Raw genomic sequence first — 50,469 nt, forward strand, 5'->3', positions numbered from 1 at the left:
CAGGAGACTTCTTCCCCGCGCACAAGCGCGCCCGGATGCTCGGATTCATCCTCGGCGGCGAAATGATCGGCACCGGCCTGGGATTCGCCGCCTCCAGCCTGATCGCGGAGTCGCTCGGCTGGAGGTTCTCCTTCTGGTGGCTCGTCGTGCCCGGCGCGCTGGTCGTGTGGACGGTCACCCGGCTGCCCGAACCGGCCCGCGCCGAACAGAGCATGCTCCAGGCACAGCCGGACCCGGACGCCCGCACCCGGGACGGGCAGACCTCGGACAGTAAGGGCAGCGGTGCGGGTGAGGAGGGCAGCGGTGACGGACTGGCCGGGCAGGCCGCGGAACGCGCGGGCGTGCGACCTGTGGCACATCTGGTGCTGCACGAGGACCCCCGGAAAAAGCCCCGATGGTGGGCCATCCGCTATGTGCTGCGGGTACGCACGAACCTCGTACTGATCACGGCCTCGGCCCTCGGCTACTTCTACTTCACCGGCCTGCGCTCCTTCGCCACCGTGTTCGTGACCGAGCACTACGGTGTCAGCACTTCCCTCGCCGGGTCGCTGGTGCTGCTCGTGGGCGCGGGCGCCCTGGTCGGGGTCTTCGTCGGAGGGCGCGTCGCGGACCGGCTGCTGAGCAACGGCTGGATCACCGCGCGGATCCTGGTGCCCATCGCCGGCCTGGTCGGCGTGCCCCTGCTCATCGCGCCGGCCCTGCACACCAGCGCGCTGCTCGCGGCGCTGCCGTTGTTCATGGCCGGTGCCGTCCTGCTGGGGGCGGTCAACCCGCCACTGGACGCCGCGCGGCTGGACATCATCCACCCCTACATGTGGGGTACCGCAGAGGGCGTACGGACCTTCCTGCGCACCCTTGGTGAAGCGGCCGCTCCCACGGTGTTCGGCTTCGTCTCCGTCGCGGGCTTCGGTGGCGGCGGGACAGGGCTGGAGTACACCCTGATGGTCTTCCTCGTCGCTCTTCTCGCTTCGGCGGCGCTGGGGCTGACCGCGCTGCGCACCTATCCACGAGACGTGGCCACCGTGAACGCCTCCGCGAAAGAGATCAGCGCGGGCTCCCGTTCGGCCGGCCGGAGCGGCCCTTCGGACTGACTGCTGCAGCGTGCCGAGGGGCGGAGCAGGAGGCGGCTTCGGTTCCACGACCCCTCCCTCCACACAACCGTCCCGGGGTTGCCGTTCTCGCATACGATGTTGCTCATGACGCAGGAAGGTGGAGAGCTGGACAGCCTCGTTCGCAAACGGATCCGCGCGCTGCGCGTCGCGCAAGGCTGGTCCTTGGAAGAGCTGGCCACCCGCGCCAACCTCAGCCAGTCCTCACTGAGTCGTATCGAGAACGGTCGGCGCCGCCTTGCGCTGGATCAGCTCGTCATCCTCGCCCGCGCCCTGGACACCACGCTCGACCAGCTCGTCGAAACCGCCGCCGACGATGTCGTCATCAGTCCGATGATCGACGGCGCCCACGGTCTGATGCGCTGGCCCATGAAGGGCGATCCCGGCGTCAGCGTGGTGCGCCAGCGGATGACCGAACCGCCGCCCGACAATCCCGCGCGTATGCGTGCCCACCCCGGCCGCGAATGGCTCGTCGTCCTGTCCGGCACCGCGCGCCTGATGCTCGGCCACCGCCGCTTCCGCATCGAGACCAATCAGGCCGCCGAGTTCCCCACGATGCTGCCCCACGCGATCGGAGCCGAGGGCGGACCGTGCGAGATGCTGGGCATCTTCGACCGCGACGCCCGCCGCGGCCACCAGTACGACGCCGGCGACCGTGCTCCCTCGGGCGCCCGTGAGTGACGGCGCGGGCCCGCGCCACGGGCCGGCAGACGCGGTGTCTTGCGCGACAGGCAGCACGGAGAGCCATCGTCTTGCGTAAACCGAAAGCAGCCGTGCCGCCGGCGCAACACCGGCCTAGCGTGCCTGTATGACCCAAGCGCACCAGCACACCACCCACCCCGGCCTCCAGCACGATCACCACCAGGAGTACGGCGCCGACGCCGAGGGCCAAGCGGAGATCCTCGACCTGGACGCCGAGGTTCTCGCCGAGCACACGGCCTCCATCACCGCATGGCTGCCGCTGAAGAGCGACCCGCGCCGGATCGTGGATCTGGGCTGCGGCACGGGGGCGGGCACCTTCGCCCTGCTCGACCGGTTCCCCGAGGCGCACATCACCGCCGTCGACACCTCCGCAGGACACCTCCAGCGCCTGCGCGACAAGGCAGCTGCCCGGGGCGTGCGGGAGCGGGTGCTCACCGTGCGGGCCGACCTCGACGACTCCGGCTGGCCCGACCTCGGCTCCCCGGACCTGGTGTGGGCCTCGGCCTCGATGCACCACATGGCCCACCCCCCGCGCGCTCTGCGCAACGTCCACGACATGCTCGCGCCCGGCGGCCTGTTCGCCGTCGTGGAACTGGCCGGCTTCCCCCGCTTCCTGCCCGAGAACGCCCCGGAGGACAGGCCCGGCCTCGAAGAGCGCTGCCACGCCGCGACCGACCGCTTCCACGCCGAGCACGTCCCCCACCGCGGCGCCGACTGGGGGCCGATGCTGACCGCCGCCGGGTTCACGGTCGAAGGCGAACGCACCATCGCCGTCAACATCGGAGGCTCCCGCAGCGGAGCGGTCGGCCGCTACGCGCTCGGCAGCCTGCGGCGCATCCGCGGCACCGCCGCCCGGGCGCTCTCCACCGAGGACCTCGCCGCGCTCGACCGACTCCTCGACACCGGCAGCCCGCACAGCATCCTGCGCCGGGACGACCTGGCGGTGCGCACCGAGCGCACCGTGTGGGCCGCGCGCCGGATCTGATCCTCGGCGTCTTCGGTCGCCCGTCAGGCAGCCCGACACGGCCCGACGCGACGCGACGTGGCGGGACGTGGCGTGGCTGTCGTCGGGCGCCCCGCCGAAGCAGTCGAGAAGCCGGGGGAGCGTGCGAGTCCCGGCTCCGGCCCAACTGATGGCCGCTGTCAGGCCGAGAGAGCCGGCTCGGCCTGGGCCGCGTCCGCGTCCGGGGCGCACGCCGCCGCCAAGACATCCAAGGACACCTGCAGCGTGGCGGCGAGAGCGGCGACGGTGAAGAAGGCCGGAGTCGGTGCACGTCCGGTTTCGATCTTGCGCAGCGTCTCCGCCGAGACGCCGGCCGCCGCGGCGACTTCCACCATGCTGCGGTCGCCCCGTGCCTGACGCAGCAGTGCGCCGAACCGCTCACCGCGTTCCCGTTCCCACGGAGTCAAAGGAGTCCTCACCATGCTCGTGATACTAGAACCGGTATAGGAATCGGAGCCTCGAACGGGCGTCGTCGCGCTCCGGACGCACATGTGCGTCCCAATGCCCCCGCATCACCTCTAGGGAGGCGTTTTGTCAGGATCTTCTTGATCGGGCCCACCTGCGCGCATTTTGCTTGCTCCGCATCGACTCGCCCCTCAAGGGAGGAGACCTTTCGTGGCCGTCCGAATTCCCGCGCGTCAGCTGGGTTCCGCGCTTGCCGCCGCCCGAGGGTGGGCAGATCGCCACGGCCAAATTCAACGGGGCGTCCGACGCGCCCATGTCGTGCGTGGTCGGCGGGGGCGACGTCCCGACCGAGGGCGCAGGCACGATCGAGTGGAAGACCAAGGACGGTAAGAGCCTCAAGAGCACCCTCTCGCTGACCATCTCCGGGCAGATGTTCCCAGCGCCGCCGTCGACGGGAGCGTCACCGGCGGTGCCTTCGCCGGCGCCAGGCTTCACGGCAAGTTCCGCGTGGATCTGCTCAAGGAGGGCATCGACTGTGCCGGGCAGTCGTTCTTCGGCGGACTGAAGCAGGCACCTTCGACGGCTCCTTCAGCATCAACGGCTGAGGCCGTTACGGCTCGCGTGGCGGGCGGCCGTGCTCGTCCGTCCGTCACGCCGCGGTGCCCGACTTCGCCGCTCGGCGGGCACGTCACACGCCCTGCACCCCACCGGTCGGTTGACTGAGAAGGGGTGAATCCATGGCGGCGAATACCCGTACGGGTGAATCCGGGAAGCCGGGCGTGATCTGTGGCCTAGGCTTCAGCCTGCGTATCCCGCTTCCCCGGAGAGGAAACGAATCCTATGCCCGTACTTCCTGCCTTCATGGCGGGTATTCTCGTATCCGCACTCGCGAAGAAGGTGGCCAAGCCTGCTGTCCGTGGTGTGGTGAAAACATCGCTGAAGCTGGCCGCGGATACCCGTCGGGCCGCTCACGAACTCAACGACGAACTGCGTGATATCGCTGCCGAGGCGGGCGCCGAGGTTGTTCTGGACGACATTGCCGAGCCGGAGCGGAAGACGGTTCCCAAGAGCCGCTCCGCCACGTCGAAGGCACGCTGAGTCCACGGCGCGCAGGGGGGCGCACGCTCTCCGGCGCCGATCCGCCACATGGCGTGAGCCGGGCGCCGTTGCCCTCGACGGGCAGCGGCGCCCACTTCGCTCGTCGGGCTCAGCCCCGGTCGCTCACGGTCGGGTTCTCACGACAGTTTGCTCTTGAGCATGTCGAGATAGAAGGGCAGCCGGTCCACGGCCCTCTTCGCCACCGGGAACACCTGAACGGTGTCGTTCACAAGATCGGTCACCGTCAATGTGTACCGCCCGTCCTCGTGCCGCACCTGGGCGGAGTAGAGCACGTCGTCCGTTGTGGTCTCTGTCTTCTGGGACATGGGTCCTTCCAGATCGGATCCGCGCGTCCGCGCGTTTCCTAGAAAATAACAGCCTCAATTTTCCCAGCGGCCCCGCCTTTCACAATGGAACGGAAAAGCTCGATATCGACCGTTGAATACTCGAAAGGGTGAAAGGGATGGGCCGCCCTGGCTGGGTGCTCGTTGTGCCCCTTATGCTCGAAATGGCAGAGGGTCCGCGAACGGAAAAGGTCTGAGAGGAACGAATCGCCATGCCTCCCGTATTTCCTGTCTTCATGGTCGGAGTGATCTCCGCTCCACTCGTCAAGAAGGTACTCAGGCCGGTCGTCCGAGGCGCTGTCAAGACGTCGGTGAAATTGGCCGCGGACGCGAAGCGCGCCGCCCACGAGGTGAACGAGGGGCTGTACGACATCGCCGCCGAGGCGAACGCGGAAGTCCTCGGCTCCAAGGAGCAGCCCGCCGAGGATCAAGGGCAGAGCGGCAAGAAGCCCCGACCGGGCGCGGCGAAGGCGAAAGTGAACGCCTGAGGGCGGTACGCCACCGCACTCCGCGTCCTCCGTCGGACCCCGCCGCCCAACTCCGGCCACGCGACTCCACTGCGCGCCGTCGGTCCACGCAGTCGCCGTCTGCGCGCCGGCGCCAGGAGCGGCCGGGCCGGTGACCGGGTGCAGAACCAACGCCGGAGAAATGCTGTCGCTCGTGCGGTGATACGCGTTGGTCCTCAGGTCGCGCGCTGCAAGGCCAACAATGCGGACCGGCCCGGTGGTACGGATTCGGCCTTCATGATTTCGGATATTACGAAATCGGATCAACGGCTTGTAAGGTTGCCGCTTCGGTCCGCCCGGTTCGTGCCGGGTCCGTTCGTGCCGGTGGAGGGATCCGGTCGGCCAGTGGGCTCTCAGTCGGGCTTGCGGGCCAAGGCGCCGTACATGGCGATGTCCTCGTCGCATACGGGCTCGTCGTCCGGACCGGGGCGCCACTTGTGGACCTGGACCACGCCGGGATCCACCAGTTCGAGACCGGTGAAGAAAGCGGACGCCTCCTGATGTGTCCGCAGCGCCATCGGCATCCCCTCCGCCGCGTACTGCTCGGCGACACGACCGACCTCCTCCGGCGCGAAGTCGGCGGTACCGATGGTCGCGGCGAGATAGCTGCCGGCCGGTAGCGGTTCCAGCAATCTGCGGAGCAGCCCGTGGTCGTCGTCCGAGGGGTGGATGAAGTGCAGCATCCCGATGACCAGCAGCGCGATCGGCTCGTCGAGGTCCAAGGTGGCTCGGAACTCGGCGGAGCCGAGGATGGCGTCCGGGTCCCGCATGTCCGCGTGGACGTAGGTGGTGCGACCCTGCGGGGTGCTGGCGAGCAGCGCTTGCGCGTAGTTCAACACGATCGGGTCGTTGTCGACGTAGACGACCCGGGCCGTGGGCTCCACCTCCTGGACAACCTCGTGGAGGTTGGGAGAGGTGGGCAGGCCGGTGCCGATGTCCAGGAACTGCCGAATTCCCCGTTCGCGCGCGAGGTAGCGGCTCGCGCGCAGCATGAAAGCCCGGTTGGCCCTCATATGCACCGGCAGCGCGGGCCAGACCTCGATCATGGCGTCACCGGCCGTGACGTCGGCCTCGTAGTGGTTCTTCCCGCCCAGAATGTAGTCGTAGACCCGCGCGGAGTGCGCCGTGCCGGTGTTGAGCGGCCGCTGCCCGTCCCCGATTTCCGCCATCTGTGCCCCACGCAATCCGCCCCGGTGGTCCGCCGGGGCCAACGATCTGTTCACCGCCACTCTACGGCGGCCCTCCGGGCGGGCAACGGCGAGGGCAGCCGGCACGGTGCCGTGCCGCGCACCTCAACCTCCGTGCGGCGTACGTGACTTGAGGTACCGGGCCGGCCGGACTCCGCTTCCGCAGGCGGCGGCGCGCCGGATCAGGCCGGAACGACAGGAGGCGGCCGCCCGCGGGGGCGGCCGCCGGGTGTGCGCGCGAGGGCGGGGCCGTGGGACACCCGCCCTCACCGGCCCTCGGACTTCGTCAGAGGTCCTTGGCCTTCTCGAAGAACTCCTCGAAGGACAGAACGCCGTCGCCGTTCCCGTCCCGTGTCTTCACGATGGCCTCCGCGAGGCCCACGGTGTAGTGCCGGTCTCCCAGCTCCACCATGGCCTGCTGGAACTCGACCGGGGTGACATAGCCGTCGCCGTTCCGGTCGAATTTGTCAAAGGTCTTGCGTGCGTCCTCTATTCGGGCCACGGGAGCCTCTACCTCCGAGTGAATGTATCGATCACGTGCCCATCGGCACGTTCCCCGTCACGCTATCCCCGCCACGTGCGGGCGTCTCGGCCGACCCTGGCTCGGTACGTGTACGCCACCCCCGCCTGTGGTAAGCCGGGAAGGCCACGGCTGAGCAGGCCGCAGCCGGGCGAAGCCCGGAGGGTCCGACCTCCGACCGGACCCGGGCAGTGGAGCAGAACCGATGAGGGGACGTACGCAGCATGCCGATCGAGGGTGAGTACGAGCCGAGCCCCGAGCAGTGGGTGCGGGACCAGGTCGAGCTGTACGAGCGCTCAGGTGGTACCGAGGGCACGACGATGCGGGGTATGCCCGTCGTCGTCCTGACCACCAAGGGCGCCAAGAGCGGCAAGGTCCGCAAGACGCCGCTGATGCGGGTGGAGCACGACGGGAAGTACGCGGTGGTGGCATCACTGGGCGGGGCACCCACCCACCCGGTCTGGTATCACAACGTGGTCGCCGACCCCCGCGTGGAGCTCCAGGACGGGCCCGTGCGGCAGGACATGACGGCGCGCGAGGTCACCGGCGAGGAGAAGGCCGTGTGGTGGAAGCGTGCCGTGGAGGCGTATCCCGACTACGCCGACTACCAGCGCAAGACCGACCGGGAGATTCCGGTCTTCGTTCTGGAACCCAACCCCGGCGGCCACTGACCGCACCGCGGGCGGCACCGACGACGGGCGGTACGAACAAGGAGGCCGAAGGCCGATGGGTGAACAGTACGGACCGGCAGGGGTGAGTGTGCCGGACTCCCGACTGGCCGCGGAGGCCACCGAACTGGTGCGCGACACCACCGGCGATCTGATCTACGACCATTCGCGCCGGGTGTACTTCTTCGGCAGCCTCCTGGGACGCGCCCGCCGGCTCGACTTCGATCCGGAACTGCTCTATGTCGCGGCGCTCTTCCACGATGTGGGCCTGGGGGAGCCGTTCCACGACAGCGGGCGGCGCTTCGAGGTGGACAGCGCGGAAGAGGCCCGCCGCTTCCTGGAGGCCCGCCGGGTTCCCGAGGGCGCCGTCCGGCGCGTGTGGACGGCGATCGCCCTGCACACCACCCCGGGCATCCCGGAGTTCATGGAACCCGAGGTGGCGTTGGTGACGGCCGGTGTGGAGTACGACGTGCTCGGCCTCGCGTACGACCAGATCGACGCGGCGGACCGCGAGGCCGTGGTCGCCATGCACCCCCGCCCGGCGTTCAAGCAGCGCATCCTGCGGGCGTTCGCCGACGGTGTGGAGCCGAAGCCGGAGACGACGTTCGGCAATGTGAAGGCCGACGTCCTCGCCCACTACGACCCGCACTTCCGGCGTGGCGACTTCGTCCGCGCTGTGCTGGAGTCGCCCTGGCCGGAGTGAGCAGCGGGCCGCGAGGTACCTCGCGGCCCGCGGGCACGACCCGCCGGGGGCGGTCCGCCCCGACTGCTCCTCGCGGGTCAGGCCGCGGCGGTGCCGCTCCAGGCCGCGTCCGCCGCGTCGAGGGCGCGGCCCCGCGCGCTCCCGGCGCCGGCCACACCCAGCGTGTGCAGTCCGGTGGCCAGGGCCCGCACCGAGTCCAGCACCAGCGTGCGCTCGGCCGCCTGTCCGTAGTGGTTGACGCGCAGCACCTCCGCGGCCAGCGGCCCCGCGGCGGCCTGCAGCGGTACCCGCGCGTCGGCCTTGAGCGCGGCGGCCACCACCTCGCGCGCGTCCACGCCCTCCGCCGGTGCGCGCAGCGTCGTCGCCGCCGGGGCCGCGTCCTGGTCCCGCACCACGTAGGGGTCGAGTCCGGGCAGTTCCCGTGCGCCCGCCCGTACCGCGGCCGATGCCGCCCGGTGCCGGGCGATGGACGCGTCCAGGCCTTCCGCGGCCACGCGGTCGACGGCCTGCTCCAGCGCCAGCATCTCCAACTGCGCCGGGGCGTGCGGCAGTGCCGTCCGGCCGCCGTCGAGCCAGCGTTCCTTCCAGTCGAGCAGTGACAGGTACGAGCGGCGCGGCGCCTGTTCGTTCGCGGCGATCCGCTCCCATGCCCGCGCGCTGACCGACACGGCCGAGACCCCCGCGGGGCCCGCCAGCGCCTTCTGGCCGCCGATGACGCACAGGTCCACTCCCCAGGCGTCGGTCAGCAGCGGCTCGGCACCCACCGACGCGACCGCGTCCAGCATCAGCAGCGCGCCATGCTCGCGCACCACCGCACCGATCTCCGCGACGGGGTTGGTGTTACCGGTCGCCGCCTCGGCATGGACGAGGCTCACCAGACCGATCTCCGGGTTCTCCCGCAGCGCCCGGGCGATCTGCTCCGGGGTGACGGCACCGCTGAACGGCGCGGTCACGGTGACGACCTCAGCACCGCACGAGCGCAGCCAGCCGCCGAACGTCTCCCCGTAGGGCCCGGTGATCACATTGAGGGCCGTGCTGCCGCGCGGTGCCGCCGAGCGGATGCACGCCTCCAGTGGCAGCAGCGCCTCACCCTGCATCGCCACGACATCGCAGCGGGTCCGCAGCAATGAGGCGATCTTGTCCTCGACGGCGGCGAAATGCTCCGCGGAGAGCGGGGGCAGATCCAGCAGGGACGGGTGCTCGGTGTTCGCAGTCACGGTCGCCTTCCAGCCATGACGGGCCGCATCCTGCCACGGCCCCGTTACCGCCCGACCCTACGTCCGCGGTCGGCCGGCCTCGCGTTCACCCCTGGCGCGTCCTGCGCCGCCGCCTCCCGGCCCGCGTCCGGGCACCCCCGCCCCCGCCGCCCCGGACCAGCGTCACTCCGTCGGACTCATCAGCAGCAGCGCCACGTCGTCGTGGTTGTCCGGGCTGCGCAGCGATTCGAGGAGGTGGTCGCAGACGGCTTCGAGGGAGCGGCCGGAACCGGCCTCGGTGCGCAGCAGATCCAGCAGCACTTCCAGCCGGTCCTCGATGTCGTCGCGCCGGGTCTCGATCAGCCCGTCCGTGTACAGCACCAGCAGGTCGCCCGGGTGGAGGTCGACGGCGACGGTGCCGTGCTCGCCTCCGCCGATGCCCAGCGGCGGGCCCGTGGGCAGCTCGACCAGCCGGGGCTCGCCCCGCGCGGGCACCAGCACGGGTGGCAGATGGCCGGCGGACGCGACCCGGCACCGGTGGCGGTGGGGATCGTAGACGGCGTACAGGCAGGTGGCGAAGTACGGGTCGAGACCGGCGGTGATCTGGTCGAGGTGGCGGAGCACGTCGCCCGGCGACAGCGCCAGCCGGGCCAGCGTCTGGGTCGCGGTGCGCAGCCGTCCCATGGTGGCGGCGGCGGTGACGCCGCTGCCCATCACGTCGCCGACCACCAGCGCGGTGCACTCCTCCGCCAGTTGGAGGACGTCGAACCAGTCGCCGCCGATCTCGCTGTGTGCTCCGGCCGGTTGGTAGCGGGAGGCGATGCGCAGTCTGGTGGAGGTGGTGGCAGGCGTCGGCAGCATGCTGCGCTGCAGGGTGAGGGCGATGTTGTGCTGCTGCCGGTAGAGGCGGGCGTTGTCGATGCAGACGGCGGCGCGGCCGGCGAGCTCGCAGGCGAGGATCGTGTCGTCGTGGTCGAACGGCTTGGGATTGCGGGTGCGCTTGAGATCCAGCGCGCCCAGTACCTCGCCGCGGGCGATCAGCGGGACCGCGAGATAGGAGTGGACGCCCGCGCGTGCCAGCAGAGCGGCGGAGTCCTCGTCGCGGGCGATGCCGCGCAGGTCCTCCGGCTGGACGGCGGGCACGGCGACCGGCTGACCGGTGGCGACACAGCGGGTGATGAGCCGCTCGGCGCTGTAGCGGGCGACCTGGCCCGGTGGGTCGGCGGCCTCGGCCGCGACGGTGGGGTAGGCGGAGACCAGCGCGAGCGCGCGGAAGGTGGCGGTCTCCTCCTCGGGGATGCGGACGGGCTGGTCCCGTACGGCGGCGTCGAGCACATCGACGGCGACGATGTCCGCCAGCTCGGGCACGGTGATCTCGGCGAGCTCGCGGGCCGTCTGCTCCAGGTCGAGCGTGGTGCCGATGCGTACGGACGCTTCGGCCAGGTGCGAGAGGCGCTGTCGGGCCTGCTCGGCCTGGATCGCCGCCTTGTGCCGCTCGGTGATGTCGGTGACCGAGATGGACAGCCCCAGCGGCCGTCCGCCGGAGTCGTCGAGCCGGTAGACGGAGACGGACCAGGCGTGGCCCTCGCCCGCCGGGATCTCGCCGCCCACCACCTCCCGGTCCATGACCGGCTCGCCCGTCTCCAGGACCCGCCGCAGCACGGCGTCGGCGTCCCTGGCGTGCGACGGGGGCAGCACCTCGCGGACGGTCCTGCCCAGATGCTCCTCCTCACCGATCCCGTCGAGTCGGGCGAGGGCGGGGTTGACGGAGACGTACCGCAGATCGGTGTCCAGGACCGCGATCCCTATGGGGGACTGCTGGATCAGCAGCGTCGAGAAGGCCAGGTCGCGCTCGACCTCGCGCAGCGCGGCCCGGTCGGTCACCAGGCCCAGCGCGTAGACGGCGCTCTGGTCGTCGTGGAGCCGCATGTTGCGGAACTCGAAGAGCCGGACCCGGCCGTCCTTGCACTTGACGGGGAAGATCCCCGCCCAGCTCTTCCCCTCCCGCATCACCTGGTCGAACAGGCGGAGCACGAGTTCGATGTGCTCGTCCGGTACCAGCAGCGGGGCCGCGTACCGGCCCAGCGCCTCCGCCGCCGTATACCCGAACAACTGCTCGGCCTGCGGGCTCCACAGCACGATCCGCCCCCGCTCGTCCAGCACCACAGCACCGACAGTCAGCACATCCAGGAGCCCGCCGGGCGGGGAGAGGCTCACCCCTACCGCGCCGTCGGCGTCCTCCTCGGGCGGCTCCTCGCGGTTCCTCACGACGACGGCTACCTCCCTGGCCCGGGCCGTACCCCTCCCATCCTCCCTCCCGGACCGCGGGAGTGCCCCTCGACGGCGCGCGGCGGGACGGGAAGCCCCCGTCCAGCGGAGCCCGCCGGGCGACGCGTCAGCCGGTGGCCGCTCCGGCCCCGGGGGCCGGGGTGTCCGTCCCCTCCGGCGGCCCCACAGGATCCGCCGGACGGGCCCGCTCGAAGTAGTGGCGCGCCCGCTCGTGTGCCGCCACCGGGGCGCCGAGCGCGTCGAGCCCCAGCAGGGCCGCACCCAGCACCGGGCGGGCGCGCACCACGCGGGGGAGGGCCCGAGGCGCGCGCTGCCCGAGGAGCCGGGTGATGCGGTCGTCGAGGAGGGGGTGGCCCGCGGCGAGGATGCCGCCGCCCAGCAGCACCGGAACCTCCTCCTCCAGCAGGTCCAGCCTGCGCAGCGCCACCACCGCCATGGTGACGACCTCCTCGGCCATCCGCGCCACCAGCGAGTCCGCGACGGCGTCGCCCCGGGCGGCCACCTCGAAGAGCACCGGAGCCAGCTCCAGCCGCCGCGCGTACGGGATACGGCCCAGGTGCACCGCCTCGATCAGCGCGTACATCGAGTCCAGCCCGAAGTGTGCGGGCAGTGCCGTGCGCAGCAGGGTCGGCTCGCCGCGGCCGTCCTCGGCGCGGGCCGCGTGCCACAGCGCCTCCTCACCCAGTCCTCCGCCGCCGCCCCAGTCACCGGAGAGCCGCCCGATGGCGGGAAAGCGCGCGGTGCGCCCGTCGGGCCGCATACCGACGCAGTTGATGCCCGCACCGCACACGACGGCCACCCCGCGCGGTGCCGCGTCCCCGTCGTGGGCGGTCAGCCCGGCTCGCAGCACCGCGAAGGTGTCGTTGTGCACGGTGACCCGCTCGCCCCAGCCGCGGTCGGTGAGCGCACCGGCCAGCTGCGCCTCCTCCACGGGCAGGTCCGCGTTGGCCAGACAGGCCATCACCTGGCGTACCGGGGAAGCGGCCGGGGCGGCGGCCCCGCCCCCGTCCTGCCCGGCCGTCGCGCGCGCTGCCGCGTGGGCCCGTGCGACGGTCTCGGCCAGTACGTCCACGGCGGCGGTGACCCCCACCGTGGGGGGCCGGAAGCCGCCGCCCCGTGCGGTGCCGAGCACGCCGCCGTCCGCGCTCAGCAGCGCGACATCGGTCTTGCTGTTGCCCGCGTCGATGGCGAGCACGGCCGGGGCCGGGTCCGCCGGGCCGCGCCGACCCGCCGGGGGTGCCGCCGTACGGGTGGCGGGGGGTGTCGTGGGACGGGGTCGGCTCAGGCCCACGCCAGGTGCTCCTTGTTGTGTGCGAGGAGTTGGTCGGTCAGCTGTTCGGCGTACTCGAGCTGGCCGACGAGCGGGTGGGCGAGCAGCGCCTTGAAGACCCGGTCGCGGCCACCGTGCAGTGCCGCCCGCAGAGCCAGCTCCTCGTAGGCGGTCACATGGGCGATCAGCCCGGTGAACTGCGGATCGAGGGCGGGCACCGGCAGCGGGTGGGCGCCGTCCCGGTCGATGCGGGCCTGGGTCTCGATCACCGCGTCGTCCGGCAGGAAGGGCAGCGTTCCCCGGTTGAGGGTGTTGACCGCCTGGTGGGTGCTGCCGCCCTCGCGCAGCAGTGAGGCGGCCAGGTCGACGGCGGCCTCCGAGTAGAAGGCGCCGCCGCGCCGGGCCAGCAGCTCGGGCTTGGTGTCCAGGGCCGGGTCGGCGTACATCTCAAGCAACTGCCGCTCCAGGGCGGCCACTTCCGCCGCACGGGTGGGCTTGTCTCGCTGGGTGCGCACCACTTCGTCGTGCGCGTAGTAGTAGCGCAGATAGTACGAGGGGACGACACCGAGGCGGTCGACCAGTGTGCGGGGCAGGTGCAGATCGTCGGCGACGGCCTCGCCGTGCTCGGCCAGGAGCCTGGGCAGTACGTCGGTGCCGTCCGGGCCGCCGAGGCGTACGCCCAGCTCCCAGGTGAGGTGGTTGAGTCCGACGTGGTCCAGGTGCACCTCGGCGGGGGCGACGTCGAGCAGCTTCGCGAACTTCCGCTGGAAGCCGATCGCCACGTTGCACAGGCCGACCGCTTTGTGCCCGGCGGCCAGCAGCGCGCGGGTGACGATGCCGACCGGGTTGGTGAAGTCGATGATCCAGGCATGGGGGTTGCCGCGGCGGACCCGCTCGGCGATGTCGAGGACGACCGGCACGGTGCGCAGCGCCTTGGCCAGGCCGCCGGCGCCGGTGGTCTCCTGGCCGACGCAGCCGCACTCCAGCGGCCAGGTCTCGTCCCGCTCCCGGGCCGCTTGCCCGCCGACCCGCAACTGGAGCAGTACGGCGTCCGCGCCGTCCACGCCCGCGTCCAGGTCGGCCGTGGTGGTCACGGTGCCGGGGTGGCCCTGCCGGGCGAAGATGCGCCGGGCCAGGCCGCCGACGAGCTCCAGCCGTTCGGCGGCCGGGTCGATCAGCGCCAGCTCGTCGATCGGCAGCACCTCGCGCAGCCGTGCGAAGCCGTCGATGAGTTCGGGGGTGTAGGTCGAGCCTCCGCCGACCACTGCGAGCTTCATATGTCTCAGCCCTTTACTCCGGTGAGGGTGACGCCTTCGACGAAGGCCTTCTGTGCGAAGAAGAAGACGATGATGACCGGCGCCATGACCAGCAGCGTGGCCGCCATGGTGAGGTTCCAGTCCACGCTGTGCGCCGATTTGAAGGACTCCAGCCCGTAACTGAGCGTCCAGGCGCCGGGGTTCTGTGCCGCGTAGATCTGCGGTCCGAAGTAGTCGTTCCAGCAGTAGAAGAACTGGAAGAGGGCGACGGCCGCGATCCCGGGCTTCGCCATCGGCACGATGATCCGCAGCAGCGTGCGCAGCTCGCCGCAGCCGTCGACCCGGGCCGACTCGATGTACTCCCTGGGGATCGTCAGCAGGAACTGCCGCAGCAGGAAGATGGAGTAGGCGTCACCGAAGGCCATCGGGATGATCAGCGGCCACAGCGAGCCGGACAGATGGAACTGCTGCGCCCACACCAGATACATCGGCACCACGATCACCTGGGGCGGCAGCATCATCGTGGAGATCACCAGCAGCATCGCCGTACGTCGGCCGCGGAAGCGGAACTTGGCGAGCGCGTACGCCACCGGCAGGGACGAGCACACCGTGAAGAGGGTGCCCAGCAGCGCGTACATCAGCGAGTTGCGCCACCAGTCCAGAAAGCCGGGGGTACGGAAGACCGTGGCGTAGTTGTCCCAGTGCCAGGAGGTCGGCCACAGCTCGCCGCTCATGGCCTGGCGGTCGCTCATCACCGAGGTGAGGAAGACGAAGACGAACGGCAGCACGAACGCCAGCGCCAGCGCGACCGCGGTGGAGTGCACCGCGATCCAGTGCAGGACGCGGGTGCGGCGGGCACGGCGGAGCGCCGCGGTGGAGCCCGGAGAGGGAGTGCGGACGGGCTTGCGGGCTTCCGGGAGCCGACCGGCCGCGGTCGCGGGCACGGTGGCGGCCTGGGCCGCTGAGGGGGTCGGTGTCGTCATCGGGGTCAGTCCTCCGCCGACAGCAGGCCGCTGCTGCGGCGCATGAGCAGGATGGTGACGGCCATCGCGATTGCGAACAGTACGAGGGAGAGCACGCAGGCGGCGCCGGTGTTGAAGTTCTGGAACCCCAGCTGGTACACGAGCTGCGGCACGGTGATCGTCGAGTGATCGGGGTAGCCGGGCTGAATGACCGTTCCGGGACCGATCGTGACGCCGGAGGCGAGTTTTCCGGCGACGAGCGCCTGCGTGTAGTACTGCATCGTCTGCACCACGCCGGTGACCACGGCGAACATCACGATCGGGGTGATGTTCGGCCAGGTGACGTAGCGGAACCGGGCCCAGGGGCCCGCGCCGTCGAGCTCGGCCGCCTCGTACTGCTCCTTGGGCACGTCCAGCAGCGCGGCCATGAAGATGACCATCAGGTCGCCGATGCCCCACAGCGACAGCATCACCAGCGAGGGCTTGGACCAGGCGGGGTCGTTGAACCAGTTCGGCGCGTGGACACCGACCTTCGAGAGCAGTTCGTTCACCGGCCCGGTCGCCGGGTTGAGCAGGAAGACGAAGGCCACCGTGGCCGCCACCGGCGGTGCCAGATACGGCACGTAGAACGCCGTGCGGAAGAAACCGATCCCGCTCTTCAGCTTCGTCACCAGCAGTCCGACGCCGATCCCGAAGACCACGCGCAGCGCCACCATCACCACGACCAGCCACAGGGTGTTCCACAGCGCGGGACCGAACAGCGGCATCTGCGTGAACACGTACGACCAGTTCCGCCAGCCCACGAACTCCGGCTGCTTGATCTGGTTGTAGTGCATGAACGAGAAGTAGCCGGTCGCGATCAGCGGGTAGCCGAAGAAGACCGAGAAACCCACCAGCCAGGGCGACAGGAAACCGACCGTGCGCAGCCTGTCCCGCGCCTTCTTGCGGCGCAGCCGCGGGTCCACGCCGCCGGCGCCGCCGGGGGAGAGGGAGAGTGCCATGCCGGGCTCCTAGTTCCGTGCCTGGAGGGTGTCGGCGTCGATCTGCCGGTCGAGTTCCCGCAGGCCCGCGCCGAGGTCGGAGACCTTGCCCGCCTCCACCGAGTAGGCGAAGTCCTGCAGGGCCGTCACGTACTGGCCCCCGGTGGTGGAGGGCGGCAGCGCCTGGCTGTGCGGGTTCTTCGCGATCCGCAGGAACGTACGGAAGGCCGGGTCGGCGTCCAGCCGCGGGGAGCTGAGCGCGGCCTTGGTGGAGGGCACGTTGTGGATCGCGTTCGCGAAGGACACCACCTGGTCGGTGTCCGTGGTGAGGAACTTCAGCAGCTCCCAGGCGGCGTTCTGGTGCTTGCTGCTGTGCGCGATACCGGCGACCGTTCCGGTCAGATAGCCGCGCCCGTAGGTCTCGGCCTGGTCGTCGGGCACGGGCAGCGGCGCCACCCCCCACTCGAAGTCGGGCTTCGCCTCCTTCAGCATCAGCCCGCGCCACTCACCGTCCATGTGCATCGCCAGCTTCCCGGTCATGAGGCCGCTCTGCTTCGACATCTCGTCGCCGAAGCTCTGCCGCAGCCGCTCCAACGCCCGATAGCCGCCCTGCGCGTCGGACAGCTTCCTCATCGTGCGGAAGAACTGCCGGGTGCGTGGCTCCTTCGCGAGGCGGGCCTTGCCGTGCGCGTCGAAGTAGCGCGGCCCCCACTGTGCGAACAGCCGGTCCGGACTGTTCTGGTACAGCCGGAAGTTGGGCATGAAGCCGGCCCGTTCGACCCGGTCACCGTCGCGCTCGGTCAGCTTGGCCGCGACCTTCCGGAACTCGGACATCGTGCGGGGCGGGCGCTCGATGCCCGCCTCGGCGAAGGCGTCCTTGTTGTAGTAGAGCCCGAAGGCGTCGGCCAGCAGCGGCAGCGCGCACTGCGTTCCCTCGTACCGGGTGTAGTCCAGCAGGGTGCGAGGGAAGACCTTCTTCTTGTCGATGCCGCTCTTCTTCAGGAACGGGTCGAGATCGACCCACATCCCCGAGTCGCAGTACTGGCCCACGTTGTTGGTGGTGAAGGAGGAGACCACATCCGGTGCCTTGTCACCGCCCGCGCGCAGCGCCTGGTTGACGGTGGCGTCGTTGACGTTTCCGGTCGCGTCGACGTGGATGTTCGGATGCAGCTTCTCGAAGCGCTCGATGCTCCGGTCGAGCGCCTCGACCTCACCCGGCTCCGACCAGCCGTGCCAGAACTTGAGGGTGACCGGGGCTTTCGGGTCGTCGTCGGCGCTGCCGACGCTCGGGTTGGCGCAGCCGGACAGCAGCAGCCCGGCGGCGAGCAACGCGGCCGGCCAGGCGCGCAGACGCGGAGGCGGCATGGCGGTCTCCTTCTCGGAAGAACGATGAGGAAGAGGAGGACGATAAGGACGGGAAGGGGTGGGCAGGGGAGGGCAAGAACGGGGAGAAAGGGGCAAAAGAGAGGGGAAGCCGAGGAAGGGGCGGGAGGGCCGGGGCCCGGAGGGTGAGGTGGGGCGGCCCGGCCTCAGGCGGTGTCGAACACCTCGTCGCGCGCCTGCGCCAGCGCGGACAGCAGGGCGCCGCCGAGGATCGGGTCGTCCGCCACCTCGCTCAGTCGCAGCAGCGGCCTGGGCAGCGCCAGCCCGGTCAGCTCACGTTCGACCAGCGCGCGCAGCTCCTCGCCGCCGGTTCGCGCCACGGCACCGGAGAGGACGACGAGTTGCGGGTCGACGACCGCGACCACCGCGGCGATGCCGTTCGCCAGCCGGCGTGCTGTCTCCTCGCGGACGGACAGGTCGGCAAGGGCTTCGGCCAGCGGCTTCCCGTCGGCCAGCCGGCGTACCGCCGGCACCGACACCAGGCTCTGGAAGCCGCCGCCCGCGTTGGCCGCCGCGTACTCACCCGGGCCGCCCCGGGCGAGCGGTGCGCCGGGCAGCGGCATGTAGCCGATCTCGCCGGCCCCGCCGGTGGCCCCGCGCAGCAGGACGCCGCCCACGACGATCGCGGCGCCCGTGCCGTTGTCCACCCAGACGAGGGTGAAGTCGTCGTGGTCCTGGGCCGCGCCCGCGTGCTGCTCGGCCATGGCGGCGAGGTTCACATCGTTCTCGATGGTCACCGGGGTGCCGAGCACCTCGGCCAGCTCGGCGCGGAGGGTGCGGGAGTGCCAGCCCGGCAGGTGCGGGGCGTAGCGCAGTTCGCCCGACCGCGGATCGATGGCCCCCGGCGTGCCGATGACCGTGGTGTGCGGCTCGGTGGAGCCGAGCCCGGCCTCCCGTAGGGCTCCGTCGACGGCCTCCTTGACCAGCTGCGCGGTGCGGTGCCGGACGTCCTCGGCCACCGAGTCCGCCTCCACGCGGGCCCGGCCGACGACGGTGCCGGTGATGTCGGCGACGACTGCGGAGATGCCGTGCGGGTCGGCCGAGAGTGCGGCCACATGGGCGGCCGTGGGCTCGATCTCGTAGAGCAGCGCGTTGGGACCGGGCCTGCCGCTCTCCTTGCTGCGGGTGCGGACCAGGCCCGTCTCCTCCAGCCGGCCGAGGAGTTGGGAGGCGGTCGGTTTGGACAGACCGGTCAACTCGCTGATCCGGGTGCGGGTGAGCGGTCCGTGGGCCACGAGCAGATCGAGTGCGGCGCGGTCGTTCATCGCCCGCAGTACACGCGGGGTGCCCGGCGTTCCCGGTATGCCGCTCGGGCTGGTGTGTGTGGCCATGGTGGAGGAGTGCCCTGTCTGTCCGGGCCGTCCCGGCGTTCGGCGCGTGGACGGCATTCGTTAGGAAACTTTCCTATCGATGCCGGGAACCTAGAACCCCGCCCAGCGCCACGTCAATGGCCCGTGCGCGGAAAAGTTCCGACGCGCGGATCTGCCGCGCCCCCTGGTCGGTGGGCGCGGCAGACCCGGGGGGCCGGATATCAGCCCGTCGCTGTCCTCTTCGGCTGCGTCAGGTCGTAGAAGGTGGTGTCGCCCGCCTTCACCTCGGTGTAGTTCTCCGTCACCCACGAGCTGATCGACGAGGACGTGCCGCGGCCTCCTCCGGGACCACCCTGCGAACCGGCGACGAAGTAGTGGATCCGGCCCTGGGCCACGTACTTCTTGAACTGCGCGAGGGTCGGGTAGGGATCGGTTCCGTTGAAGCCGCCGACGGCCATCACCGGAAGGCCGGTGGCGAGTTGGTAGCCGGCCGCGTTCTGCGAACCGGTCGCTGCCGCAGCCCAGGTGTACGAGGCGGCGTTCTTGCGCAGCAGCGCCTCCGCCTTCGCGGAGACCTCGCTGCCGTTGAGCAGTCCTCCCATCCCGCCGCCGGGGCCGCCCGCCCCCTCGCGCCGGCCCGGCCCCTGAGCGCCGCCGCCGGGCGAGGGCGGCATGCCCCGCTGAGCGCCGACACCCTGGCTGCCGCCGTTCCCGGCGCCGGGCGTACCCCGCGCACCACCCTGACCGGGCACCGCGCCCTGTCCCGGGCCGGGCCTGCCCTTGTTGCCGCCGCCTGGCACGCCGGGTGGGCCGCCCCGGCTCACCGCGGGGCCCGCCGTGACGATGGAACCGGTGTGCGGCGTGTTGACGGTGCTCAGCGTGAACGCCACCGGCCCGGCGACCGCGGCGAGCAGCGCGAGCGCGGCGACCGCCACACCGGCCGTGCGCGGCAGCACGTTGGCGGCCAGCAGTCCGCAGGCCGCCACCACGCCCACGGCCGGCACGGTCCAGCGCAGCCACGGCAGCCAGTCCGTCGCCCGGCCCAGCAGGACGAACGACCACACGGCGGTCCCGGCCACCGTCGCCGCCAGCACCGCGCTCCAGCGGAAGCGGCCCCGCTCCCGCCACAGCGCCGCCGACCCCATGGCCACCACGGCAGCGAGGTAGGGCGCGAGCGCGACCGTGTAGTACTCGTGGAAGATGCCGGACATCAGGCTGAAGGTGGCGCCGGTGATCAGCAGCGAGCCGCCCCACAGCAGGAACGCGGCCCGCAGGGCGTCGGTACGCGCCGCCCTGCGGGTCAGGATCAGGCCCACGACGAGGAGCAGCAACGCGGCCGGGAGCAGCCACCCGATCTGGCCTCCGATCGTGTCGCCGAACAGCCGGCCCGGCCCGGTCCGACCCCACATGCCGCCACCGGCGCCGCCGGGGCCCCGGCCGCCGCCGACGCTGCCGGTCTCGTCGCCGGTGAGGCGGCCGAAACCGTTGTAGCCGAAGGTCAGTTCCAGGAAGCTGTTCTCCTGCGAGCCGCCGATGTACGGCCGCGAGGAGGCGGGCCACAGCTCCACGAGGGCGACCCACCAGCCCGCCGAGACGACGGTGGTCAGCCCGCCGCACAGCAGCTGCCCGATGCGGCGACGCAGCCCGGTCGGCCCGCAGACCAGATACACCAGCGCGGCAACCGGCAGGATGAGCCACGCCTGCAGGGCCTTGGCCAGGAAGCCGGCGCCGAAGCAGGCGCCGGCCAGCACCAGCCACTTGGTGCGGGCGTCCTCCACGGCCCGGCCCAGGCACCACAGGGCCGCCACCATGAGCAGGCACAGCAGCGCGTCCGGATTGTTGAAGCGGAACATCAGCGCCGCCACCGGGGTCAGCGCCAGCAGCGCCCCGGCGAGCAGGGCGGAGGCCGGTCCGGTGCGGCGGCGTACGGCGGAGTACAGCAGGCCGACGGAGGCGACGCCCAGCAGTGCCTGCGGTACCAGGATCTGCCAGGAGCCGAGGCCGAAGAGCCGTACGGACAGGGCCATCGGCCACAGCGCGGCCGGTGGTTTGTCGACGGTGATGGCGTTGCCCGCGTCGAGGGAGCCGAACAGGAACGCCTTCCAGCTCACCCCGCCGGCCTGGGCCGCGGCGGAGTAGAAGGAGTTCGCGTACCCCGAGGCGCCGAGGCCGTACAGATACAGCACCGCGGTGGCGGCCAGCAGCGTCCAGAACGCGGGGCTCTCCCAGCGTGGTCGCCCGGCCCGTCGGTGCCGTGACCGGGCCCGGAGCCGGTGGCCGAGGCTGCCCCGGTGTCCGGCCGCGGAGCCGGTGCCGGTGGGCGGCGTGTCCGCGGCGCTGCCGGAGGGGGTGAGGGTGGTCATGCTGAGGTCCGCTCTCTTTCGGGTCCGTTGTGGCGCGGCGGCCGGCCTGCGGGGGCGGGCGGCGGTGGCGCTGCCTGGCTGGGCATGGACCCGAACATCGCGAACGGCGCTGTCATCCACCTGTGCTGAACCTGTGCGGCGACTGTGAGTCGAGGGGCGCCGGGACCCGGATGTTCAGGCCGCGCCGTCGCGCCCCTCGGGCCCGTACCAGTCGACGCACAGCACGAGCGCGTCGTCCTGGAGCGGGCCCTCGCCCCGGTGGACGGCGAGGTCGCGGAAGACCGCGCTGGGCACCTGGGAGGGGGGCAGCAGCCGGTTGGCGGTCAGGGAGCGGGCCAGGGCGTGGTCGCCGAAGGGCTCGGCGGCGCGGGACAACGGCTCGTAGACGCCGTCGGTCGCCAGCAGCAGCCGGTCGCCGGGCTGCACGCGGAAGTGTTCGGTGACGTAGTGGGTGTCCTCGAACATGCCCAGCGGGAGTTGGGCGTCGAAGACCAGGTTGTCGACCTTGGCGTCCCGGCACAGCCATGCGCGGGGCGAGCCCGCCTCGACGATCTCCACCTCTCCGGTGGCGAGTTCGAAGCGGAGCAGCACCGACGAGACATAGGCGGAGCCCCGGTAGTGGGCGTACACGGCCTGGTCGGTGAGGGCCGCCTGGTCGGCCAGGCCGAGGCCGGCGCGGCGTGCGTTGCGCATCGCGCCGACGGCGAGGTTGGTCAGCAGCGCTGCCTCGACTCCCTCGCCCATGCCGTTGGTGACGGTGACGGTCAGGTGCTCGGCGGAGACCGACCAGTCGAAGTTGTCCCCGGAGGTGGAGTAGGCCGGCTCCAGGTGGGCGCCGAGCGCGAACTCGTGCCGCTGGAAGGAGTGGCCGGGCAGCAGGTGCCACTGCATCTCGGCGGCCACGGTCAGCCGGGTGGCCCGCCGTGCTCGCTGGTAGAGGTCCGTGTCCCGGTCGGCGACCGTGATCTCGTGGCCGAGCGCCTCGCACAGCCCCGCCAGTTCCGGCAGGAGGCCGGCGGCGTCCGTACCGCCGGGCAGGGTCACGGACAGCACCCCCAACCGGTCGCCCCGCGCGCTCACCGGCAGGTGCACCGTCACGGCGCCGGTCGCCCGGTCGGTCAGTACGACGGGCTCGGGCGCCCGCAGGGCCCGGCCCTGGGGGCTGCCGTGGATGGGGAGCGGCTCGGTGGTGAGCGGCACGGGCTCCACCAGTTGGAGGGATCGCATACCGTAGTCGGCCAGGCGCAGCTCGGCATCGACGGCGTCGTAGTGCTCTCGCAGCGCCTCTGTGGCGACATCCATCAACGCGTGCGGGGCGGCGGCGCGCAGGGCCCGCTCGACGACGGCGAATCTGTCCACGTCTCCTGCTTTTCTGGGTGCCATATGTGCAGCGGCCGGGCAAGGGAGCACTGCTTCCCCACGAGTCGGCACGCACATTATCGTCGCATGGAAACATTCGCCGAATGACAACAGAACGTTCGCGGCCCGCCGATGCCTCCGGGGCAGCGGCGCTCTGCCGGTGCGGGCCTGTCCGAGGAGCGCATGGAGAGATAAGCTCTGCGTGGCCCTTGACAGCGGCGAGGGAGCCTCGCGGAACCGGGCGGCAAGACTGCCGAACTTGTGGAGTGAAACGTGACGTCGACCCCCGCCATCGACCGGTTGCGTCGGTTCGGAGCGGTGCAGTGACGGGCGAGAATCCCCAGGGCCGGGGCCAGGCGCGGCGCCGTGGGGCGAACGAGGCGGCCGGCACGGCCGGTGAAGTCATCGAACTGCTCGAAGTGCTGTGGGAGCACGGCCGCGACGCGGTCTCCTCCTCGCCCGTCTCCGCTTCGCAGTTGCGGGTTCTCTACTGCCTCGACCGTGACGAGGGCATGAACCTGCGCACCCTGGGGGAGATGCTGGGCTCGGCCCCCTCCTCGGTGAGCCGGTTGTGCGACCGCCTCCAGGCGCTGGGTTTCCTGGAGCGGCTGCCCAGCCAGGTCAGTCGCCGCGAGCTGGAGCTGCATCTGACGCACCAGGGCAGGAAGTATCTCAGCGATCTACGCCTTCGCCGCGAGGAAGCCCTGACCACGACCCTGGCCGCGATGCCGCCGAGAGCGCGCAACGTGCTCTACGAGGGACTCAAGGCCTTCCGTGACGCGGCCGAGGGCACGGCGCCCGCCCACCGGCTGAGCGCGCTGAAGGACGTCGACGACCGCTCCGCCTGACCTGCTGTCCGGCCCCTGCCGCCACCGGGTCCGGGTACGACCGGTGGTCCGGCGCCGGACGAGGGGCGATCCATCTCCGCCCCGCGGTGCCGCGTCGGGCGCTGGCGCGCAGACATCTGCGGATTGCGCATCCGGGTAATTCAGGGCAAAGAACGGTAAACCATGCTGCATGACTCTTAAGCGTCGCGGGACGGGGGAGCGAGGTCGGCGGTTCGCGGTCAGGAGTGTTGCCGGGCAGGTTTTCCTACTGCAGCTGACGATCGTGCTGCTGCTGGTGGTCGCGGCAGCCGTGGTACTGGCCTGGCAGGCGCGCGCCGCTGACGTCCGCAACGCTCGGGAGCGTTCGATGGCGTGCGCCCGCACGCTGGCTGCGGCACCCTCGACGGCGGCGGCCCTGCAGTCCTCCCGGCCGTCCCGGAGGCTGCAGCCGACGAGCGTGCGGGCGACCCGCCAGTGCGGGATCGACTTCGTCGCCGTACTGAACAGGAAAGGCATCCGGCTCAGCGACCCGATCCCCGGACTCATCGGCGAACGCGCCACCGGCGACTTCGACCGCGCGCTGGCCGGCGAGGCCTACACCGAGCAGTTCGAGGGCGAGCCCAAGGACTCGGTACGCGCCGTGGCTCCCGTACGCGACGCGGATGGCACGATGGTCGGGCTGGTCACGGCGGGGGTCGACCTCACGACCGTCTCCGCGCGGCTCAACCGGGAGCTGCCGTGGCTGGCGGTCGGTGCCGCAGGCGCGCTGCTCCTGGCCACGGCGGGCGCGGGCCTGGTGAGCAGACGGCTGAACCGGCAGACCCGCGGGCTGGGCCCGGCGGAGGTGACCCGGATGTACGAGCACCATGACGCGGTCCTGCACGCGGTCCGCGAAGGAGTGCTGGTACTCGACGGCGAGCGACGGCTGGTGCTCGCGAACGACGAAGCACACCGCCTCCTGGGGCTGCCGGACCGGGCCCAGGGGCAGCACGTGGACGACCTGCGGCTGGAGTCGAGCGTCGGGGAACTGCTGTCCTCCGGCCGCCCCGCCAGCGACGAGGTGCATATGGTCGGCGACCGGATGCTGGCGGTCAACCAGCGCACCACCAAGAGGGACGGCGAATCCACCGGCAGTGTCGCCACCCTGCGGGACACCACCGAGCTGCGGGAGGTGGCCGGGCAGGCCCGGATCGCGGCGCAGCGCCTGCAACTGCTGTACACGGCGGGTCTGCGCATCGGTACGACGCTCGATGTGGTGCGCACCGCCGAGGAGCTGGCCGAGGTCGCCGTCCCGCCGTTCGCCGACGTGGTCACCGTCGACCTGCTCGATCCGGTGATCAGCGGGGAGGAGCCGCTGCCCGACCCCGCGACCGCCGCCGTGCGCCGTGTCGCGCTGCGCTCCGCCGTCGGCGACGCGCATCCGCTGCAGCCGGTGGGCAGCAGGCCCGCGACTCCGCCGGTGGCGGCCGACCACGCAGGCGGGAAGCAGGTCCGGGCCGTCTTCGAGCCCGATCTGGCCGCCGCGACCGAGTGGCGCGGCGTCGACCCCGAGCGGGCCGAACGCGTCCTCGACGCGGGTTTCCACTCGTTGATCACCGTGCCGATGCGGGCCCGGGGCACCGTGTTCGGGCTGGCCAGCTTCTGGCGCCGGGACCAGCGGCCCTTTCAGCCGGAGGATGTCTCCTCGGCCGAGGAACTGGTCACCCGCACCGCGGTGTGCGTCGACAACGCCCGCCGCTACGCGCGCGAACACGGTCTCGCCGTCACGCTCCAGCGCAGCCTGCTGCCGGGCGGTCTGCCCGAACAGAACGCGGTCGGCGCCGCCTACCGCTATCTGCCCGCACAGGCCGGGGTCGGCGGTGACTGGTTCGACGTCATCCCGCTGCCGGGCGCCCGCGTGGCGCTGGTGGTCGGGGACGTGGTCGGCCACGGACTGCACGCGGCCGCCACCATGGGGCGGCTGCGGACCGCGGTGCACAACTTCTCCTCCCTGGACCTGCCGCCGGACGAACTGCTCGCGCACCTGGACGAGCTGGTCGCCCGTATCGACCAGGACCCCACCCTCGGGCCGGAGACCGAGACGGTCACCGGCGCGACCGTGCTGTACGCCATCTACGACCCCACGTCCGGACAGTGCCAGCTGGCCAGGGCCGGTCACCCGCCGCCCGCGCTGGCGAGGCCCGACGGCAGCACCACCATCCTGGACGCCCCGGAGAATCTGCCCCTCGGCCTGGGCACCTCCCCGTTCGAGACCTGCACCGTGACCCTGCCGGAGGGCAGCCGTCTGGTGCTCTACACCAATGGCCTGGTCCAGGTCCGCAGCCGTGACCTCGACAACCGGCTGGACATGCTGCAGACGGCCCTCACCCGGGTCGAGCACGGCCCCGAAGCGACGTGCGCCGCAGTGCTGGAGGCCCTGCTGCCCGACCGCACCGCCGAGGACCGGGACGACATCGCACTGCTCGTCGCCGAGACCCGCCTGCTGCCGCCCTCCCGGATCGCCCAGTGGGAGGTACCCAGCGACCCCGAAGCCGTCGCCCCGGTCCGCGCCGCCTGCATGTCCCAGCTGACCGAGTGGGGTCTGGAGGAGACCGCCTTCACCGCGGAGCTCATCCTCAGCGAACTCATCACCAACGCCATCCGCTACGGCGCTCCGCCGATCACCGTTCGGCTGCTGTGCGACCGCTATGTGACCTGCGAAGTGTCCGACCGCAGCAGCACCGCCCCGCATCTGCGCCGGGCCACCACGGTGGACGAGGGAGGCCGCGGTCTCTTCCTGATCGCCCAGCTCGCCCAGCACTGGGGCGCCCGCTACACCTCGGAGGGCAAGACCATCTGGGCCGAGCTGCCGCTGACCGCGGATCAGGTCGAACCGCCGCTGGTGTGACACCGCCACCGTTCGCGATCGCGACGCTCCCGCAGCCGGCCACTGCCGATCCGCCGGAAGGAGCGGCCGGAGTCCGTCTCGCGGTAAACCGGTGACCGGCTTCTCCCGTATCAACCCCTGGCCCGGCAATCCAGCCGGTGACCTGTTACGCCGTCAGTTCCCGCCAGGGGGAGGGGAGTGCTGTGCGCTGCTCGGCAACCAGCCGGTTCCCGAGAAGCACTTGACGAAGGTCCATACCTTCGGCACCGTGCTGCCGTGACGTGAGAGCGCTCACCCACCCCCCACTTCAAGAGGAGCGCATGTCATGACTGCGTTGACCACGCCTGCGCGAAAACCCTTCGCGCCGCGTACGCCGGCGGCCGAGGCCGTCACTTCCCCTTACGGCGGCCGCCTGCTGATAGCTGCCGATGCCGACAACGATGTCGACCTGCCCGTCTCCGCCGTCTCCGGAGGTCCTGTCCAATGAGCCCCGTCAGCCGCCGCGCCCTGTTCCGCGGAGCCGCAGCCGCCGCCGTCGCCGTCCCCGCTGCCGGGCTCGTCACCCACCAGGCGAGCGCGGGCAACCTCTTCCGGTCGCAGGCCACCGGATCGAACGCCGCCGGTCTTCCGGTGAAGATCGTCAACAACTCCGGCGCCTACGACAGCGCGTCGGTCCATGTGTACATCGTCGGCAACGACGGCAAGAACCAGTGCCATGTCACCCCGGAAGGCGAGTTGAGGCCCGTTCAGCTGTCCGACAACGGGCCGGACGGCTACACGGACTACGCCATCCCCGTGACGGGCACCGAGACCACCATCACGCTCCCGGAGATGTCCGGCCGCATCTACGTCGCCTGCGGCGAGAAACTGAAGTTCAAGGCCGTCGAGGCCGATACCGGAGCGGCCCTGGCCTACCCGGCGGCGTGGGTCGAGTCGGACCCGAACTACCCGATCGTGCACGACTGTGCGGAATTCACGTACAAGGGCGGCGCGATGTACTGCAACACCACCATGGTCGACATGTTCAGCGTGCCGCTGTCCATCGGGCTCAAGGGCGCCAAGGACCAGACCACCGGCACTCTCAAGCCCGGCGCCCGCGCCAAGGTCTTCGACTCGGTCCGCTCCGTCGAGGCGTTCTCGAAGCTCGTCATCGACGACAAGCGCGTCATAGCCCCGGGCCACGGCATGGGCTCCGGCCTGTTCGCCGAGGACTACTTCGCCTCGTACATCGACCAGGTGTGGGACGCCTACGGGAGCAAGGACCTGAAGGTCACCACCAACGCGGGTACCTTCACCGGCCGCGTCAGCGGCGGCAGGCTGGCCTTCACGGGCCCGGCCGAGGTCTCCTTCGCCAAGCCCAGCACGAAGGACGTCCTCTTCTGCGACGGTGCCCTCGCGGCACCCAACGACGGGACGACCGGCCCCGTGGCCGCCATCCTCGGTGCCGCCTTCAACCGCACCACCCTGCTGTCCGCGGCCGACCAGCCCACCACCGACCCGGCGACGTTCTACCAGGGCGACATCACGCACCACTACGCCAAGGCCATGCACGCGGCCACCGAGGACGGCAAGGCCTACGGCTTCGCCTTCGACGACGTGGCCGGTTTCGCCTCGTACATCGAGGACGGCGCCGCGAGCGAGCTGACGTTGACGATGACGCCCTTCGAGTGAAGGCCACCGTGACGTTCCGCAAGAGGCGCTGAGCAGGTTTCGGCACGCGGTCGCCCCGGGAACGGCAGGTCCATGATGCGCCGAGCAGTGACAGGGGCTGTCGCCGGGGCGGCCGGTACGACCGCGCTCAACGCCGCCACGTACCTCGACATGGTGGTACGGGGCCGCGGCGGAAGCTCCGTGCCCAAGACCGTCGTCGACCGGCTCAGCGAGCGCACGCAGGTGCCCGTAGCGGGCGAGGCCGAGGCGCGGGAGAACCGCGCCTCGGCCTCCGGCGCGCTGCTCGGCATCCTCACCGGCGTCGGTGTCGGCGCGCTGTACGGAGCGGCCCGCGCACTCCCGTGGCGCCCGGCGCTCCCGCTGGCGGCAGCGGTCACGGGCCTGGCCGCGATGGCGGGCTCCGATGTACCCGCGGCACTGCTGAAGGTCTCCGACCCGCGTACCTGGCGCCCGGCCGACTGGCTGGCGGACCTGGTGCCCCATCTGGTGTACGGCGCGGTCACGGCGGCCACCTACGAGATGGCGGGCCCCGTCGGGCGCGGTGCCCGAAGGCGCTGAGCCCGCGGCGGGGGAGCGGCCGGGGCGGGCGCGGCGCACCCCGGTCGGTCAGTGCACCGGACCCGGACGCGGCCCGGTGCCGGGCGGGCAGCCGAAGGCCGTGCCCCCCGAGGGTAGTCCGGCGGCGCGCGCCAGCGGCCAGGGCGGGGGCAGCGGGTGCCAGCCGTGCGCGGTCAGTGGAGTGCCCGGACAGTCGCTGTTGAGCAGCACCCGCGTTCCGCGCGTCACCAGCACCCCGGACAGATTCACACCACGGCCGCCGGCGAGCGCGGTGGCCGTGTACCGCCAGCGCAGTCGCAGACCTTCCGGGTACGGGCCGCCGGGCAACTGAGCGTGCACCCGCTCCCAGCTGCGCCCGTGATGTCCCGACCGCGCGGTTCCCGGCACCTCCTGCCAGGTGCGACCGCCGTCCGTGCTGCGTTCCAGCACGAACCGGTCGGTGTCGTCGGCGTCCACGAACGCGTCGTAGCTCACGTGCAGCGGGCCGCCTTCCAACAGCTGTCCGGCGGTGCGGCCCGGCACGGTGGTCCTCAGCCGCCCGGACGTCAGCGTGCTGTCGTCCCCGCCGACCTCCGCTTGGTCGGGATCCCGTTCGCCGGGAGACGGGCCGACCGTCGGCCCGTCGAACCACGAGCGCCCGCCGCCGGGCGCCCGCACCGGGATCGACCGGGCCAGCGCCTGGGCGAGGGCGCGCCGCGCCGGGTTGATCGAGGGCGTCTCGTTCTCCGGGTGCACCCTGTTGGTCAGCAGGATCGCGAACGAGCGCGACTGGAGGTCGATCACGAGCGAGGTACCGGTGAAACCGGTGTGCCCGAGCGTCCGCGGGGAGGACAGCCCACCCATGTACCACGCCTGGTCGAGCTCGAACCCGAGGCCGTGCTCGTCACCGGGGAAGTGCTCCGTGTAGTTGTGCGCGAGCAGTTCCACGGCGCGTGGGCCGAGGATCCTTCGGCCCCGATAGGTACCGCCGTTGAGCAGGGCTTGGGCGAGCACCGCCAGATCGTCCACGGTGGAGAAGACTCCGGCGTGCCCCGCGACGCCGCCCATCGCCCAGGCGTTGTCGTCGTGCACCGTCCCGCGCACCAGCCCGCGATCCGGCCGAACGCTGTAGGAGGTGGCGGCGATGCGGGGCCGCCAGGCGGCGGGCGGACGGTAGGCGGTGTCGCGCATCCGCAGCGGCTCGGTGATGCCCTCCCGTACGAGGGCGTCCAGCCGCTGTCCCGTCACCTTCTCGACGACCAGCTGCAGCGAGAGCATGTTGAGGTCCGAGTAGCGGTACCGGGCGCCGGGCCGCGCGGACGGCCGGGTCGCCAGAATCGCCTGCTTCCGCGCCGGCAGGCCGCCGGACACCTGCCACAGCGGCGGTCGGGGGTCCGCGGGCAGGCCGGAGGTGTGGGTGAGCAGCTGTTCGATGGTGATGCCGCCTTTCCCATGTGCGGCGAACGCGGGCAGATAGCGGGCGGCCGGCGCGTCGAGCCGCAGCCGCCCGGCTTCGATCTGCTGTACGGCCACGATGGAGGTGAACAGCTTCGAGAGCGACGCCAGATCGTAGATGGTGTCGGTACGGGCCGGTACTCGCCGGCCCGGTGGCAACAGGCGCCCCGGGCGTGCGTAGCGCACCGCGTCACCGGTCGCGTGCCGGGTGACGACAGCGCCCTCGTGCGCCAGCAGCGCGGTGGCGCCGGGAAAGAGATGGTCGGCACCGCGCGCCGGGTCGGTCCAGTCATCGAGCAGGCCCACGAACGCGTCGATGGGGGCCGGGTCCAGCCCCTCCGCCGCGGGGGTGGCGCGCCGCAGCACGGTGTCTGCGGGCGCGAAGCCCCGTGCGGGCCGGTCGAAACCCCGGACGATCCCCGGCCCGGTCATCGGCCCCGAGTCCGTGCCGTCGCTCGCGGGCGACGACGGCACGGGCCCGAGCAGACCCGCGAGTACGGCGAGTACACCCGCCGGCAGGATGACGTAGGCAGAAACCCGCATGCAGCCCCCATCGACCTCGCAGCGTCCGAGACGGTCCCGCGACGACGAACTTACGCGCGCCGTACCGCGCCGCCCCGCATCGCCGGACACCCCGCGTGTGACGGCGGGCCACGGCCACCGGCGGTCGGCCACCTGGAAGTACCGCTCGGGTCGGACAGCGTGCACAGGGCACGCCCATGGGAGGCTGGGAGCTGACCCTGTCCCACGAGGTTCACCGAGGTGCGACGAACATGCCGGGCAGCGAGGCGGTAACGGGAAGCGGTGCGGGCGGAGTGCCCGTCTGCCGACGGGGTGTGCTCCGGGCCGGCGACTTCGGGGCGCGGAAGCGATGATGAGCGGACGTCAGATGACCAGCGACCTCGTCCGCCGGTGGGCGGAGGCGATCCTCGGGCAGGTGGGGGCGCCGCCGGACGCCGCGTTGACCGTCACCGAGCGACTGGAGGCCGGAACGACGGGCGCCGCGTCGGCCTCCGAGACCGCCATGGAGTCGGTGTGGGACGAGGAGGGCGGCGCCCTCACGGACACGGAGGCCGAGGCCGCTTCGCCAGCCTCCGGGCCGGCGGACATCGCGGCCACGCTGACGTTCGCCGACGGCTCGGCGGTCTCGGTGGAGTTCGCAGCGGGGACGAGCGGGACCGACGCGGTGGTGCTGCTGGCCGACCGGCTCCAGGAGGCGGTGCTGGAGGAGTCCGGCGGCATCCCCCGGCCCCCGTGCCCTGGCCACGACCACCCCGCCGTCGCCGCAGAAGTGAACGGTGTCCCCAGCTGGACGTGCCCGCACGGCATGGGCCGGACGACGCGCCCGATCCTCCGGGACGCCGGCTAGCTCGACCGCGAGTCCGGTGACGCCGAGTCGGTCGGCGGGGTCGAGGGCGGCGCGGGGCGCAGCGGAGTGCCTGCCACCGGGCATTCGTACGGGCACGGTTCCGCCGCCGGTGCGGGCCGCTGCTCCTCGGTGGCCCGTTCCCGCGCGGGTGCCGGGGCCGCGGGTGCCAGTACGTCGCTGCGGATCGTCGTGAAGGCGAGGAGCGCGCCGAGTACCGCGAGCGCCGCCGTGATGAGCATGGCGGTACGGAAACCGTCCGCGAAGGCGCGTGGGTCCTGGAAGTCGCCGCCGCTGATCCCGGCGAGTACGGGAAGCGCGGCGACGGCCGCGAGCTGGGCGACCCGGGAGACGGCGTTGTTGACGCCGGAGGCCACCCCGGAGTGTTCGGCGGGGGCCGCCGCCAGGGCCGTGGCGGTGACGGGCGCGACCGTGGTGGCCAGGCCCAGTCCGAAGACGAGGACGGCGGGCAGCACCGAGGAGGCGTAGGCACCCACGCTGCCCTCGCCCACCTGGATGCGGAGCATCAGCAGCATGCCCGCGGCCAGCAGCAGCGGTCCGACCGTCAGCGGAACGCGCGGCCCGATGCGCTGGGCGAGTGCCCCGGCCCGCGAGGAGAGTGCCAGCATCAGCAGCGTCACCGGCAGCGAGGCCGCACCGGCGTTGAGCGGGCTGTACCCCAAAGAGGTCTGCAGGAAGACGACGAGCAGGAAGAAGACCCCGCCCAGGGCGGCGTACACCACGAAGGTGACGGCGTTCGCGCTGAGGAACTGGCGCGCGGTGAACACGCCGGGGGGCAGCATCGGGTCGGCCGAGCGGCGCTCGGTCCGGGCGAAGCCGGCCAGTGCGACGAGGCCGAGGACGAGCGCGGTCGCCGTCAGCCAGCCGGGCGACTCGCCGCGCGGCCCCTCGATCAGGGCGTAGGTGGTTCCTGCCAGCCCTGCCGTGGCCAGCACCGCGCCGCCTACGTCCAGCCGCCCGGTGGCGGCCGGATCGCGGCTCTCGGGGACCCGGCGGGCGGTGGTCGCGATGACGAACAGCCCGATCGGAACGTTCAGGAGGAAGATCCACCGCCAGGAGAGGGCGTCGATGAGGTAGCCGCCGACGATCGGTCCCAGCGCCGAGGCGACCCCGGTGAGTGCCGACCAGGCGCCGATGGCCGAGGGCCGGTCCGCCGACCGGTAGGTCGCCTGAATGATGGCCAGGCTTCCCGGAGTGAGCAGCGCGGCACCGACGCCCTGCAGCGCTCTGGCGACGATGAGGATCCCGGCGGTGGGCGCCACCGCGCACAGCACGGACGGAATCATGAAGCAGACGACCCCGAGTGTGAAGATCCGCCTGCGCCCGTAGCGGTCGGCGAGGGAGCCGCCGAGCAGGATGAGCGCGGCGAGGGTGAGCAGATAGCTGTCGAGCACCCACTGCAGTTCCGACACCTCGGCGCCGATGTCCCGCCCGATCGCGGGCAGTGCGACATTGACGACGGTCGCGTCGAGGAAGCCCATGGCCGAGCCCAGGACGGTCGCCATGAGGACCCAGCGTCCGGTGGTGGACCGGAAGCTGACGGAACCGGCGTCGGATGCCGTGCCCTGCTGCGCGTTCATGGTTGCTCTCCGCTCCCCGCCCTCTGCCGCCTCCCGCACCGTCTGCCGTCCCGCCGATCGTACGGCCGTACGCGGCGGCGTCCGGTCAGGCGCCCCGGCGGGAGGAATGTCGTGGCCCGGTCACAGGGATGCCGTCGAACGGTCTCCACTCCCGGCGCACTCTTCCCCCGCGTCACGTGGTGAACCATGATGTCGGCGGACATCGGCGCCGGAGTGCGGGGGGAGTTCGAAAGATGGACAGGCGGGGTTTCCTGAGAGGTGCGGCGGTACTGCCGGCCGCCGGGGTGCTGGCGTACGCGGGTGGCGGCGCTGCCGCCGCGCAGGGCGGGGTGCGCACCCGCGCCCGGGACCGGGTCGCCCCGCAGGACTGGATGGCGCCGCTGGCGGCGTCGACCGCGCTGCGCGCGCTGACGATCCCGGGCAGCCACGACTCGGGGGCACGGTTCGGCGGGGCCTGGGTGGAGTGCCAGGACACGTCGATCGCCGACCAGTTGGCCGCCGGGATCCGGTTCCTGGACGTCCGCTGCCGGGCCATCGACGGTGTGTTCGCCATCCACCACGGCGCCTTCTTCCAGGAACTGATGTTCGGCGATGTGCTGATCGCCTGCCGTGACTTCCTCGCCGCCCACCCGGGCGAGACGGTGGTGATGCGGGTGAAGCAGGAGTACTCGACGGTCAGCGACGAGGAGTTCCGCGCGATCTTCGATGTGTATCTGGACCAGAAGGGCTGGCGCTCCCTCTTCCGGCTCCAGGAAACACTGCCCACGCTGGGTGAGGCGCGCGGCAAGGTCGTGCTGCTGGCCGACAACGGCGGGCTGCCCGGCGTGCGTTGGGCGGACACCGCACTCTTCGACGTCCAGGACGACTACCAGGCCGAGCCGTTCGCCAAGTTCCCCAAGATCACCGAACAGTTCCGCGAGGCGGCGGCGCACCCCGGCCCGTTCTACGTCAACTTCGTGAGCACGGCCGCCGGGCTGCCGCCCGTCTGGAACGCGGACCGGCTCAATCCGCAGGTACGGGACTTCCTCAACGGGTCCGAGATGGCCGGGCGGACGGGGCTCGGCATCGTTCCGATGGACTTCCCCCAGGGCGAGCCGGGCCTTCTCGAGGCCGTCCTCGCCCACAACCCGACGAGCTGAGTTCCCCAAGGCCGTACGCCGTCGACCGGCCAGATCACCGCCATCGCCCTCGCCAGTCTGCTGATCATCGCGTTGAGCGCCCTGCTGTCGATGTACTTCGGCAGACGCGCGAAGAGTTCCCGCGACTGGCTCGCGGCCCCCGCGTCGCTTCCCCTCGGGGTCGTCGTCTTCACCCAGTTCGCCACCGCCGTCGGCGGTGGGGTACTCATCGCCCTCGTGCTCGGTGTCCCCGCCGGAACCTGGCTGGGCCGCACGGACATCGCGCTCGCGGCGAATTCCGGTGCCTACAACGCCGGGATCGCGGCGGGTGCCGCGCGCGGCGGACTGGTCCTGCACCTCGCCGACGTGCGGGCCACCTTCCTGGCCGGCGGACTGCTGGCCGTCGCGGCCTGCGCGGTACTGCTCGGAGGGCGGTCGCTGCCGATCGGGGCGGACCGGGCGAACGCCCCTGCGAGCCCGGCGGGTCGGCAGCGCGCTGCGCGGACCACGCGGCCGCCCGACCGTACCGAGCACCACAGCACCCCTCGGGGACGGTCGGCCGCCCAGTGACGGTCGCGGGCTCTGCACCGCCGTGCCCGCCGGTTCGGGCGCGGTCGCCGCCGCCAGAACGGGCAGCGGCGACCGGTGTGGGGCGTACGCGGTGTCAGGGGGTGGCGCTTTCGTCCGAGCGAGCCGTGCTGGGGCGGGCGCGGAGGTGGGTGCGTTCGCCCTGTCTGCCGAAGAGGCTGAGGATTTCGACGGGCTCGGCGGCTGCGGCGCCGAACCAGTGCGGTACCCGGGTGTCGAATTCGGCCGCTTCGCCTGGCGCGAGCTCCAGATCGTGTTCGCCCAGGACGAGCCGCAGCCGCCCGTTGAGGACGTAGACCCAGTCGTAGCCGTCGTGGGTCTGCAGCTCTGGTTCCTGCCGGGCGGTGCTGGGCGGGATGACGAGCTTGTAGGCCTGGATGCCGCCGGCCCGGCGGGTGAGGGGCAGCATGGTCATGCCGTGTGCCGTGACCGGGCGCAGATGGATGCGGGGGTCCCCGGTGGGTGGTGCGTCGACGAGCTCGTCGAGCGTGACACCGTGGGCCTTGGCCAGCGGGAGCAGGAGTTCCAGGGTCGGGCGGCGGGTGCCCGACTCCAGCCGGGAGAGCGTGCTCACCGAGATGCCGGTCGTCGCCGACAGCTCGACCAGCGTGGTGTCGCGCTGCCGCCGCAGCGCGCGGAGCCGGGGTCCGACTGCGTCGAGGGCTTGGTCAAGGTCGTCGTCCATGCCACCAGTTTGCCAGCCCGGCAACGAAAATTGCCGCCGCGACCGCGACGGCAAGGGTCACGCCGATGTCGTCGGGCCGGTGCCATCCTGGGCGGGTGGAGCAGAGCGCCCAGCCGCTGCTGACCCTCGGCCACGGCACAGCAGGCCGGCGGGAACTCGCCTGTCTGCTGCACGGGGCCGAGGTCGGGTCCGTCGTGGACGTACGGACAGCGCCCGGCAGCCGACGCAACCCCGACGTGCACCGCGAAGCGCTGCGCGAGTGGCTGCCCGCCGAGGGCGTCGACTACCGCTGGGAGCAGCGGCTCGGCGGCTTCCGCCGGGCCGCGCCGGACTCGCCCGACACCTTCTGGCGCAACGCTTCCTTCCGGGGCTATGCCGGACACACCCGCAGCCCTGACTTCCTCGCCGCCATGGACGAGCTGCTGCGCGACGCCGAAGGCACCCGTACGGCTGTGCTGTGCGGTGAGTCGGTGTGGTGGCGCTGCCACCGCCGGATCATCGCCGACTTCGCGCTACTGGCCCGCGGGCGGCCCGTGCTGCACCTCGCCCACGACGGCCGCCTCACCGAGCACCCGCCCACTCCCGGGGCGCGGCTGCGCAAGGACGGGCTGCTGGTCTACGACGGCGAGTGACACGGCGGCCCCGCTCCCGGGCGCGCACACCGCCGGGGGTCACTCCGCCGGCAGCTCCCCCGAGCGGGCGATCCGCGAGTACCAGGAAGCGCTGGACTTCGGGGTGCGCCGCTGGGTCTCGTAGTCGACGTGCACCAGGCCGAAGCGCTTGTCGTAGCCCCACGCCCACTCGAAGTTGTCCAGCAGCGACCACATGAAGTAGCCCCGCACATCGGCGCCTTCCCGGATCGCCTGGTGCACGGCCTGCAGATGGCGGTGGACGTACGCGATGCGCTCCGGGTCGTGGAACCGGCCGTCGGCGTCCGGCACGTCGGGGTAGGAGGCGCCGTTCTCGGTCACGTAGAGAGAGGTTCCGGGTGCCTCGCGGTGGAAGCGCAGGAGGAGTTCGGTCAAGCCGCTGGGGTCGATGCTCCAGCCCATGGCTGTGCGGTTGCCGGGCGGCTGGTGGAAGGCGACACGGTCCGCACCCGGCCAGGGTGAGTGGGCGCCGCCACCGTGTCCGTCGTTGCGCTCGGGCACGGTGCCCTCCGGCGCGGCGGAGACGACGGTCGGGGTGTAGTAGTTCAGGCAGACCCCGTCGAGCGGCTGGTGGGCGAGGGCCGGGTCGCCGTCCCGGACGAAGGACCAGTCGGTGAGGTGGGCCGTGTCGGTCAGCAGGTCCTCGTCGTACCTGCCGTGCAGCATGGGCCCGGTGAAGACACGGGTGGCCAGTGCGTCGATACGGCGAGCCGCGTCCTGGTCGGCAGGGCTCTCGGTACGGGGCCGTACGGCGGCCGGGTTGAGGCTGACGCTCAGACGCGCCCGGTCCGGGAGCGCCGCACGCAGCACCTGTACGGCCAGACCGTGGCCGAGGTTGAGGTGGTGTGCCGCGCGCAGGGCGGCGACGGGGTCGGTGCGGCCGGGCGCGTGCACGCCGGAGCCGTAGCCGAGGAAGGCGCTGCACCACGGCTCGTTCAGGGTCGTCCACAGCTCGACGCGGTCGCCGAGCGCTTCGGCGACGATCCCTGCGTACTCCGCGAAGCGGTAGGCGGTCTCCCGCGCCGGCCAGCCTCCGGCCTCCTCCAGCTCCTGGGGGAGGTCCCAGTGGTAGAGGGTGAGGACCGGGGTGATGCCCGCGGTGAGGAGTTCGTCGGTCAGCGCGCGGTAGAAGTCGAGGCCGCGCTGGGCGGCCGGTCCGCGCCCGGTGGGCTGGACGCGGGACCAGGAGACGGAGAAGCGGTAGGCGCCCAGGCCCAGTTCCGACATCAGCGCCACGTCGTCCCGGTAGCGGTGGTAGTGGTCGCAGGCCACATCTCCGGTGTCACCACCGGCCACCTTGCCCGGGGTGTGGGAGAAGGTGTCCCAGATGGACGGGGTGCGACCGTCCTCCTCCACCGCGCCCTCGATCTGGTAGGCGGCGGTGGAAGCACCCCACAGGAAGCCGGTGGGGAAGCGGAGGGGGGCGGCGGTGTCCACCGCGGTGTCAGCCTGCACGGATGTCATAGGAACGCTCCCAAGGTGTGCGGGCACAGCCGTGCCCTGGTTCGTCGTGGTGCAGCGGAACGGGGAGGGGGGGAGGAGAAGAGGGACCAGCGAGAACAGCGAAGAACAGCGAAGAACAGGGAAGAACAGGGAAAACAGGGAAGAACGGAGGGAACGGGGAGGACGGAGTCGGGCGGCGGGGACGGCGGGAAGACGGCGGCGGGGGACGGAGGAGGGGGAGCCGGAGGGAAGCCGCCCCACACGGCCTCCCCCACGGCTCCCGACCACACGGGCCCGGGTCCCACGACCCCGGGGCCGTGCGGGGTCGTGGTCACCCCTTGACGGCTCCCTGCATGACTCCGCCGACGATCTGCTTGCCGAAAAGGGTGAAGGCGAGCAGCAGCGGCAGGGTGCCCAGCAGGGCGCCCGCCATGATGACGGACTCGTCGGGGATGTAGCCGCGGCCGAGACCGGTCAGAGCGACCTGGACGGTCGGGTTGTCCTGGGTGAGCGCGATGATCGGCCAGAAGAACTCGTTCCAGGCCAGCACGAACGTCAGCATCCCCAGCACGGCCATCGCCGGCCGGGCGACGGGGAAGACGACGTGCCACACGATCCGCAGACTGTGCGCACCGTCCACCCGCGCGGCCTCGATCAGTTCGGTCGGCAGCGCGTTGACCAGGTACTGCCGCATGAAGAAGACGCCGAACGCGTTGACCATCATCGGCAGGATCACCGCCTGCAGCTGGTTGGTCCACTCCAGTTCGGCAATCGCCATGAACAGCGGTACGACACTCAGCTGCGGCGGCACCATCATCGTGCCGATGACCATCATCAGCAGCAGGTTCTTCGCCCGGAACCGCAGCTTGGCGAAGGCGTACCCGGCGAGCGTCGCGAACAGCACGGTGCTCAGCGCGATGCTGCCGGCCACGAACGTGGTGTTCAGCAGCGCCTTGCCCATGTTCGCGTCCTGCCACGCTGTGGTCATGTTGCTGAACAGGTTTCCGCCGAACCAGAACGGTGGCGGGGTCTCGGCCAGCCGCTGGTTGTTCCGGGAGGCCGCGATGGCGGTCCAGATCAACGGGAAGAGCGATCCTGCCGTGAAGAGCAGCAGAATGCCGTAGGTGATCCGTCCCGCGTGCAGGTGCCGGCCGGCGCTTCCGGCCTTCCGGGGGGACCTGCGGCGACCCGTCTCCGGGGTCTTCCCGCCGGTGGCGGCGGTGCTCGGCCCGTCAGTTGCTCCGGCGGCCGTACGGGTGCGGCGCTGGGCCGTGGTTGGCAGCATGTCCCGCCCCCTTCAGTGGGTCTTGTTGAGACGTCGGGCGATCAGCCAGTTGACCAGGCCGATCACGATGAGGATCAGGAACATCGTCCAGGCGATGGCGGAGGCCCGGCCGAGCTGGAAGTCGAACCAGCCCTGTTCATACAGATAGAGCCCCAGCGTCTGGTACTGGTGCGAGCCGCCGCCGGTCTGCGAGCCGCCGAACAGCAGCGGTTCACCAAAGAGCTGGGTGGCGCCGATGGTGGAGACGACCACGGTGAACAGGATCGTCGGCCGCAGCGAGGGAATGGTGACGTGCAGGAACTGCTGCCAGCGGTTGGCCCCGTCCAGCGCCGCGGACTCGTACAGATCGTCGGGGACGGCCTGCATGGCGGCGAGGTAGATCAGCGTGTTGTAACCGGTCCACCGCCAGATGACGATGGACGAGACGGCCAGCTGCGACGTCCAGGTGCCGTTCTCCCAGTCGATGTTGTCGATGCCGACCAGTCCGAGACCCCAGTTGATCATGCCGTAGTCGCGGCCGTACAGCATCGTGAACACCAGCGTCGCCGCGGCGACGGAGGTGGCGTACGGGGTGAGCATGGCGACGCGGAAGAACGTCGACCCGCGCAGCTTGTAGTTGAGCAGATGGGCCAGTCCCAGGGCCATCAGCAGCTGCGGGACGGTGGACATCACGCCGATGGTGAAGGTGTTCTGCAGCGCGTTCCAGAAGAAGTCGTCCTCCAGCAGCCGGGAGAAGTTGCGCATCCCGACCCACTCCATGTGGGTGGGGTCGTGCAACGACACCTTGTGGAGCGAGGCCCAGCCCGTGTACAGCAGCGGGAACAGCCCGAAGGCGGCGAAGAAGACGAAGAACGGTGCGATGAAGGCGTAGGGGCTCCACCGGGCGTCCCACCGGTGGCGGCGGCGGCCGCGGCGCTCAGGGGAGCGCTCGCGGTCGCCGTCCGCCGCAGCGGGACGCCCGGCCGCCCGGACGCCGGGGAGTGGCTCAGTCCTCGACGACGTCATCGATCTTCTTCACCGCGGCGTTCCAGCCCTCCTCGGGCTTCTTGCCCTGCTGTTCCACCTGGAGGATGCCGATGTCGGAGATGGTCGTCTTGATGACCTGGTCCTTCGGGCCGAGCGGGGTGGTGGGAATGCCCTCGGCCGCAGCGGAGAAGATCTTCCCGATGGGCGCGTTGTCGAAGTACGGGTGCTTGGCGTCCTTCACCTCGGGCAGCGGGTACGCGGCCTTCGAGCTGGGGAAGCTGGCCTGCTTCTCGAACAGCTTGGCCTGCTGCTCGGGTGCGGTGAGCCACTTGGCGAGCTTGACGGCTTCCTTCTCGTTCTTGCCGCCCTTGGGGACGGTCAGGAACGAGCCGCCCCAGTTGGCGGGCTTCGGCGCCGCTGCCACGTCCCACTTGCCGGCGCCCTTGTCGCCGGCCTTCTCCTTGATGTAGCCGAGCATCCAGGGCGGGCAGACCACGCTGGCGAAGTCGCCGTTGGCGTACGCCTGGTCCCACTCCTTGTCGAACTGCTTGAGCTTGCCGGTCATCTCGCCCTTGATGGCCCGCATGGACAGGTCCCAGGACTCCTGGACGGCCTCGCTCTTCTTGTAGACCAGCTTGCCGGCGGCGTTGTAGTACTTGACCGGGTAGCTGGAGACGGCTCCGTTGTAGAGACCGGCCGCTCCGTCCATGAACGCGGTGCCCTTGGGCGCCGACTTCATGTACTTCTCACCGGCCTCGACGTACTTCGACCAGTCGCCCTCCCACAGCTTGCCCACCTCGTCCCGGTCGGTGGGCAGCCCGGCCTTCTCGAACAGGTCCTTGCGGTAGCACACGCCCATCGGGCCGATGTCCGTGCCGAGGCCGACGACCTGGCCGTTCTCGGCCTTCGCCTGGTTCCACTTCCACTCGAGCCAGTCGGACTTGCGCACTCCGTCGACCTTGGACATGTCGACCAGCTTGTCCGAGTGCAGGCCGGCGACCTCGTTGATGTTGTCGACCTCGACGGCCTGGATGTCGCTCAGTCCGCTGTTGGCGGTCAGGTGGTTGAGCAGGGCCGGGTAGTAGTCCTCGTTGCGCTCTGTCGAGTTCTCCTTGATCCGGATGCCTGGGTGGAGCTTCTCGTACTCGTCGTAGAGGCCGGCCTGCTTGTAGCCGAAGACGCCGAACACCCCGACCGAGATGGTGGTCTTTCCGTCGCCGCTGTCCGAGCCGCCGCCGTCCTCGGCGCACCCGGCCAGCAATCCCGCCCCCAGTACGGCCACGAGGCCGTAGGCGGCGGGCCGGCTGCGGAGTGGGTGCCGCGTGGTTCTCTTCCTGGTCGTACGCATGGCTGTGCCGTCCCTCCCGGACCCGCGAAAAGCAGGGAGCGCCCGAAGCGCAAGCAATGGGAGCGCTCCCATCGATGCGTTGCAGCATGCGCGAGTCACCGCCCGCCGTCAAGACGTATGGCGAGGGAGCGCTCCCGGAGCTGCGGCGGCCCGGATGTAGTTGAATGGGCCCGGCACGCGAGATCGACGCGCCGACAACTGCGCCCACCAGGGCAGCAAGCAGCCGCCCGGCCGGGCGGTGGAGCGAAGGGGCCCGCCAGGGCACGGGACAAGGGAGGACGCGTCCATGCCAGCAGCTCGCGCGGAAGGCGCCGGGAAGTCCGGGCCGACCCTGGAACAGGTCGCCGCGCGCGCAGGGGTCGGCAGGGGGACGGCCTCCCGGGTCATCAACGGCTCCCCGCGGGTCAGCGAGCGCACCCGTGCCGCGGTCCAGGCCGCCGTCGCGGAGCTGGGCTACGTTCCCAACCGCGCCGCGCGGGCGCTGGCCGCCGGCAGCATGGACGCCATCGCCCTCGTCGTCCCCGAACAGGAGAACCGGCTCTTCGCCGAGCCCTACTTCTCGGAGATCCTGCGCGGCGTCAGCACGGAGCTCGGCGACACGGACATGCAACTGCTGCTGACCCTCATCCGCGACCAGCGGGGGCGCGAACGCTTCGCCCAGTACGCCGCGTCACACCGGGTGGACGGGGTGCTGCTGGTGTCCATACACGGCGACGATCCGCTGCCCGACCTGCTGCGGGACGCCGGTATGCCGGCGGTCCTCAGCGGTCGCCGGTCACACGCCGAGCAGCTGCCCTACGTCGACTCCGACAACCTCCTCGGCGCCCAGATCGCCGTCGAGCATCTGCTGGGCAGAGGGCGGCGGAAGGTCGCCACCATCACCGGCCCGCTCGACATGTACGTGGCCCGCTGCCGGCTGGAGGGGTACCACGAAGCGCTCCGCGCGGCCGGCGGGACGCGCACCCCACCGGACGAACGCCTGGTCGCGGAGGGCGACTTCACCGAGGAGGGCGGCCGGCGTGGCATGCTCGAACTGCTGCGCAGGGACCCGGAGGTGGACGCGGTCTTCTGCGCCTCGGACGTGATGGCCGCCGGCGCCCGGCTGGCGCTGCGCGAAACCGGCCGGAGAGTGCCGGACGACGTGGCCCTCGTCGGGTTCGACGACTCGGCCGTCGCCCGGCACATGGACCCGCCGCTGACGACCGTACGGCAGCCGATCGAGGAGATGGGGCGTGCCATGGTCCGGATGCTGCTCGACCTGATGGCCCGCGCCCAGGACGATCCCCAGGGGCAGCACCGTGCCGAGGGCCGGGACACGACGGACGACGATCAGCCGCGGCTGGTGCTCCCCACGGAACTGATCCGCCGCCGCTCGTCCTGACGGGGAGGACGGCGCGCGGGTGTGGCGGCGCCCGTCACGGGCCGCCGCCGCTCCCACCGCCGCAGTTGTCCCCGGGGCCCGTGTTCTCACCGGCCGTCCAGGCCTGTCGGGTATCGCCGGTGCCCGTTTTGCGCCTGCCCCGGCGGGGATGGAGATTGGGCGGCTTGACGGTCCATCGGGCGATGAGCACGAGGGCCACCAAGAGGAACACTCCGAAAACAGTCCACGCGACCATGGGCGCCCCCGTTTCCCCACGCCTGCCGTCCGCCGTCTGCCGGGCAGTATGTCCGCCCCTGGAGCACCCCACAACAGGTATCCCAAATCCGGCGTTTGCTCGGCAACATGCAGGCAGGCGTTTTTGTCGAGATTCACTCCCGCAGGGGCCGCACTCGGCGACCTGTGGAGCGTTGATCCCTACGGCGCCCGAAGTACCGGGCCGACGGCGGACCGAGGAGTCCGGGGGCAGCAGGGGAGTGGTGGTGGCGATGGCCGGGGCGGCGACGCAGGTGTGCATTGGGCGGCGCCGAGGTGATCACCAGCGCCGCCACCGCCGCCGATCTCGCCCAGTGCCTGGGGCAGAGCCGCACCGTGGGCCCGGCACCTCGGCTGGTCACCTGTTCACGCTGGCTGACCTGTCCGCATACGCACACCACGCGCGCGGGAGGTGCACGACGAGCCGGCCGCGGGCGAAGGTGGCCACCCTCGTCCACTGGAGCCCGGAACACCCCTATCACTCCAGCCTGGACGGAACCGGCTGCGCCGATCTCGCCCGCGCCTACCGGGAGGAGACCGGACAGTCCTGGCTCCAGCCCCTGGGGCCGGCCCACGCCCTCTTCGAGGTCGCCCACCACGCGTTGGCCCACCGCTCCCGACCCCACCGACCGCCCGGCCGTCGCCCGGACCCTTGCCAGGACCCGCACGGAGACCGTCGTCGGCACCCTCGACCGGACCCGGGGTCCCACCCCCAACATCGCCCTGATCCCGCTGGCAGGAGGCCAGTGGCGCCAGGGCGCGTTCGGCCCCCGCCTCACCCTGGTCGATTACACCCGGGCCCCCGAGGTTCCGCTGACCGGCGATCTCACCCCGGCGTACTGAGGCCCACGAGCCGACGCGCGTCACGCTGTGTCCACGAGTGGATGCGATGCGCCGATCGCGCCCGTGGAGCCGCCCCGGTCGTCGGCCACCGCCCGAGTTGTCGCCCGGGCGCACCCGGCCCACCATCGGAGGAGGGGCGGCGAAGGAGGACGGCGGTGACAGAACTGAGGACGGCGCACACACACGGAGCGTGGCCCGCGCTGCGGGTGGCGGACTGGACCGGGACCCGCGACACCCTCCATATGTGGACCCAGATCGTCGGCAAGATCCGGCTGGCCCACGCGCCACTGGTCAACCACTGGTGGCAGGTGACGCTCTACGTCACCCCGCGCGGCCTCACCACCTCGACGATCCCGTACGCGACAGGCGCTTTCGACATCGAGTTCGACTTCGTCGAGCACCGGCTCCGCATCCGCACCAGCGACCGCACCGTGCGCCAGGTGGCCCTGGAGCCCAAACCCGTCGCCCGGTTCTACGGCGAGGTCACACAGGCGCTGCACGAGCTGGGCATCGAGACGCCCATCCAGGACCGGCCCAACGAGGTGGAACAGTCGATCCCCTTCCCCGAGGACACCGTCCACGCCTCCTACGACCCGCACGCCGCCCATCTGTTCTGGCGCCAACTTCTGCAGGCCGACCGCGTGCTGAGCGGGTTCCGGTCCCGCTTCGTCGGCAAGGTCAGCCCGGTGCACTTCTTCTGGGGCGCCATGGACCTGGCCTGCACCAGGTTCTCCGGCCGCCGGGCGCCGACCCACCCGGGCGGTGCGCCGCACTGCGGGGACTGGGTGATGGTGGAGGGCTACTCCAGGGAGCTGAGCAGCTGCGGATTCTGGCCCGGCGGCGGCGAGGAGGGCGCCTTCTACGCCTACGCCTACCCCGAACCGGCCGGCTTCCGGGAGCACCCCGTCCTCCCCGACAGCGCCTTCTACAGCGAACGGAACGGCCAGTTCCTGCTGCCGTACGAGGCGGTACGCACCGCCGCCGAGCCGGACCGGGTACTGACCGACTTCCTGCAGACCACCTACGAGGCAGCAGCCGAGCACGGCGGCTGGAACCGCGCCGAACTGGAGGACGACCCCCACCGATGGGACGAGCAACGGCGGCCGGGGGCGTCCGGCCGCCTATCCGGCTAGTCGGCCGTTGACCGGCACACCGGCACGGCTGGAGCAGCGTACGGCGGAGTCCTCGTCGCCGGGTCGATCGCCTGGGGCGTGGTCGCCGACGGCTACCGCCCCGACCGCTTCGACGTCATCGGTGCGCCGATCCGTCTCGTCGGGAAGGCCGTCATCATGTACGCACCCAGAGGGCGGGCTACCGACGGCCGACGGCGGCACGGGAGCGACCGATGCGCCTGCGCTCGTTGCCCGGCTGACCCGCCGGTCGTCGCCGACGCGTCGGCTGTCGGCAGCGCGCGCGTGTGGTTCAGCTGGCCAGCGGAGTGCCGTCGTCGGCGTCGTCGGTGTCGGACGACTGCGTCGGATCACCGCCGTGGAACTCGGGGTCGATCGCGTTCGCCGCTCCGAGCGCGGTGAGGATCCACGCGTCCTCGCGGGTCCGCAGTCGCGCCGCCTCCCGATGGGCCAGCGCCGCCTCCAGCTCGTCCAAGGCGGTGTCGAGTCCGGCACTGTCCTCTCCGGCCGCTGCGTCGCGGACGCGCTTGCGTGCTTCCATCACGCCCGCGTTCGCGTCCTCGTACAGGGCGTCGAGCTCGGATTGTTTCGGGTCAGCCATGCGTCCAGCGTACGCGTCGTGAATCTTGGCATGCGCTCGGCCACGGTTGCCGACGCTCCAGCCGTCTGACTTCGCCCAATTGCACGGACGACACCTGACCGAACGACGGCCGCCGGCCCCGTCGAAGATCACAAAGTGCGACCGTCAACGGCCGTGGAGCCCCCCGCCGGATCCGCCGGCACCGCGTCGGTCGCCGAGAACTCCCGCCCGCCGCTGCCGCGTCGCTTGCTGCGGCCCCGTCTGCTGGTCCCGCTCGCGATCGCCGTACTGCTCGCCGCCACGGCCGGAGTGCTCGGCACCCGCGGCGAGTCCGGCGGCGAGCGGCCCCCCGACTCGGCCGCCGCGGCCGCGGACGTGCCGCGCGGCACCGTCCGGTTGCGTCCCGTCTCCGCACAGGAGCTGTGCCTGACCGACGGCCCGGGTCCGCGACAAGCGCCATCACTCGCAGGTGGCGGTGGAACGCCCCTGCGACCGGACCGGGCCGCCGTCCCTCACCCCCGTGGCCGAGGGGCGGCCGGTCACCGGCGGAAACGGTGGTCTGCAGCGGCGCCGCCGGAGGAAGTCACCCGCATGCCCCGCATCCTTGGGCGCGGTCGGCGCCAGGAAAGCAGGAATCCACTGTCCCGGACGGCCGGCCGGCTGCCCGGGTAGGTCGGCGGCGTCCGGAGCCGGTGTCCCGGACAGTGGCGGAGCAGCAGGCGTGGTGCGGGTGGGGCCGGAGAGTACGTCGAGGGGTGCGCCTGGTGGCGCTCGTCGTGCTCGACATAGCCTCGGCTTCGAGCAGTTCGACGGGAAGGACTCGGGAAGAGTCGGGAAGAGCGAAGCGTCGGCGAGACGCGGCGCCCCGCTCGGCCCCGCCGGTCCCGTCAGGTGAGCGAGGAGGGGAAGCCCGAGGTGAGTCAGCTGAAGATCGTGGTGGACGATCTCTCCGGCCCGAAGACGGCCGCGTTCCTTGAAGAACACGTCCAGCAGATGCGGTCCCTCACGCCTCCGGAGAGCAAGCACGCGCTGGATCTCGACGGTCTGCGCAAGCCCGGAACAACGTTCTGGTCGGCCCTGGACGGCGAGGTTCTGGTCGGGTGCGGCGCGCTCAAGACGCTGGACCCGCGCCACGCGGAACTGAAATCGATGCGGACCAGACCGGTGCGGCGAAGGAGCGGGGTGGCGTCCCGGTTGCTCCAGCACATCCTCGCCGAGGCCCGGGCCATGGGGTTCGCCCGGCTGAGTCTGGAGACGGGGTCGGCGGACTTCTTCCTGCCGGCACGCAGGCTCTACGAGAAATGCGGATTCGACTACTGCGAGCCGTTCGCCGACTACAAGCGAGACCCGCACAGCGTCTTCATGACCAGGACGCTGTGAGCGGGAGACCCGGCACTCCGGAGGCGTGGGCCGGGCCCGGCGGGGGAGTGGTCCAACGGCCGTACCGACCGGGCCGACCGGGACCGAACGAGCGAGCGCCGGCGATCAGGCAGCCTGCGGCGACTTCTCGTCCTTCAGCATCTTGCGCACATCCTCGCGCAGCTCAGGTGTGTCGGCGTGGCCGTGGACGGAGGCAGCGTGTTCGGCCGCGGCCCGGACCACCTCGTCCTCCTCACCGGCGATGGTGAGCGTGCAGTTCGACTCGCTCGGGTAATCCCTGCAGTCCGCTACCTTGCGCATCGAGGGCACCTTCTTCCCTTGGCTGACAGGTACCTCCTTTTTCAGGGTCGCGCGGCGGGCTCCGCCAGGCAAACGCCGCACCGGGACCTGCCGGTCGCGTGCGTGACCGGCTCGTCGCCCCACGTCAGAGGGCCGGAGCGGATGCGGCGTCGGCGGAGCGGACGGCGGTGTGGCGGGTGGCGCCGTCGGCGCATGCCCGTGTGCTGCGGGCTGTCGCGCCGCGGGCTGTTACGCCGGGGTGCGGGCCACATAGACGGTGTTGGCCGAAGTGCCGCCCAGGACCGGGTTGTCGAAGGCAACCGTGTGCGCTTCGGCCTCCTGGAACACCTCGTGCAGAGCGGCGGTGAAACGCTCGTCCGGGGGATCGTCGGACCACAGGGCGAAGACCCCGCCGGGGTGCAGGTTTCCGGCCAGGCGCCGCAGACCTGCGGGCTCGTAGAGGGCGGCGTTGCCCGGTCGCAGCACGTGCCGCGGCGAGTGGTCGATGTCCAGCAGGATCGCGTGGAAGCGCCGCCGCGGCGTCTGCGGGTCGAAGCCCCGCTCATCGGCGGCGAGGGCGAAGAAGTCGCCGTGCACCAGACGGCATCGCGAGTCGCCGAGCAGCAGGGCACCGGCCGGAATCAGCTGTCGCTCATGCCACTCGATCACTTCGCCGAGCGCCTCGACGACCAGCAGCGAGCGCACCCGCTGGTCCCGCAGCGCCGCTTCCGCCGTGCAGCCGAGGCCGAGACCGCCCACGACGACATCCAGTTCGGCCCCTGCCGGCGCCGCGGCCAGACCGAGCCGCGCCAGTGCGACCTCCCCCTCCGTGAAGAGGCTGGACATGAGGAAGTCGTCATCGAGTTTGACCTCGTACACGTCCGCCCCGGAGGAAGGGTCCCGGCGGCGCCGCAGACTGATGGCTCCCATCTCGGTCGGCCGCCAGTCGAGCTCTTGGAATCGTGCGCTCACTCCGCAAACCTACCCCGCCCACGGGGCCTCCCCGCAAAACGGAGGCGGCACGGCCCGGAACGCGGTCGGCAGCCCGGTCGGCCCGGACCCCGCTTTCGTACGTGTCGGTCCGTCCTGATGAAATGCGTATCGTGACAGGCGCGACAGGTAAGTGGTCATCGGAAACGGCACCCCCTATCGCCTCGTACACGGCGATCGGGGACAGTTTCACCGAGGGTGTCGGGGACCCGGGCCCCGGCGGAGTCTTCGTCGGCTGGGCCGACCGGCTCGCCCAACTGCTGGCGGAGGCGGCCGGAGAGGACTTCCGCTACGCCAATCTGGCCGTACGTGGGCGTCTGCTGGACCAGATCATCGCCGAGCAGGTGCCGCGCGCCAAGGAACTCGCCCCCGATCTGGTGACGTTCTGCGCGGGAGGCAACGACATCCTGCGCCCCGGCTCCGACCCGGACGCCCTCGCCGAGCGCTACGAGGCGGCGCTGACCGAACTCCGCACGACCGTCGGCACTGTGGTGGTGTGCACCGGCTTCGACACCCGCAACTTCCCCCTGCTGCGCCATCTGAGGGGCAGGATCGCCACCTATAACGGCCATCTGCGCGCGGTCGCGGACCGCCATGGCTGCCCGGTGCTCGACCTGTGGTCGCTACGGGCTGTCCAGGACCGCAGGGCGTGGGACGAGGACCGTCTCCATCTGTCCCCCGAGGGGCACCGGCGCGTCGCCATGCGGTGTGCCGAAGTGCTGGGCATGGAGCCGCGCACGAGCCCGGACGAACCCTGGCCGGGCACACCGGGCCCCACCGCCTCCCGGCGGGACGACCTGTACTGGGCCCGCCAGTACCTCCTGCCGTGGATCGGCCGCCGACTGCGTGGCGAGTCCTCCGGCGACCACATCCAGGCCAAACGCCCCGACCTCCTCCCGCTGCGGGTTCCCGAGCCGTGAGGTGGGCCGGAGGGCTCACAGCTGCGGCTGGAGCACCTCGTCCGGGAGGCCGAGGTGGTCGTGGAGGGCTTGTCGGCCGACGGCTGTGACGGTCACGGCACGGGTGGTGCCGATGCGGGTGATCCACCCGGCGGTGAACGCGTGCCGGCACAGCGCTGCGCCGACGGCGCCCGCCAGATGGGGGCGGCGTTCGGTCCAGTCGAGACACGACCGCACCGCCGGCCGACGGGTCCCGGTCGTCGGGGCGATGTCCAGGTCCTGGAGCCAGGCCTCGCCCTGGGCGGTGAGCCTGAGTCCGCCGTCCCAGTCCAGCAGGCCCCGGGCGGTCAGCGCGTCGCTGATGGCGACGCCGACGGCTCCGGCGAGGTGGTCGTAGCAGGTGCGGGCGTGGGCCAGGGCGCGGCGGCGACCGGCCGCCGACAGCGAACGGGGCGGCGCGGGACGGGTGGGCGCGATCGCGGCGAGGTTCTCGATCAGCTCGGCGACATGGGGGTCGGCCAGCCGCACATAGCGGTGCCGCCCCTGGCGTTCCTCGACGAGCAGGCTTCCGCTCACGAGTGCGTTCAGATGCTCGGTCGCGGTGGAGGCCGCCACGCCCATGTGGCGTGCCAGCTCGGTCGCCGTCCACGCCCGGCCGTCGAGCAGGGCCAGACAGAAACCCGCGCGGGTGCCGTCGGCCAGCAGCCTGGCGACGCAGGCCAGGTCGGGGCCGGAAGCGCGGGTGTGTCGAGTGCTCATGGGCACGATTATCGCCCGCCGCGGTTCGGCGCCCGCCGAAGCGTCCGGTTCCTAGGCTCCGGGCCATGAACAGCGCACCGACCGACACCGGCTCCGCGCCGGCCGCCGCCTCCCCCGTACCCGCCTCCCACACGGTGGTGGAGCCGAGCATCCTCTACTTCGGTACCCCGGTCGTCCTCCTCTCGACGGAGAACCAGGACGGCTCGTACAACCTCGCGCCCATGTCCTCGGCGTGGGCGCTCGGGCGCACGGTCGTACTCGGTCTGGGCCGGGAGGGGCAGACCGCGCGGAACCTGGGCGACCGGCCGGACCTTGTGATCAACCTGCCCACACCGGCGCTGTGGCCCGCGGTGGAACGGCTGGCGCCGCTGACCGGCAGATACCCGGTACCGGCGATGAAGCCGGCCGGCTGCCGTTACGAGCCGGACAAGTTCGCCGCGGCGGGACTGCGCGCGGCGCCGTCCGAGACCGTACGGCCGCCCCGTGTCGCCGAGTGCCCAATCCAGTTCGAGGCCCGCGTCCGGCGGCTGCGGCCGGACGTCTCCGGGGAGTGCGTCATCGCGGAGGCCGTCGTGGAGAAGGTCCATGCCGATCCCCGGATCGTCGTGGCCGGTACCGATCACATCGATCCGGCCGCCTGGAGCCCGCTCATCTACAACTTCCGCCACTACTTCGGCCTCGGCCCGGAGCTCGGCCACTCCTATCGCACCCGGACGCCCCGCGGCGGGGCCGTCCCGGCGCCTGATCCTGCGGGCGAGGCTCCCGCGGACATCGGTGAGCGGCTGGGGACCTGCCGCACGTCCTAGGGACGGGGAGCGTGGCCTGAGGCGTACTGCCCGGCGTACTCGCCGGTCGCCGGGACGACGGTGATGACGTCGATCATGACGCCGTCCGGCGCCGCGACGATGAAGTGCCGCTGCCCGAACTCCTCTGTGCGCAGGGTGAGCAGTTCGGGCA

46 protein-coding genes and 2 pseudogenes are annotated in these 50,469 nt (G+C 71.6%); 22 read left to right on the forward strand and 26 right to left on the reverse strand.

What is annotated here, in order from left to right:
• The 3 genes from KBY19_RS22780 to KBY19_RS22790 form a co-directional block, all read left to right on the forward strand.
• Positions 1-1,091 (forward strand): MFS transporter (locus tag KBY19_RS22780; RefSeq protein WP_210966579.1); only part of this gene is annotated, 1,091 nt, incomplete at its 5' end.
• 105 nt (positions 1,092-1,196) lie between these two features.
• A complete protein-coding gene (locus KBY19_RS22785) occupies positions 1,197-1,790 on the forward strand; it encodes a helix-turn-helix domain-containing protein (protein ID WP_185016153.1) in 594 nt (197 codons plus the stop codon).
• 127 nt (positions 1,791-1,917) lie between these two features.
• Positions 1,918-2,796 (forward strand): trans-aconitate 2-methyltransferase, encoded by an 879-nt coding sequence (locus tag KBY19_RS22790; RefSeq protein WP_099877890.1) that lies wholly within the window; start codon positions 1,918-1,920, stop codon positions 2,794-2,796.
• 158 nt (positions 2,797-2,954) lie between these two features.
• On the opposite strand, the gene KBY19_RS22795 is transcribed toward KBY19_RS22790, so the two are convergent.
• A complete protein-coding gene (locus KBY19_RS22795) occupies positions 2,955-3,236 on the reverse strand; it encodes a helix-turn-helix domain-containing protein (protein ID WP_099877887.1) in 282 nt (93 codons plus the stop codon).
• A gap of 823 nt (positions 3,237-4,059) precedes the next feature.
• Here KBY19_RS22795 and KBY19_RS22800 point away from each other — a divergent pair.
• Positions 4,060-4,317 carry a DUF5132 domain-containing protein gene (locus KBY19_RS22800; RefSeq protein WP_247691306.1) on the forward strand — a complete coding sequence of 86 codons (258 nt, stop codon included), beginning with the start codon at positions 4,060-4,062 and terminating at the stop codon, positions 4,315-4,317.
• Positions 4,318-4,454: 137 nt separating this feature from the next.
• On the opposite strand, the gene KBY19_RS22805 is transcribed toward KBY19_RS22800, so the two are convergent.
• Positions 4,455-4,643: a hypothetical protein gene (locus tag KBY19_RS22805; protein WP_099877881.1), complete on the reverse strand. Its 189-nt coding sequence runs from the start codon at positions 4,641-4,643 to the stop codon at positions 4,455-4,457.
• Positions 4,644-4,873: 230 nt separating this feature from the next.
• Between KBY19_RS22805 and KBY19_RS22810 the strand changes: the two genes are divergently transcribed.
• Positions 4,874-5,149: a DUF5132 domain-containing protein gene (locus KBY19_RS22810; protein WP_099877878.1), complete on the forward strand. Its 276-nt coding sequence runs from the start codon at positions 4,874-4,876 to the stop codon at positions 5,147-5,149.
• A 371-nt stretch (positions 5,150-5,520) separates the two neighbouring features.
• Here the strand turns inward: KBY19_RS22810 and KBY19_RS22815 are convergent, their stop codons facing one another.
• Positions 5,521-6,336 carry an SAM-dependent methyltransferase gene (locus KBY19_RS22815; RefSeq protein ID WP_185016151.1) on the reverse strand — a complete coding sequence of 272 codons (816 nt, stop codon included), beginning with the start codon at positions 6,334-6,336 and terminating at the stop codon, positions 5,521-5,523.
• 304 nt (positions 6,337-6,640) lie between these two features.
• Complete coding sequence (locus KBY19_RS22820; RefSeq protein WP_210956532.1) at positions 6,641-6,856, reverse strand: EF-hand domain-containing protein; 216 nt, start codon at positions 6,854-6,856, stop codon at positions 6,641-6,643.
• A 242-nt stretch (positions 6,857-7,098) separates the two neighbouring features.
• Here KBY19_RS22820 and KBY19_RS22825 point away from each other — a divergent pair, with 242 nt between their 5' ends.
• Both KBY19_RS22825 and KBY19_RS22830 read left to right on the forward strand, forming a co-directional pair.
• Positions 7,099-7,545, forward strand: a complete 447-nt coding sequence (locus KBY19_RS22825) for a nitroreductase family deazaflavin-dependent oxidoreductase (protein ID WP_210966580.1) — start codon at positions 7,099-7,101, stop codon at positions 7,543-7,545.
• A gap of 55 nt (positions 7,546-7,600) precedes the next feature.
• Positions 7,601-8,245, forward strand: a complete 645-nt coding sequence (locus KBY19_RS22830; protein WP_210956530.1) for an HD domain-containing protein — start codon at positions 7,601-7,603, stop codon at positions 8,243-8,245.
• 77 nt (positions 8,246-8,322) lie between these two features.
• On the opposite strand, the gene KBY19_RS22835 is transcribed toward KBY19_RS22830, so the two are convergent.
• The 10 genes from KBY19_RS22835 to KBY19_RS22880 all read right to left on the reverse strand — a co-directional run bounded on the left by KBY19_RS22835 (position 8,323) and on the right by KBY19_RS22880 (position 22,613).
• Positions 8,323-9,462 (reverse strand): aminotransferase class V-fold PLP-dependent enzyme, encoded by a 1,140-nt coding sequence (locus KBY19_RS22835; RefSeq protein ID WP_210966581.1) that lies wholly within the window; start codon positions 9,460-9,462, stop codon positions 8,323-8,325.
• Between the two features lie 162 nt (positions 9,463-9,624).
• Positions 9,625-11,709, reverse strand: coding sequence for a SpoIIE family protein phosphatase (locus tag KBY19_RS22840; RefSeq protein ID WP_210966582.1), 2,085 nt, complete (start codon positions 11,707-11,709; stop codon positions 9,625-9,627).
• A gap of 127 nt (positions 11,710-11,836) precedes the next feature.
• Complete coding sequence (locus tag KBY19_RS22845; RefSeq protein WP_307842593.1) at positions 11,837-12,925, reverse strand: BadF/BadG/BcrA/BcrD ATPase family protein; 1,089 nt, start codon at positions 12,923-12,925, stop codon at positions 11,837-11,839.
• Between the two features lie 86 nt (positions 12,926-13,011).
• Complete coding sequence (locus tag KBY19_RS22850) at positions 13,012-14,277, reverse strand: 6-phospho-beta-glucosidase (protein WP_099877859.1); 1,266 nt, start codon at positions 14,275-14,277, stop codon at positions 13,012-13,014.
• A 5-nt stretch (positions 14,278-14,282) separates the two neighbouring features.
• Positions 14,283-15,239 carry a carbohydrate ABC transporter permease gene (locus KBY19_RS22855; RefSeq protein WP_099877856.1) on the reverse strand — a complete coding sequence of 319 codons (957 nt, stop codon included), beginning with the start codon at positions 15,237-15,239 and terminating at the stop codon, positions 14,283-14,285.
• A gap of 5 nt (positions 15,240-15,244) precedes the next feature.
• A complete protein-coding gene (locus KBY19_RS22860) occupies positions 15,245-16,219 on the reverse strand; it encodes a carbohydrate ABC transporter permease (protein ID WP_099877853.1) in 975 nt (324 codons plus the stop codon).
• A 9-nt stretch (positions 16,220-16,228) separates the two neighbouring features.
• Positions 16,229-17,563 (reverse strand): ABC transporter substrate-binding protein, encoded by a 1,335-nt coding sequence (locus tag KBY19_RS22865; protein WP_210966583.1) that lies wholly within the window; start codon positions 17,561-17,563, stop codon positions 16,229-16,231.
• Between the two features lie 164 nt (positions 17,564-17,727).
• Positions 17,728-18,912 (reverse strand): ROK family transcriptional regulator, encoded by a 1,185-nt coding sequence (locus tag KBY19_RS22870; protein WP_210966584.1) that lies wholly within the window; start codon positions 18,910-18,912, stop codon positions 17,728-17,730.
• A gap of 200 nt (positions 18,913-19,112) precedes the next feature.
• The gene (locus KBY19_RS22875) at positions 19,113-21,254 is read right to left on the reverse strand and encodes a glycosyltransferase family 39 protein (RefSeq protein ID WP_210966585.1); all 2,142 of its coding nucleotides are present in this window, start codon (positions 21,252-21,254) and stop codon (positions 19,113-19,115) included.
• A 174-nt stretch (positions 21,255-21,428) separates the two neighbouring features.
• Complete coding sequence (locus KBY19_RS22880; RefSeq protein ID WP_180289549.1) at positions 21,429-22,613, reverse strand: PP2C family protein-serine/threonine phosphatase; 1,185 nt, start codon at positions 22,611-22,613, stop codon at positions 21,429-21,431.
• A gap of 323 nt (positions 22,614-22,936) precedes the next feature.
• Here KBY19_RS22880 and KBY19_RS22885 point away from each other — a divergent pair, with 323 nt between their 5' ends.
• From KBY19_RS22885 to KBY19_RS22905, 5 genes are all read left to right on the forward strand, one after another.
• Positions 22,937-23,461, forward strand: coding sequence for a MarR family transcriptional regulator (locus tag KBY19_RS22885; protein ID WP_210956526.1), 525 nt, complete (start codon positions 22,937-22,939; stop codon positions 23,459-23,461).
• A 169-nt stretch (positions 23,462-23,630) separates the two neighbouring features.
• Entirely contained in the window at positions 23,631-26,327 is a 2,697-nt protein-coding gene (locus KBY19_RS22890; protein WP_210966586.1) for a SpoIIE family protein phosphatase, read from the forward strand.
• A gap of 304 nt (positions 26,328-26,631) precedes the next feature.
• Entirely contained in the window at positions 26,632-26,793 is a 162-nt protein-coding gene (locus tag KBY19_RS22895; RefSeq protein ID WP_180289548.1) for a hypothetical protein, read from the forward strand.
• Entirely contained in the window at positions 26,790-27,977 is a 1,188-nt protein-coding gene (locus tag KBY19_RS22900; protein WP_210966587.1) for a beta-1,3-glucanase family protein, read from the forward strand. The genes KBY19_RS22895 and KBY19_RS22900 overlap by 4 nt, the downstream gene beginning before the upstream one ends.
• Positions 27,978-28,049: 72 nt before the next feature.
• A complete protein-coding gene (locus KBY19_RS22905) occupies positions 28,050-28,535 on the forward strand; it encodes a hypothetical protein (RefSeq protein ID WP_099877830.1) in 486 nt (161 codons plus the stop codon).
• Positions 28,536-28,583: 48 nt separating this feature from the next.
• Here the strand turns inward: KBY19_RS22905 and KBY19_RS22910 are convergent, their stop codons facing one another.
• Positions 28,584-30,512: a serine hydrolase gene (locus KBY19_RS22910; RefSeq protein WP_099877827.1), complete on the reverse strand. Its 1,929-nt coding sequence runs from the start codon at positions 30,510-30,512 to the stop codon at positions 28,584-28,586.
• Positions 30,513-30,858: 346 nt separating this feature from the next.
• On the opposite strand from KBY19_RS22910, the gene KBY19_RS22915 reads away from it, so the two are divergent.
• Positions 30,859-31,338, forward strand: a complete 480-nt coding sequence (locus tag KBY19_RS22915) for a hypothetical protein (protein WP_185016141.1) — start codon at positions 30,859-30,861, stop codon at positions 31,336-31,338.
• Here KBY19_RS22915 and KBY19_RS22920 read toward each other — a convergent pair.
• Positions 31,335-32,936 carry a DHA2 family efflux MFS transporter permease subunit gene (locus tag KBY19_RS22920; RefSeq protein WP_099877821.1) on the reverse strand — a complete coding sequence of 534 codons (1,602 nt, stop codon included), beginning with the start codon at positions 32,934-32,936 and terminating at the stop codon, positions 31,335-31,337. The genes KBY19_RS22915 and KBY19_RS22920 overlap by 4 nt on opposite strands.
• Positions 32,937-33,169: 233 nt before the next feature.
• Here KBY19_RS22920 and KBY19_RS22925 point away from each other — a divergent pair, with 233 nt between their 5' ends.
• Together KBY19_RS22925 and KBY19_RS37310 are read left to right on the forward strand one after the other, a co-directional pair.
• Complete coding sequence (locus KBY19_RS22925) at positions 33,170-34,075, forward strand: phosphatidylinositol-specific phospholipase C (protein WP_099877818.1); 906 nt, start codon at positions 33,170-33,172, stop codon at positions 34,073-34,075.
• 72 nt (positions 34,076-34,147) lie between these two features.
• Positions 34,148-34,624, forward strand: a complete 477-nt coding sequence (locus tag KBY19_RS37310) for a hypothetical protein (protein ID WP_282107109.1) — start codon at positions 34,148-34,150, stop codon at positions 34,622-34,624.
• Positions 34,625-34,718: 94 nt separating this feature from the next.
• On the opposite strand, the gene KBY19_RS22935 is transcribed toward KBY19_RS37310, so the two are convergent.
• Positions 34,719-35,327, reverse strand: a complete 609-nt coding sequence (locus KBY19_RS22935; RefSeq protein ID WP_099877815.1) for a helix-turn-helix domain-containing protein — start codon at positions 35,325-35,327, stop codon at positions 34,719-34,721.
• 95 nt (positions 35,328-35,422) lie between these two features.
• On the opposite strand from KBY19_RS22935, the gene KBY19_RS22940 reads away from it, so the two are divergent.
• Complete coding sequence (locus tag KBY19_RS22940; protein ID WP_307843588.1) at positions 35,423-35,959, forward strand: DUF488 domain-containing protein; 537 nt, start codon at positions 35,423-35,425, stop codon at positions 35,957-35,959.
• A gap of 39 nt (positions 35,960-35,998) precedes the next feature.
• Here the strand turns inward: KBY19_RS22940 and KBY19_RS22945 are convergent, their stop codons facing one another.
• The 4 genes from KBY19_RS22945 to KBY19_RS22960 all read right to left on the reverse strand — a co-directional run bounded on the left by KBY19_RS22945 (position 35,999) and on the right by KBY19_RS22960 (position 41,019).
• Positions 35,999-37,441 carry a GH1 family beta-glucosidase gene (locus KBY19_RS22945; RefSeq protein ID WP_185016140.1) on the reverse strand — a complete coding sequence of 481 codons (1,443 nt, stop codon included), beginning with the start codon at positions 37,439-37,441 and terminating at the stop codon, positions 35,999-36,001.
• A gap of 310 nt (positions 37,442-37,751) precedes the next feature.
• On the reverse strand, positions 37,752-38,705 hold the full coding sequence (locus tag KBY19_RS22950) for a carbohydrate ABC transporter permease (protein ID WP_180289547.1): 954 nt from the start codon (positions 38,703-38,705) through the stop codon (positions 37,752-37,754).
• 12 nt (positions 38,706-38,717) lie between these two features.
• Positions 38,718-39,710, reverse strand: coding sequence for a carbohydrate ABC transporter permease (locus KBY19_RS22955; RefSeq protein ID WP_099877810.1), 993 nt, complete (start codon positions 39,708-39,710; stop codon positions 38,718-38,720).
• Positions 39,691-41,019, reverse strand: a complete 1,329-nt coding sequence (locus KBY19_RS22960; RefSeq protein ID WP_099877807.1) for an extracellular solute-binding protein — start codon at positions 41,017-41,019, stop codon at positions 39,691-39,693. The genes KBY19_RS22955 and KBY19_RS22960 overlap by 20 nt, the downstream gene beginning before the upstream one ends.
• Before the next feature lie 286 nt (positions 41,020-41,305).
• On the opposite strand from KBY19_RS22960, the gene KBY19_RS22965 reads away from it, so the two are divergent.
• The 3 genes and pseudogenes from KBY19_RS22965 to KBY19_RS22975 all read left to right on the forward strand — a co-directional run.
• Positions 41,306-42,400, forward strand: a complete 1,095-nt coding sequence (locus KBY19_RS22965) for a LacI family DNA-binding transcriptional regulator (RefSeq protein WP_210966588.1) — start codon at positions 41,306-41,308, stop codon at positions 42,398-42,400.
• 1,250 nt (positions 42,401-43,650) lie between these two features.
• Positions 43,651-44,628, forward strand: a complete 978-nt coding sequence (locus KBY19_RS22970; RefSeq protein ID WP_307842580.1) for a DUF5996 family protein — start codon at positions 43,651-43,653, stop codon at positions 44,626-44,628.
• A gap of 27 nt (positions 44,629-44,655) precedes the next feature.
• Positions 44,656-44,805: pseudogene (locus KBY19_RS22975) on the forward strand (hypothetical protein); the annotation flags it as partial.
• Positions 44,806-44,917: 112 nt separating this feature from the next.
• Here the strand turns inward: KBY19_RS22975 and KBY19_RS22980 are convergent.
• A complete protein-coding gene (locus tag KBY19_RS22980; RefSeq protein WP_245226002.1) occupies positions 44,918-45,226 on the reverse strand; it encodes a hypothetical protein in 309 nt (102 codons plus the stop codon).
• Between the two features lie 903 nt (positions 45,227-46,129).
• On the opposite strand from KBY19_RS22980, the gene KBY19_RS22985 reads away from it, so the two are divergent.
• Positions 46,130-46,585, forward strand: coding sequence for a GNAT family N-acetyltransferase (locus tag KBY19_RS22985; RefSeq protein WP_099886273.1), 456 nt, complete (start codon positions 46,130-46,132; stop codon positions 46,583-46,585).
• A 105-nt stretch (positions 46,586-46,690) separates the two neighbouring features.
• On the opposite strand, the gene KBY19_RS22990 is transcribed toward KBY19_RS22985, so the two are convergent.
• Both KBY19_RS22990 and KBY19_RS22995 read right to left on the reverse strand, forming a co-directional pair.
• Positions 46,691-46,885, reverse strand: coding sequence for a DUF1059 domain-containing protein (locus KBY19_RS22990; RefSeq protein WP_185016137.1), 195 nt, complete (start codon positions 46,883-46,885; stop codon positions 46,691-46,693).
• A 228-nt stretch (positions 46,886-47,113) separates the two neighbouring features.
• Positions 47,114-47,836: a spermidine synthase gene (locus KBY19_RS22995; RefSeq protein WP_099877799.1), complete on the reverse strand. Its 723-nt coding sequence runs from the start codon at positions 47,834-47,836 to the stop codon at positions 47,114-47,116.
• A gap of 131 nt (positions 47,837-47,967) precedes the next feature.
• On the opposite strand from KBY19_RS22995, the gene KBY19_RS23000 reads away from it, so the two are divergent.
• Positions 47,968-48,774: an SGNH/GDSL hydrolase family protein gene (locus tag KBY19_RS23000; RefSeq protein WP_307843589.1), complete on the forward strand. Its 807-nt coding sequence runs from the start codon at positions 47,968-47,970 to the stop codon at positions 48,772-48,774.
• A gap of 15 nt (positions 48,775-48,789) precedes the next feature.
• On the opposite strand, the gene KBY19_RS23005 is transcribed toward KBY19_RS23000, so the two are convergent.
• On the reverse strand, positions 48,790-49,512 hold the full coding sequence (locus tag KBY19_RS23005) for a helix-turn-helix transcriptional regulator (RefSeq protein WP_210966590.1): 723 nt from the start codon (positions 49,510-49,512) through the stop codon (positions 48,790-48,792).
• A gap of 65 nt (positions 49,513-49,577) precedes the next feature.
• Between KBY19_RS23005 and KBY19_RS23010 the strand changes: the two genes are divergently transcribed.
• Complete coding sequence (locus tag KBY19_RS23010) at positions 49,578-50,318, forward strand: flavin reductase family protein (protein ID WP_210966591.1); 741 nt, start codon at positions 49,578-49,580, stop codon at positions 50,316-50,318.
• On the opposite strand, the pseudogene KBY19_RS36750 reads toward KBY19_RS23010, so the two are convergent.
• Positions 50,315-50,469, reverse strand: a pseudogene (locus KBY19_RS36750) (glyoxalase/bleomycin resistance/extradiol dioxygenase family protein); the annotation flags it as partial. The gene KBY19_RS23010 and the pseudogene KBY19_RS36750 sit on opposite strands and share 4 nt — an antisense overlap.

Source organism: Streptomyces sp. B15 (genome assembly GCF_018070605.1).
Lineage (GTDB): Bacteria > Actinomycetota > Actinomycetes > Streptomycetales > Streptomycetaceae > Streptomyces > Streptomyces smyrnaeus.

What these genes read in the sequence shown, in the direction of transcription:
- KBY19_RS23005 (WP_210966590.1), bottom strand. Translation starts at nt 49,512, where the DNA reads ATGAGCACTCGACACACCCGCGCTTCCGGCCCCGACCTGGCCTGCGTC.
- KBY19_RS22795 (WP_099877887.1), bottom strand. Translation starts at nt 3,236, where the DNA reads ATGGTGAGGACTCCTTTGACTCCGTGGGAACGGGAACGCGGTGAGCGG.
- KBY19_RS22935 (WP_099877815.1), bottom strand. Translation starts at nt 35,327, where the DNA reads ATGGACGACGACCTTGACCAAGCCCTCGACGCAGTCGGACCCCGGCTC.
- KBY19_RS22980 (WP_245226002.1), bottom strand. Translation starts at nt 45,226, where the DNA reads ATGGCTGACCCGAAACAATCCGAGCTCGACGCCCTGTACGAGGACGCG.
- KBY19_RS23010 (WP_210966591.1), top strand. Translation starts at nt 49,578, where the DNA reads ATGAACAGCGCACCGACCGACACCGGCTCCGCGCCGGCCGCCGCCTCC.
- KBY19_RS22925 (WP_099877818.1), top strand. Translation starts at nt 33,170, where the DNA reads ATGGACAGGCGGGGTTTCCTGAGAGGTGCGGCGGTACTGCCGGCCGCC.
- KBY19_RS22865 (WP_210966583.1), bottom strand. Translation starts at nt 17,563, where the DNA reads ATGCCGCCTCCGCGTCTGCGCGCCTGGCCGGCCGCGTTGCTCGCCGCC.
- KBY19_RS22860 (WP_099877853.1), bottom strand. Translation starts at nt 16,219, where the DNA reads ATGGCACTCTCCCTCTCCCCCGGCGGCGCCGGCGGCGTGGACCCGCGG.
- KBY19_RS22915 (WP_185016141.1), top strand. Translation starts at nt 30,859, where the DNA reads ATGACCAGCGACCTCGTCCGCCGGTGGGCGGAGGCGATCCTCGGGCAG.
- KBY19_RS22895 (WP_180289548.1), top strand. Translation starts at nt 26,632, where the DNA reads ATGACTGCGTTGACCACGCCTGCGCGAAAACCCTTCGCGCCGCGTACG.
- KBY19_RS22890 (WP_210966586.1), top strand. Translation starts at nt 23,631, where the DNA reads ATGACTCTTAAGCGTCGCGGGACGGGGGAGCGAGGTCGGCGGTTCGCG.
- KBY19_RS22960 (WP_099877807.1), bottom strand. Translation starts at nt 41,019, where the DNA reads ATGCGTACGACCAGGAAGAGAACCACGCGGCACCCACTCCGCAGCCGG.
- KBY19_RS22990 (WP_185016137.1), bottom strand. Translation starts at nt 46,885, where the DNA reads ATGCGCAAGGTAGCGGACTGCAGGGATTACCCGAGCGAGTCGAACTGC.
- KBY19_RS22910 (WP_099877827.1), bottom strand. Translation starts at nt 30,512, where the DNA reads ATGCGGGTTTCTGCCTACGTCATCCTGCCGGCGGGTGTACTCGCCGTA.
- KBY19_RS22810 (WP_099877878.1), top strand. Translation starts at nt 4,874, where the DNA reads ATGCCTCCCGTATTTCCTGTCTTCATGGTCGGAGTGATCTCCGCTCCA.
- KBY19_RS22800 (WP_247691306.1), top strand. Translation starts at nt 4,060, where the DNA reads ATGCCCGTACTTCCTGCCTTCATGGCGGGTATTCTCGTATCCGCACTC.
- KBY19_RS22825 (WP_210966580.1), top strand. Translation starts at nt 7,099, where the DNA reads ATGCCGATCGAGGGTGAGTACGAGCCGAGCCCCGAGCAGTGGGTGCGG.
- KBY19_RS22875 (WP_210966585.1), bottom strand. Translation starts at nt 21,254, where the DNA reads ATGACCACCCTCACCCCCTCCGGCAGCGCCGCGGACACGCCGCCCACC.
- KBY19_RS22855 (WP_099877856.1), bottom strand. Translation starts at nt 15,239, where the DNA reads ATGACGACACCGACCCCCTCAGCGGCCCAGGCCGCCACCGTGCCCGCG.
- KBY19_RS22950 (WP_180289547.1), bottom strand. Translation starts at nt 38,705, where the DNA reads ATGCTGCCAACCACGGCCCAGCGCCGCACCCGTACGGCCGCCGGAGCA.
- KBY19_RS22965 (WP_210966588.1), top strand. Translation starts at nt 41,306, where the DNA reads ATGCCAGCAGCTCGCGCGGAAGGCGCCGGGAAGTCCGGGCCGACCCTG.
- KBY19_RS22830 (WP_210956530.1), top strand. Translation starts at nt 7,601, where the DNA reads ATGGGTGAACAGTACGGACCGGCAGGGGTGAGTGTGCCGGACTCCCGA.
- KBY19_RS22870 (WP_210966584.1), bottom strand. Translation starts at nt 18,912, where the DNA reads ATGGCCACACACACCAGCCCGAGCGGCATACCGGGAACGCCGGGCACC.
- KBY19_RS22955 (WP_099877810.1), bottom strand. Translation starts at nt 39,710, where the DNA reads ATGACGTCGTCGAGGACTGAGCCACTCCCCGGCGTCCGGGCGGCCGGG.
- KBY19_RS22905 (WP_099877830.1), top strand. Translation starts at nt 28,050, where the DNA reads ATGATGCGCCGAGCAGTGACAGGGGCTGTCGCCGGGGCGGCCGGTACG.
- KBY19_RS22790 (WP_099877890.1), top strand. Translation starts at nt 1,918, where the DNA reads ATGACCCAAGCGCACCAGCACACCACCCACCCCGGCCTCCAGCACGAT.
- KBY19_RS22920 (WP_099877821.1), bottom strand. Translation starts at nt 32,936, where the DNA reads ATGAACGCGCAGCAGGGCACGGCATCCGACGCCGGTTCCGTCAGCTTC.
- KBY19_RS22850 (WP_099877859.1), bottom strand. Translation starts at nt 14,277, where the DNA reads ATGAAGCTCGCAGTGGTCGGCGGAGGCTCGACCTACACCCCCGAACTC.
- KBY19_RS22785 (WP_185016153.1), top strand. Translation starts at nt 1,197, where the DNA reads ATGACGCAGGAAGGTGGAGAGCTGGACAGCCTCGTTCGCAAACGGATC.
- KBY19_RS22900 (WP_210966587.1), top strand. Translation starts at nt 26,790, where the DNA reads ATGAGCCCCGTCAGCCGCCGCGCCCTGTTCCGCGGAGCCGCAGCCGCC.
- KBY19_RS22805 (WP_099877881.1), bottom strand. Translation starts at nt 4,643, where the DNA reads ATGTCCCAGAAGACAGAGACCACAACGGACGACGTGCTCTACTCCGCC.
- KBY19_RS22815 (WP_185016151.1), bottom strand. Translation starts at nt 6,336, where the DNA reads ATGGCGGAAATCGGGGACGGGCAGCGGCCGCTCAACACCGGCACGGCG.
- KBY19_RS22945 (WP_185016140.1), bottom strand. Translation starts at nt 37,441, where the DNA reads ATGACATCCGTGCAGGCTGACACCGCGGTGGACACCGCCGCCCCCCTC.